The organism is Erythrobacter mangrovi (genome assembly GCF_013260645.1).
Taxonomy (GTDB): domain Bacteria; phylum Pseudomonadota; class Alphaproteobacteria; order Sphingomonadales; family Sphingomonadaceae; genus Qipengyuania; species Qipengyuania mangrovi.
In genome coordinates, this window is record NZ_CP053921.1 from 2,028,401 (window position 1) to 2,084,708 (window position 56,308).

Genomic DNA, 56,308 nt, shown 5'->3' on the forward strand with positions numbered 1-56,308 from the left:
TCCTGAAGGCGACCGAAGAGTCGGTTCGCTACGACCTGCCCGACGAACTCGTCGGGAAGCTCTGGGGCGGCAAGTACCGCGGGCAGGAGCAGGTCTGGTTCCTCGCACGCTTCACCGGCGACGACATCGATATCGACATCGACGCACATGATCCGCCGGAGTTCTGCGACTGGAAATGGGTCGAACCCGACCAACTTCCCGAGCTGATCGTACCGTTCAAGAAGCGGGTTTACCGCACCGTGGTCGAGGCCTTTCGCGACCTCGTCTGAGGGTTCAGTTGGCCTGCGGCGACTTGCTTTCGGGCATGGTCGCATCGGCCGTGAGGATGCGCGGCTTGGGACCAGCGGCGATTGCGGCGGTCAGCGCCGCGGTTTCCGGGCAGCTCTGGCCGCACAGCGATTCCAGCTTGGCCAGATTGCCGCGCGCCTTTTCCAGGGCGCCGCGTTCGACCAAGGCTTCACCCTCGCCTGCAATGGCTGCAAAGTTGCGCGGATCGCGGTCCAGCGCCTCGCGGTAATAGCCGATCGCCTTGCCCTGCAGCCCGTCCTTGCGTGCCGCCTCGGCAAGCTTGAGCAGGACCGGCGCATAGCCCGGATCGATCGCCAACGCGGATTCATAGGCGTCTATCGCGCCCTGCACATCGCCGTGACGCAGCGCCGCATCGCCCTGGGCCAGCAGCGCGGCCGCATGCGGTGCCGGGGCACGATCCGCACTCCAGCTCACGCTCGCGGTGAGTGCAAGGGCCAGCGAAAGGGCAGCAGCAGCGGGGGCAAAGCGCATCATGATCTCCAGCGGGCGTTTCCGTCCATAGGCGGGCGTGGCGGCCATAGCCTGATCAGCTAACACGGTCTGCCTGCACAGGCGATGAAAAATCCGTCCGTACCGTCTTGGAACGGGGTCAATCGGGTGCCATCGGCGCGAGGACGACCTGCCGGTAGCGGCGGCGTCGCGACCTGCCAGCCGGGATGCCGCTCGAGGAATGCCGCGAATTGGGTTGCTCCCTCCTCGTCGAGCAAGGAGCAGGTGACATAAACCAGGCGTCCGCCAGGACGGATCAATTCTGCCGCAAGGTCAAGCAAGTATGCCTGAATCTTTACAAATCGAGCGAGCTCGGCGTCATCGAGCCGCCAGCGTGCTTCGGGATTGCGCCGCCAGGTCCCGGTTCCCGAACAGGGCGCATCGACCATCACGGCATCGGCCTTGCCGAGCAGGTCGGCCAGCGCCTCACGCTCGCGAGTCGGGTTCAGGAGGCGCGTTTCGGCAATGGTCGCCCCTGCCCGCTCGGCTCGCGGGAGCAGGCGTGACAGGCGGTTGCGATCGGTGTCGGACGCAACGAGCCACCCCAGATTGTCCATCGCTGCGGCCAGGGCGAGCGTCTTGCCGCCGCCCCCCGCGCACAGGTCGATCACGGTTTCGCCCGGTTGCGCCGCCACCGCGAGGCAGGCGATCTGCGAGCCCGTGTCCTGCACCTCGATCAATCCGTCGCGGTACGCGTCCCACTGTTCGACAGGCGTACCAGGCGGCAGCCTCAATCCGTGCGGTGCATCAGTCGGCTGTGCCGCTTCGGGCAGCTTGATCGTGGCACGATCGGCCTTGAGCCCATTGACCCGCAAGTCGAGCGGGGCGCGACCAAGCAGCGCTTCGGCTTCCCGGCCTGCGATTTCCGATGCGGCCAGCCGATCAGCCAGCCAGGCTGGGGCAACGCCGCCTTCGGCAACCGCTTCCCCATCGGCAATGCGCGCCGGCCCGTAATTCGATCCATCGAACAGCGGTGCGATGGCAGAATCCACCTCGGCCAGCCGCAGCATCGCCGCGCGCCCGGTTGCGGGCACCGGCCCACAAGCACGGATCGCGGCAAAGACGAGTTCGCGGATCGCGCGGCGGTCCTTCGATCCGGCGAAGCGATTGGCCTTGAACCAGTCGGCCAGGATGCGATCGGCGGGCGCACCCTTGGTGCGCGCCGCAGCGATCACGGCGTCGAGCAGCTCGATGGCGGTCTGGACCCGCGCCGCCGGAGTCATGGCTCAGCGCGACGGATAGTTCGGTGCCTCACGGGTAATCGACACGTCGTGGACATGGCTTTCGGCAAGGCCGGCATTGGTGATGCGAACGAACTGCGCGCGCTTCCTGAGGTCTTCGATCGAGGAACTACCGGTGTAACCCATCGCCGCCTTGATCCCGCCGACGAGCTGGTGGACGACGGCGCTGGCGGGCCCCTTGTAAGGCACCTGGCCTTCGATCCCTTCGGGCACCAGCTTCTGCTGGCTCACGTCCTGCTGGAAATAGCGATCGGCGCTGCCGCGGGCCATCGCGCCGACGCTGCCCATGCCGCGGTAGCTCTTGTAGCTGCGGCCCTGGTAAATGAAGGTATCGCCCGGGGCCTCGTCGGTGCCCGCGAGCATGGAGCCGACCATGATGGTCGAGGCCCCGGCGGCAAGCGCCTTGGCGGCATCGCCGCTGGTCCGCAGGCCTCCGTCGCCGATTACCGGGACGCCCTCCTTCTCGGCCTCTTCGGCGCAATCCATGATCGCCGTAAGCTGCGGCACGCCGACACCCGCGACCACGCGCGTGGTGCAGATCGAACCGGGCCCGATGCCGACCTTCACCGCGTCGGCACCCGCGCCGATCAGCGCCTTGGTCGCCTCGGCGGTGGCGACATTGCCGGCGATGACCTGGACGGCGTTCGACAGCGCCTTGACGCGTTCAACCGCGCGGGCGACGTCCTTGTTGTGGCCATGCGCAGTGTCGATCACCACCACATCGACGCCGGCGTCGATCAGCGCCTCGGTCCGCTCGAAGCCCTTGTCTCCAACCGTCGTCGCAGCGGCGACGCGCAGGCGCCCCTGGGCGTCCTTGGTGGCGCTGGGATAGGCAACTGCCTTTTCGATGTCCTTGACCGTGATCAGACCGACGCAACGACCATTATCGTCGACCACCAGCAGCTTCTCGATGCGACGGGCATGCAGCAGGCGGCGCGCCTCTTCCTGCCCGGTGCCAAGCGGCACGGTGGCAAGATTCTCGACCGTCATCAGCTCGCGCACGGGCTGGTCGGGGTTTTCGGCAAAGCGCACGTCGCGATTTGTCAGGATGCCGACAAGCTTGCCGAATGTGTCGGTCACGGGAATGCCGCTGATGCGGTTCGCCGCCATGATTTCCTGCGCTTCGCCCAGTGTCGCATCGGGCAGGATGGTGATCGGGTTGACCACCATGCCGCTTTCGTAGCGCTTGACGGCGCGCACCGCGGCAGCCTGATCCTCGACCTCGAAATTCCGGTGCAGCACACCGATCCCGCCGAGTTGCGCCATGGCAATTGCCATGTCCGCTTCGGTCACCGTATCCATCGCGCTGGAAATGACCGGGATATTGAGCCCGATCTCGCGCGTCAGCCGCGTAGAGGTATTGGCCATGGAGGGCAGGATATCGCTCTCGGCCGGCACGAGCAGCACGTCGTCGAAGGTAAGGCCGAGGGGGATTTCGAGATGTGCCACTGTGATTGTCCTGCCGGGAGATTCGTGGCGGCCCATGTAACGACGGTTTGTAAGGATAGCTAGGGGGTCGCTTGGCACCCCGGACATCTCCTGTTGTTCAAACGCCGATTCAGGAATAGCACTGCTGCCGGGATCGCGTCAGTTCCAAGCAAAGCGTACGAGGTGTACGATGACGACGCAGCCATTGCCTCAGCTTCAACACCGTTTCCTGACCGACGCCGGGCTCGAAACCGATCTCATCTTCAATCGCGGCATCGACCTTCCCTATTTCTCGTCAATCACGCTGCTGCAAAGCGACGCCGGGCGGGAGGCTTTGCTCGACTATTATTGCGGCTTTCTGGACCTGGCGGCTCGCAGGCAAGTGGGATTCATTCTTGAAAGCGCGACCTGGCGCGCCAGCCCGGACTGGGCCGAACCACTGGGCATGAGCGAAGAGGCACTCGCCGGACTGGTCGGCAAGGCAATCACAATGCTGGTGGACCTCAAACGGGACTATGCCGATCGCGTCCCGTCCCTGGTCGTCAGCGGCTGCGTCGGCCCGCGCGGTGACGGATATGATCCGGGCTCGATCATGGAGGCGGATGTCGCCGCCGCCTACCACGCGCAGCAGATCGGGTGGATGGCACGCGAGGGCTGCGAAATGATCGCAGCGATCACCATGACCAATGTGCCCGAGGCTCTTGGCGTGGTCATGGCCGCGCGGACAGCCGGTTTGCCGGTCGCAATCAGCTTTACCCTGGAAACGGACGGGAAACTGCCCACCGGCCAGAGTCTCGGAGATGCGATCGCGGAGGTCGATGCTGCAACAGGAAGCTATCCCGCCTACTACATGGTCAACTGCGCCCATCCCGAACATTTCCTCACCGCACTCGACGACACTGTCGCCCAGGTTGGCGACAGGGTCAGGGGCGTCCGTGCGAACGCCTCGCGCTGCAGCCATGCCGAACTTGATGCCATGACCGAACTCGACCGCGGCGACCCGGCGGAACTGGCGCGACTGCATTGCGAAATGCTGGAGCGGCACCCGGCGATCAATGTCCTTGGGGGCTGTTGCGGCACCGACCTCGAGCACGTTTCCGCAATCGCGGAGGCGTGCCTGACCGGCTAGCGGAGGCGCTATTCCGCCGTCCAGCCGCCATCCACGCTCCAGTTGGCGCCGTTGACGTTCTGCATCTCGTCACGACACAGGAACACCGCCAAGGCGCCAATTTCGGCAGGCTGGACGAACTTCTTGGTCGCTTGCTTCACAAGCAACACATCGTTAATCACCTGCTCGCGCGTCATCCCGCGCGCCTTCATCGTGTCGGGGATCTGGTTTTCGACCAGCGGGGTCCAGACATAGCCGGGGCTGATGCAATTGGCGGTGATGCCGAATTCGGCGAGTTCGAGCCCGATCGTCTTGGTGAAGCCATCGAGCCCGTGCTTGGCTGCATTATAGGCGCTCTTGAACGGGCTCGCGACCTTGGAATGCGCACTCGCTGTGTTGATGATCCGACCCCAGCCCTTTGTCTTCATCGCCGGCACGGCTAGCCGCGTGGTGTGGAACGCGGCGGTCAGGTTAAGCGCGATGATCAGGTTCCACCGGTCGACCGGAAAGTCCTCAACCGGGGCCACGTGCTGCATTCCTGCATTGTTCACGAGAATGTCGATATCGCCCGCGTCGGCCATCATCTGTTCGACCTGCGCCACATCGGTAAGGTCCGCGCCCGAATGCGTTGCGCCCAGTTCGTCGCACAACTTGGCGATCTCATCGGCATCACCGAAGCCGTTGAGCACCACCTGCGCCCCTTCGGCCGCCAGCGCCCGCGCAATCGCAAGGCCAATGCCCGAGGTGGAACCGGTGACGAGTGCGCGCTTACCTTCGAGAAACATTTGGACCTCCGAGCGTTGATTGGGCATTCGTTGGCCTGAACACCGGCCGGACACAAGAGCAGACAGGGGAAGCCGATGCGTCTCAATCCGTTTGATACCAGCAATATCAACGTCGGGACGACCGGAGGCGGTGGTGGCGGTCGCGGCCGCGCGGGCAGCATCGGCTGCGGGACGATCGTGATTGCCGCAATCGGCTATCTCGTCTTTGGCCTCGACCCATTCCAGACTGCAGCAACCGTCGAAGGTATCCAGCAGCAAGGTCAGGTGCAGCAGGCCCCCATGGGCGAAGATGAGCAGGCAATCTGCACCTCCAACCAATATGCGACCGAGACCTGCAACGGGTTGCAATCGCTCAACCAGACCTGGGCCGGCATTTTCGCCGACCAGGGTGCGCAGTTCGAACAGCCGATGCTTCGCTTCGCCACCGAACAGCGCTTCAACACGGGCTGCGGGCCAGGTTCGGTGGGTATGGGTCCGTTCTATTGCCCGGCCGACCGGACGATCTACATCGACGTCAGTTTTTACGACCAGCTGGGGCGGATGTCGGGGCGCGGCGGCGACTTCGCGCGCTATTACGTGATCGCGCATGAATTTGGCCATCACGTGCAGACGATCACCGGCATCTCCGAACAGATCCGTAGCGCGCAGCAGCAGGACCCGCGTCGTGCGAACCAGTTGCAGGTGCTGATGGAGCTACAGGCAGACTGTTATGCCGGCGTCTGGGCAGGCAAGAACCGTAATCTGATCGAGCCCGGCGATATCGAAGAAGGGATGGCGGCTGCCGCAGCGATCGGCGACGATACGCTGACCCAGGGCCGCGTCAGCCCCGAGAACTTCACCCACGGCACCAGCCGCCAGCGCAGCCAGGCCCTGCAACTGGGCCTGCAAGGCGATGACCTCGCCTGCGACAGGATCGTTACCGGAAGCTAGGAATCAAGAAGGGCGCAGCCTTGCGGTTGCGCCCTCCCCGTCCAACTCGCACAGGGGTATCAGCGCGAGTGCTCGGCGATTTCCTGGTCAAGGGCACGCAGCGCCTCCGCACGTTCCTCGTCGCTCAGGTTGCGGTCGGCCTCGATCGCCTTGCGTGCTGACTTCATCGCCTTGAGCGCGATGCGATCACCGTTGGCTTCGCACACGAACATGGTGGTGCGGCCCTTCGCATCGGTTTCGGTGGTAACGATGTTTTCCTTGTCGCGGCACGACATCACCACCCGGGGCGCCGCGTCGCGTGCCTTGGCAGCTGCCGAATGCGCTTCGGCCATGGCGATCCTGACTTCGCGCTGAATCTCGATGTTCTGATCGGCGAGTTCCCGGCGCATTTCGGCCATGTCCCGCTCGAACTCAGCCATGTCCCGCTCGAACTCGGCGCGCTCCTCTGCGCTCCAACCTTCCATGTCGCCGTGGCGGATTACGCGACGTTCGACACGGTGTTCCCGCGAGCCATCGCCATCGCCGTGGCGGATGATGACGTGGCGCTCGACACGTCCGTCAGCAGTTCGGTTTTCCTGCACGCCATCCAATTCGCTGTCCCAGCTATCGACTTCCGGCGCTGCCGGAGGTTCGGGCGGGAGCGGCGGTGCCGGCGGCTCGGGTGGCAGTGGTGCGACCGGCGGTTCGGGCGGCTCTGCCGCGTTGGCGTAGCAAATCGAGGCGGTCATCGGCAGCGCGAACAGGGCCGCGACGAGACCAGTGCGTGCTACCAACTGGCGGCGCGGAGATACGTCGGTCATGGAAAGATTCCTCAAACGGTGGATGATGGATTTGTCCCCCAAAACCGGACAGGCCATCGGTGCCGCCAGGGCAGGACGCGGGGTGGCCCGCGGGCGACGGGCAAAATCGGCGATCACGCCAGCGTAGGCGGCGCGCTCTTCACGCGGGCGAGCAGCGACCACGCGGGCATCACAATAGGCTTCCTGGTCGCGGCGCAGCGCCATCCAGCCCATGTAACCGAGCGGATTGAACCAGTGCATCGCGAACAGCGGCTGGACGAGAATGTTGGCCAGGAGGTCGTGGCCGCGGTGGTGCTCAAGCTCATGGGCAATGGCGAGATCGCGTGCCTTCCGATCGCGAGTGGTCATGAAGCCGACCGGAAGGGCAACGACCTTGTCCAGGACGCCGAATGCGATCGGCCCCGAAATGGCAGGAGTCTCGATCAGGCGTATGCGCCCAACCTCACCCACCGGGACCGCATCGTCGAGCAATTCGCGGCGCAGTTCTGCGTAAAGCCAGAACCGACGCACGAGGAAGACCGCCGCACCCGCGAGCCACAGGACAATCAATGGTGTGAGAAAATCGGTCGGCTCGGCGACCACCGGCGGGTAATCCACCGGGGTCGAAACGGGGATGAAATAGGTGAAGCTTGCCGGCTCGCTCGCAGCTCCCACCAGCGCGGGGTCCAGCGGGTCGAAAACCGGCTCGCTTGTGGATGGCAGCCAGGCGGCCATCCATGCCGGTAGCGTCATCGGCGGGATCAACAGGCGCAGCGCAGGCAGTGCCCACAGGGCGTAGGCCGTACCCGAGCCCAGGTGCCGCGCAACCGGGCGACGCAGCAGAAGGACGAAAGCGATCAGCGCGCCAGTCCACAGCAGCGTGTCGCACAGGAACCAGTCCCAGTATTCCCGGACAACTTCGGTCATCTGCGCATCTCCCTCAAGAGCGCCTCGATCTCATCGAGATCCTTGTCGCTGAGCGCCTCGTTCTCGGCGAGGTGCGCGAATAGCGGCGCAGCACGGCCGCCAAACAGGCGATCCACCAGGCGACGCGATTCCACGCCAACATATTCGGAGCGTTCGATCAGCGGATGATACAGGAACTTGCGACCCAGCGGCTCGGAACCGACCGCCTGCTTGGCGACCAGTCGACCTAGCAGGGTCTTCACCGTCGGCATGGTCCAGTCGCGCGCGGCGCAAACCTTGTCGCATACATCGGCAGCGCTAAGCGGGCTCTTGTCCCACAGCACTTCCATCACCGCATACTCGGCTTCGCTGATCCGTTCCCCGACTGGATTGCCACGCTTGGCCATCATTTCGCTCCCTGGGCATACATTACGATTACGCCTGTAAGCAGTGTGACTACGGTTGTAAACCTGAAGCGTGGATTAATGAAAGCGCGAGGCGCTTGCGACTCGACCAACGGCGCATCAGGATGGACTGATGACATGGATCACCCGCGCACTTGCCCTTCTCGCCCTCCTCGCCAGCCCCCTTGCCGCGCAGGACGCCATCGCAGATTCACCCGAACCGCGCACCGAACTGGTGGTGCTGGAAACGACGCTGGGTGAGATCACCCTGGCGCTTGAGGTGGAGCGCGCGCCGATCACCGCCGCCAACTTCCTGCGCTATGTCGACGAGAAGCGATTGGACGGGACGGTGTTCTATCGCGCCATGCGGCTCGATTGGGGGGACCAGCCGAACGGCCTCGTCCAGGCCGGTACGCAGATGCATCCCGATCGGATCCTTCCGCCGATTGCGCATGAGCCGACCAGCGTGACCGGCATTCTCCACAAGGCGGGTACGATCTCCATGGCGCGCTACGAACCCGGCACTGCGACCGGAGATTTCTCGATCATGATTTCGGACCAACCCGGCTTCGATGCACGACCGGACTCGTCGGACCCCGGCCAGCATGACGGCTTCGCCGCCTTCGGCCATGTGGTTTCCGGAATGGAGGTGGTGCGCGCAATCTTCGATGCCCCGACCGACCCCGAGAAAGGCGAAGGGTGGATGAAGGGTCAGATGCTCGCCGATCCCGTCAGGATCGTGAAGGCTCGGCGCGCGAACTAACCCCCGACCGCTTGACGAACCACCAGGCCGGGACGGTTGCCAGTGCCAGCGCTGCGGTGACCGTGATCAGCATGGTTCCCGAAGAGACGATCAACAACGCCGAAAAGGCCGCACCAAGCACGGCCACGATCCATGCGGTTACCCGGATTGCCGGCGACGAGTTGGCGGTAAAGCGGATCAGGGCGTAGGCCGCGTAGATGTAGATCAGCACGGTGAACACCACCACGGCATTGATCAGCGTTTCGAACTGTTCGCCGATTGATGGGGCGGCCGTGGCGAAAACCGCGATCGTCATCACCACGCCCATCACCAACAGCGCGCGCACCGGCACCCCCCGCGCGTCGGGAACCGCCAGCCAGCGTGGCAGGTAACCGGCCGCGGCCGACCACAGCGTGGTTTCGCCGGTAACGAAGACCCAACCGCCGCAGGTGCCCGAGGCCTTGAGGATGGCGCAGATCGCCACCAGCCCCGCCGCCGCAGGGCCGAGGATCTTCTCGACCGCGAGAGCGAAGGGTGCGGAAGAAGCCGCAAGGTCGGCGGCGGGAACGAGGCCGAAGATGGCGCTCGAGGCGAGCATGTAGACGATGGCTGCAAGCCCGATACCGCCCATCGTCGCCAGCGGAACGTTTCGCTCTGGGTGCTCGACCGTGCGCGCCACCATGGCTGCGCATTCCACCCCGACGAAGGCCCAGAACACCGAGAGCAGCGAACCATAGACCGCGCCCGAGGGGCTTTCCCCGCTGACGATCCACGAAGCCGCGAAGAGGTCAGGGTCGAACCACATCCAGCCCAGCGTTCCCGCCGCGAGCAGCGGCACCAGGCCGAAGGCCATGGTCAGGGCATGCATGCGCCCGATCGCCTGCGGGCCGAGGATGGCGATGCCGGTCAGCAGCCAGATCACGCCAGCCGTGGCCGCCGCCGACCAGCCGGGCTGGTCGAGTATGGGAAAGAACACCGTGAGATAGCCGGTCACCGCCAGCGCGATGGCGATATTGGCGAGCCAGCAGCCGAGCCAGTAGAGCAGGCAGCTCTGGAACCCCCAATAGGGACCCATCGCGGCAGAGATCGTGTCGGCGAGCCCATCTTCGCTCGGCCTCACGATCATGATCAGGCTGAACACCCCGCCCAGCACCAGCGCGCCGAGCGTGGCGATGATCCAGCCGAACAGGCTGATGCTGCCGATTGCCGCCAATGTCGCGGGAAGCAGGTAGATGCCGGAGCCGATCAGGTTCCCGGCAACCAGCAGGATCGCCATGACCAGGCCGATGCGCTTTGCGGGCGCCGCCGCCGACCCACTCATGCGCCTGTCTTGTCCTGCATGGTCACTCCTCTTTGCGGCACGATGCGTCAGGATCGTGCGAACGCAAAGCGAAAAGCCTCAACATTCCTCAGCCGTGTTCTGTGGCGGTGGCCCGGGCGGCACGCGGGCCGGATGCATCCAGAACGGATCGCCTTTCAGCCGATGATTGTTGCCGTAGGCTGCGGCCAATGCGGCGTAGAGCTGCGGGTCGTAGGCGGCGAGATCCGCGTGGTTGAGGATGCGGGTTCCGTTGAAGGCCTGCAGGCGATTTGAATCGAACCAGAACTGCGTGCCTTCGGCCCAGTATTCCTGCATCGTCGTGGTTGTATATTCGTTGAGCCAGAGCCCCCTCGCCCGCGCATTGGCATAGGCCGCTTCGATCTTGCGATAGAGTGGCGGATCGACCTCCTCGATCGCGAACAGCACGTTGTGACCCATTTCGTGGACAAAGATCGTCTCCCCGAAATAGCGGCTGACGGGCAGGCCCAGCACATCCTCTTCCGAACCGACCGCTCGGTCGCCACCAATCCCGCGGGCGCGGTTGTCCCAATATTGGCGGTCGCTCAGTGCGCCGATGCGCGCGTCATAGTGCTTCAGCTCGCAACGGGTGAGCCGCGGATCGTCGCGCGCGGGCTTGGTCCAATGCGCGTTCTCGGGCAGGTCGAGCAAGGCCTCGTCCACCGCGATAATCGTTACGCGGTAATCGTGCTGGACCAGCCACTTTGCCAGCTCGGGCCGGTGGGCAAGCATGTCGCTGAGCATGTCGCGCGCCGCCAACAGGGCGTCGTCGCGCACCTTGGCCGAAGCCAGAATAGGAATGCCGCGCGCACTCACCGACTTGGCGTAGAAGCCGGGAGCATTGAGCGCCGGATTGGGCGGAGAAACGGTGGCCGCGCAGCTAACCAGGCCGAACGCCGCAAGCAGGACGGCAATCTGTCGTGAACGCGGCGGCAAGATCAGAGCACGAGCTGGGTCTGCGTAACCACGGCGACGCGCTTGCCATCCTCGCCGGTGATCTCAGTCTGCCACACGGAAATCCTTCGCCCGACCGAGAGCGGGGTCGCCCTACCCGTCACCGTGGTGCCGACCTTGGCCGCACCGAGGAAGTTGGTCTTGCTTTCGATGGTGGTCGTCCCGCCCGCGCCTTCGGGCAGGTTCACGAAAGCCCCGACCGCGCCCAGCGCATCGGCAAAGGCCATGATCGCCCCGCCGTGCATGATCGAATTGGCGGTGCAAAGGTCCTCGCGCACGGTGATCGTGCCCTCGACCCCATCGGGACCGGCACTCGTCACTTCGACACCCATCAGGCGCGAGAATGGCATCGATGCTGCAAGATTCATGGTCATGGTTTGTCTCCCGGCGGGGGTGAAGTCCAGAGCGATTGCGGAGGCGGCGTATCCGCGTCGACCAGTCCCGCAATCTGGAGCAGTTCGGCGATGAATTCCTCGTCGCTGCGCCGGCGCAGGACGCCTGACAGGTGGAGGCCCAGCCCGCCGTGGGCCATCATCCAGAAGCGCATGACGGCGCGGCGCCGGGTTTCGTCATCCCCTTCTTCGGGCGCAAGCGCCGCGAGCGAGAGGGCGATAACCTTGTCCGCGGCGGCGCGGAGGTCCGGGTGACCCTCGAACTGCCCGTAGCCGCGTTCCATCATCACCCGATAGAGCGCCGGATTCTCGAGTGCGAAGCGGGCATAGCTGCGCAGGAAGACGAGCGGGTCCGTGGCACCCTGCAGCGCCTCTGCCAGCCTGGCGTAACCGGCGGCGGCAACCGCGGCGAGGAAGCCCTCGCGGTCGCCGAAGTGGTTGTAGAGCGCCCTGTGCGCCACGCCCGCCCTGGTTGCGATGGCGCGAAGCGATAGCGGCTCAGAACTTCCCGCGGCGAGGTCAGCCAGCGCGATGGTGACCGCTTCGGTCGCCAGATCGCCATGGTGGTATCCCGCCCGCCCCGCCACGTATCAGGCCGCTTCGGCCAGGCTCTTGAGATGCCAGTCGACCGTCACCCGGGCGACCGAACGGCCCGTTTCGTCGGCCAGTTCGACCGTCACGGGAAACCGAACCCGGCCTTCCTGATCGAGCGTTGCCTGCAGGGCCGCCGCATCACCATCGATCCGCGCCGTCGCCTCGATCGTCCCGCGCGCAACGGCGAGATAGTCGATCGAAGCCGAAGCAGCCAACGGCCGCATACTTGCCATGCGCGGCAGGAAGGCGCCGACCATGGCCGCACCCGATGCCGCCTCCGCAAGGGTGAACAGCGCGCCGGCATGCTGGCTGCCGACATGGTTCAGCGTGTGCGGCTGCTCGACCAACCGGGCGCGCGCCTCGCCCGCGTCGACCGCCAGGATCTCAACCCCCGTATGCACCGCATAGGGGACCGCATGCGATAATTGTGCGCGTACTGCTTCGAACATCGACTCGTCTTTCATCATGTATCCAGTGGATACATTGCGGTCATGCGAAGCGTTCGTCAAGCTTCCTTCTCAAAGTGCATCGCCCAATGAAGGCCCGGCGGCAGCCCTCAACGCTCTTCGGCGGCGAGACGGCTCATCATGATCGCGGCGCGCTGGGCCTGGCGCGTGAGCGTGGTCAGGTCGACCGTTTCGCCCGGCGCATGGCTTCCCGAGCCCGAAGGGCCGAACCCGATCAGGCCGTCGATCAGCGACGCGACGAAATTGATGTCCCCGGCCCCGCGCCGCGACGGGGGCAGGATCGGCATTTCGGGCAAGCCCATGTCGGCATTGATCGCATTGAGCCGGTCGAGCAGCGCGCGATTTCCGGCCGTCGGGCCCATCGGCGGATAGCGGAAATCGAACTCGATCGTCGCATCGGTGCCCGAAAGATGGCTAGCGACGATGGTCTTCATCTTGGCCACCACCCGATCGGTCTGTTCCTGCGTCAGCGTGCGCAGATCGCCGTGCGCAATGGCAACCGGCGGGATGATGTTGGCCTTGCCATTGGCATGGGCGGCAGAATTGTCGTCGGAGATCGAGGCCCGCGCACCCCCGGCGATGAGGCCCACGCTATAGGTCAGGTCCGGTTCGCGCAGCTCGCGACGGAAGGCGTCGAGAATGCGCGCCAGTTCGTAGATCGCACCGAAGCCCGAACGTTCGGAGAAGATGCGGCTCGAATGGCCCTCGGTCCCCGTTGCGGTGAGCGTCCAGCTGTTCGACGAGCGCCGCGCGATCGAACCCATGTCGACCCCGTCTTCGATCGTCAGCCCTTCGAAATCGAGCGCGACATCGGCCTCCTTGGCCGCAGCGACGAGATCCGCGCGCGCCAGATCGATGGGGTTGCCTGCGCTTTCCTCGTCGCCGGTCATGGCGACCACGATATTGGCATCCGCGAGCGTACCCGCCGCCTGCATCGCGCGAAGCGCGGCGAGGATGACGATGATCCCGCCCTTGTCGTCTTCGACCCCCGGCCCGGTCATTATGTCGCCTTCGCGGGTAACCGTCTGGAACGGCGAGTCCGGCTCGAACACGGTATCGAGATGCGCGATCAGCAGCATTCGCGTGGTGCCTGGCTTGCCGGACTTGCGCGCGAACAGGTGCCCGGCCCGGCCAGCTGCGGACTGGTCGATCCATTCTGTGGTGAAACCCAGCGCCTCGAACTCGGGTGCGACCATCTCGGCGACCCGCTTGACGCCTTCGAAATTCAGCGTCCCGCTGTTCACCGAAGCGATCTTCTCGAGGAAGGCGACGTCGCGTTCGAAACCGTCTTGAACCGTTGAAATGATGACCTGTTCCGGCTCGGACAGTTGAGCAGAAGCAGGAGAAGCAAAGCTAGTTGCAAACAGCGCAGCAATCAGTCCGGCGTGGCGCATTCTTATCGATCTCATCCCAGGCTCCAGACTGTACAGGCAGGATCGAACCCCTCCCGCCCAATTGATGTTGGATACCCATCCACACCACCCTGCAAGCGTTAGCAACCGCAGTCTGGATCCACCCGCTCGGTTCGTCGCAAAAATCTTGCATTGCCGCAAGCCAAGTACGTAGGGCCGCCGCCGCTCCTCTCCTGATCGAATTGCTCCTATGAATCACACTGTATTTCTTGCCGTTATCGGCGCGGCGTTGCTGCACGCGCTGTGGAACGCCGTGGTCAAGAGCGGCTCGGACAAGCTCGTCGGAATGGGAGCCGTGGTCATTGGCCATGCACCGCTGGCGCTGGTCGCCGTGCTGCTTGCACCTACCCCCGATGTCGCGAGCCTGCCCTATCTTGCGGCGGGCGTGGCGCTGCATTTCGGCTACCAGCTGTTCCTGCTCCACTCATACAGGCTGGGTGACCTGACGCAGGTCTATCCGATTGCCCGCGGCTCGGCTCCGCTGATGGTCGCAGCCGTTTCGGTCATCTTTCTGGGCGTAACACTAGGAACCGCGGAGATTGCCGCCATCGCGCTGATCAGCCTTGGAATCCTGAGCCTCGCGATTGTCCAGAGGGCGGACGGAACGGGTGCCCGTGGCGCGTCCTGGCTCGCTCTCGCGACCGGGGGCTTCATCGCATCCTACTCGCTCGTCGATGGAACGGGGGCGCAGCTGGCAGGCACGTCCTTTGGCTTCTATGGTTGGCTGGCCCTGATCAATGCCGCACTGATGGCAGCATTCCTGATCATCCGTTCGCCGGACGCCGCTCGCACCGTCGCGCAAACGCAGAAACGCGTCGCCTTGTTGGGCGGTGGAGCATCCTTTGCCGCCTACGCGCTGGTCACTTGGGCCTTTACCCAATCATCGATCGCCCTAGTTGCGGCCCTGCGCGAAACGAGCATCGTGTTCGCCATGCTGATCGGGGTGTTCTTCCTCAAGGAGAAGGTCGACCTGAAAAAGCTGGTCGCCACTTCGCTTACCCTCGCCGGCGCATTCGCCCTGCGGATCGCGCGCTGAGAAAACCGATGCGGATACTGGCATTCTCGGACATCCATCGCGACGTTGACCGCGCACGACAGATCGTGAGTGCAAGTGCGGACGCCGATGTCGTGATCGGTGCGGGCGATTTCGCCATCTGTGGCGAGGGCTCGCTCGACACCCTCCATGTACTCAGGGATTGCCGATGCGATGTGATCATCGTGCATGGCAACCATGACAACGCCTGTGAAATGGCGGACTTCTGCGCCGACTGGAATCTGGGACACTTCCTGCACGGTACCGCTGTCGAGATCGACGGTCTTTGCTTCGCCGGACTGGGTGGTGAGGTACCAAGCCGTACCGACCACGTATGGAATGCCAGCGAGTCCGAGGAGCGTGCCGCAGCGATGCTGGCCGCGCTGCCTCGCGCCAGCGTCATCGTCACACACACCCCCCCGCTTGGCCATGCCGACCTGCAACACGACGGTACGCACGAAGGAAGCGCGGCGATCCGGGACTATATCCGCCAGCAAAACCCTCGCCTCGCCCTGTGCGGGCACATCCACAATGCCTGGGGCATGACCGGAACGATCGGTGACACTCGGGTGCACAATCTGGGCCCAAAGCTGAACTGGTTCGAAATCTAGGGACGCGCAAATGCGCCCGAATCCAGCCTGACTGCAGAGACGACGACCTACTCGAACCCTGACAGGTGGGCAGATGCGCGAGCGACGGAGCTGGCGGCAATGATCAACGCAGCCCGTAGGGAGTTGGCGTCGAGACATTTGCCGAGGCAAAGCAAATGCCGAATTGCGCGGGCAAGACCCGCCTCAGAGCTCGATCTTGCGGAACCTCAGCAAGCGGTCGAAACGCTCGAGCAGGTAAGCGCCATCACGTTCGGGCAGGAAAGCCTCGTCGAAATCGAACACACCCAGGTCATTGGGCTCGAAGCGGAAGCTCAGGTCGTGGGCGCCGTCCTCGACAGGGATGTCCGCTGAGCGGACCTCAAATATGGGCAAGGCCAGGGCGATGGTCGCGACCTGCCCTCCCTCATCCAAGGGAACAACCAGCTCGTCGGCGTTGAAGTCTGCCACAAACGCCGTGCCATCAGCCATCGTCACGTTGGCTGAGAACAGTTGGACCGGAAGCCCGGTGGGAACCTCAAGATGGATCGCGAGCGCGTCTGGCTCGCCCTCCGACGTGCGAACCTGCTCAAATTCAGGCGCGGTGACCGGATCGCTGTCGAGCACGATCCCCCCTTCGACTTGATGCCAGCTGCCTTGCGATACCTCGTCGACCGCGCCGTAAGAGACCCAATAGCTGAACCGCCCGTCGGCATCGAGCTCGAGCCACGCCGCGAGTTCGGTCTGGCTGCCGTCATAGCTGCCAGATGGACCCTCTGCGCGGAGCGGCATCGCCACCAGCAGGAGCAGTAGTGCGCCGAGCCGTGCAAGTCCCCGCATCGGCCCGCTCCCCTGCCTACTAGTAGACCCGCTTCTTCGGCTTGATGTACTCGACGTCGTCGGTGAGCGTGTATTCGTGCACCGGGCGGTAATCGATCTTCACCCCGCCGCCATTGCCGCCCCAGCCTTCGAACCAGGTGATGGTGTGCTTCATCCAGTTCTTGTCGTCACGCTCGGGGAAATCCTCGTGCGCGTGGGCGCCGCGGCTTTCCTTGCGGTTTTCGGCGCTCGCCATGGTGACGTTTGCCTGCGCCATGAGATTGTCGAGTTCGAGCGTTTCGATCAGGTCGCTGTTCCAGATCAGCGAGCGGTCGGTCACCGAGATGTCCTGCATTCGCTTGTTGATCTCGGCCAGGCGGGTGACGCCTTCGCTGAGCAGCGCGCTATCGCGGAACACGGCGGCGTGCCTGGTCATGGTCTTCTGCATTTCCGCACGCACCTGCGCGGTGGGCGAGCCACCCGCGGCATGGCGGAAGTGATCGAGGCGGGTCAGCGCCAGATCGGCGCTATCGCCCGGCAACTCGTCATGCGCAGTGCCCGGAGTGATGATCTCCTTGAGACGATGGCCGGTTGCGCGGCCGAACACCACGAGATCGATCAGCGAGTTCGAACCGAGGCGGTTGGCGCCATGGACCGAAACACAGGCCGCTTCGCCCACTGCGAACAGGCCGGGGACGATCTTTTCCGGATCGTTCGGATCGCCGGCCATCACTTCGCCGTGATAGTTACAGGGGATGCCGCCCATGTTGTAGTGCACCGTCGGCGTGACCGGCAGCGGCTGCACCGTCAGGTCGACGCCGGCGAAGATCTTGCCGCTTTCGGTAATGCCCGGGAGGCGTTCGGCGAGGATCTTGGGATCGATGTGATCGAGGTGCAGGTAGATGTGGTCCTTTTCCGGGCCCACACCGCGCCCTTCGCGCATTTCCAAGGCCATCGAACGCGACACGACGTCACGGCTGGCGAGGTCCTTCGCGCTGGGGGCATAGCGTTCCATGAACCGCTCGCCCTCGGAATTGGTGAGATAGCCGCCTTCGCCGCGCGCACCTTCGGTGATCAGCACGCCTGCGCCGTAGATGCCGGTAGGGTGGAACTGCACGAATTCCATGTCTTGCATCGGCAGGCCGGCGCGCAGCACCATGCCGCCGCCGTCACCGGTGCAGGTATGCGCGCTGGTCGCGGTGAAATAGCAGCGGCCATAGCCGCCGGTGGCGAGCACCACGGCCTTCGAGCGGAAACGGTGGATGGTGCCATCATCGAGGCACATGGCGATCACGCCGACGCAGACCTTGCCGCCGGGCGTATCCTTCATGATCAGGTCGAGCGCGAAATACTCGACGAAGAAGTCCGCAGCGTATTTCAGGCTCTGCTGGTAGAGCGCGTGCAGCATGGCGTGGCCGGTGCGGTCTGCAGCGGCGCAGGTGCGCTGCACCGGCGGGCCTTCGCCCATGTTCTGCATGTGGCCGCCGAAGGGGCGCTGATAGATCGTACCATCGGTATTGCGGCTGAAGGGCACGCCTGCGTGCTCGAGTTCGTAGACCGCCTGCGGTGCTTCGCGCACCATGTATTCGATCGCGTCCTGGTCACCCAGCCAGTCGGAACCCTTGACGGTATCGAACATGTGCCACGACCAGTGGTCGGGCGAATTGTTGCCCAGCGAAGCGGCGATACCGCCCTGCGCCGCAACGGTGTGCGAGCGGGTCGGGAAAACCTTGGTGATGCAGGCCGTCTTGAGCCCGGCTTCGGCCGAACCCATCGTGGCACGCAGGCCGGATCCGCCCGCGCCGACGACGACTGTGTCATAGGTATGATCGACGATCGGATATGCGCGGCCGCCGATTTCGAAGGTTGCGTTGCGGGCCATCAGGCGGCTCCTCCAAGGGCGAGGCGGGCGATCGAAACGACCCCGAAAGCGCCGCCGCCGATGGTTGCGAGGTTGAGCAGGGCGAGTACGCCGAAACGGGTACCCGAATTGGGAACGTAGTCTTCGACCAGCACCTGCAGGCCGAGACGCGCGTGCCAGAAGACCGAAACGACCAGCAATGCCAGCGCAGTCGCGGGCAGCGTCTGCGATGCCCAGCCGGTCATCGTTGCGTAGGAATAATTCGGCTGCAGCGCGAGGCTGATCACGAGAAACAGCATCAGCACGAGATTGCCGATGGCGGTGAAGCGCTGGACCAGCCAGTGGTGCGCGCCGTGGTGCGCCGAGCCAAGCCCGCGCACACGTCCGATCGAGGTTCCGTTACCCATGGGTTCTGACCTTCAACGAAGCATGATCACCGCCCAGAAACCGGCGGTGAGGAGGATTGCGATAACCGGGGCGAGGATCGACCAGGCCTTGTTGGTGTCGAGTTCATAGCCCGCACCGATATCCAGGACGAAGTGGCGCAGCCCGCTCATCATGTGGGTGAAGAAAGCCCAGGACAGGCCAACCAGCACGACCAGCCCGACAGGCGATCCCATCGTTTCCTGGAACAGCGTGTAGGCGGCTTCACCCGAAGCCATTGCACCTAGCCACCACAGCAGCACGCCCAACCCGACGATGGCCAGGCCATCCCCGGTAGCGCGGTGGAGGATCGAGACCGCCATGTGCGGACCCCATTTCCAGATTTGCAGGTGCGGTGCGATTGGCCGGTTTGCCATATGTCTCGTCCGGTTCTTGGAATTGGAGGCCTTCCCTTAGCGAAGATGACGCGCCGTGCAAGGCAGGCGGCCTCGACAAAGCCTGCAAATTTTCGAATAGCGCGTTCATGACAAGCATCCTTCTCACTGGTTCGTCGCGCGGTATAGGCGCAGCGACCAAGTCTGCGCTCGAAGCTCGGGGCGCAAAGGTCATCGGCCAGGCGACTCGCAGCACGGCGGTCGACTCCGTCCCAGCCGACTTCTCCGACCCCGGCGCGCCGCAGGAGCTTTGGGAGGCTGCGCTCGCCCGGGCCGGCGGGGCGATCGACGTGCTGGTCAACAATGCCGGCATGTTCGTCGCCAGCCCGCTCGATTCGTCGGACATCGAATGGCTCGACGCCTGGGAAGAGACGATGCGGATCAACCTGACCGCCGCAGCACAACTGAGTCGCTTCGCGGTGCGGCACTGGCAGCAACGCGGAACCGGCGGGCGCATCGTCCATGTCGCCAGCCGCGCCGGGCACCGCGGCGATTCCCCGGCGCACTGGCACTATGCCGCAAGCAAGGGCGGCATGCTGGCGATGCACAAGACCATCGCCCGGCAATATGCGGCTGAGGGCATCCTCAGCTTCGCGATCACGCCCGGCTTCACCGATACGGCCATGGCGGGCGATTATCTCGCCAGCCGGGGCGGTCCCGGCCTGCTGGCGGACATCCCGCTAGGACGAGTCGCATCCCCCGAAGAGATCGCCGAAGCGATCGCATGGTGTGCACTCGACGCCCCGCCGAGCATGACCGGCGCCACCCTCGACCTGAATGGAGCAAGCTATGTTCGCTAGGATCGCAGGGATCGCCTTGTGCGCGGCAGGAATGCTGGGTTGTGCAGCGGTGCGCCCCATTTCAGCACCCGGAGTACCCTGGGCGGAAACGGAGCCGCTATCGTGGAAGACCACTTGCGAGGACTGGGATGAATGGGACAAGCCCGGTCCGCCTTACCAGATATATGGCGGTGTCTATTACGTCGGCACATGCGGCATCACGTCGCTTCTGCTGGTCAGCGACAGCGGGCATGTCCTGATCGACAGCGGCACCGACACGGGCGCGCAAGTCGTGATCGCGAATATCAAGAAACTGGGGTTCGACCCTCACGACGTTAAGTACCTACTCACCAGTCACGAGCATTTCGATCACGTAGGCGGGATCGCCCGGTTACAGGCTGCAACCGGAGCAACAATTCTCGCCAATGCTCCTACTTCAACGGTCTTGCGGTCTGGGAAACCAAGCGAGGATGATCCACAGGTGCATTCGCATCACCCATCGTTCCCTGCGGTCATAGGAGAAATTCGCCTCTTATCTGACCAAGAAGTGCTTTCGATAGGCGGACGCGAAATCCACTCGCTGCCAACGCCAGGCCATTCACCGGGTGCGCTAAGCTGGTCATGGCTCGAGATAGATCGTGATACGGGTGAGCTCATGGTCTATGCTGACAGCCTCAGCCCAATAAGTTCGGACAGCTATAAGTTTTCGGACCATCCCGAATATGTCGAGAGCTATCGAAAGGGGATTGAGACCATTCGCAGCTTCGGACGCTGTTTACTGATGACGCCACATCCTTCGGCGAGCAAAATGCCCGAACGCATCGTGGCAACAGGTCTGCGGCGCGGGGTCAGCCTAGCCTGCACCGAATACGCCAACACCATCGAAGCGCGCTTGGACAAGCGGCTGGCGGATGAGACTGCGCCATGACCGCATGGAAAATCGTCGCTGAATGCTCGAAGGACGAGGCCCGAGCGGCGCTGGTCGCGCATGAGGAGGCGCTCGATTTTCCCGATGACTGGGTAGTCACCGGGATGGAGATTGCCGATCACCTGCCCGAGGACTGGACCTTGGAGGTCTATCTCGACCGCAAGCCCACTGCCGCCGACGTGCGGCGCGTGGCCACCCTGTTCGCGGGCACGGCGCCGGACCTGCGCAGCGAGAAACTACCCAACACCGACTGGGTGACCGAAAGCCAGAAAGGCGTCGAACCGATCCGTGCGGGGCGCTTTCACGTGCGCACGCCCGACCATGAACCCGACCCTGAGCTGGTCGACTTCGTTATCCCGGCGAGCCAGGCTTTCGGGACCGGCCAGCATGCCACCACCGCCGGCTGCCTTGCGATGCTCGATCTGATGCGGCGTGAAGGCGTGGTCGCGCGCAATATCGCAGATATCGGAACGGGCACCGGCCTGCTGGCCTTTGCGGCGCTCCACCTGTGGCCGCATGCGCTGGCCACAGCTTCGGACATTGACCCGGTCTGCACCGGAGTGGTCGCAGACAATGCCGCCCTCAACGGGGTCGTTATGGGCGGTCGTGGCGGCGAATTGACGATGGTCATCGCCGGCGGCATGGCCCATCCGCTGTTGCAGGCCCGCGGGCCCTACGACTTGTTTATCGCCAATATCCTGGCGGGGCCGCTCGTCGAACTCGCCGCCGGATTCGCGGCGGCCATCCCCGCTGGCGGCAACCTTTTGCTGGCCGGTCTTCTCGAGACGCAGGAGCAGCGCGTACGGCACGCCTACCGCCGGCATGGCTTTCGCCTGGCACAGCGCCTGGTCAACGGCGACTGGTCGATCCTGTGGCTGCGCAAGAGCCGGGTACGCTAGGGTCCCGCCCCTCTCACGCAGGGTTACACTAGGTGATCTTGTTCATCTGGCAGCAATTTTTGTAGACAATTTCCGATGCCGATCGGTATTTTGCGCGGATGCGCGAAACAGCCGAGCCGCCGATTTTCGGACCTGAAAGCCCAGCACTGGCGCCCAGCCATTTCCCGCGGGTGACGCACAGCAGGCATCTCGCCAAGGCCGTTTCCTGGCGCATCCTCGGCTCGATCGACACGTTGGTGCTTTCGTTCCTGCTGATCACCTTCCTCGGGCCATTGTTCGGTCTCGAACACGACCGGGGCGAAGCAATCAAGGCGGCAAGCACCATTGCCATCACCGAAGTGGCGACGAAGATGGTGCTGTACTATCTCCATGAACATGGCTGGGAAAAGCTGCGTTGGGGGATCGTGCTCAAGGGCCACCGCCGGATCGAGAGCTACCGGCGCTCGACCACCAAAACGGCGACCTGGCGTGTGCTCGCATCGCTCGATACCATGGTGCTTGCCTGGATCTTTACCGGCAATGTCGCCACCGCCGTATCGATCGGTGGGATGGAAGTCCTCACCAAGCTCGCGCTTTACTTCGTCCACGAACGGGCCTGGGCACGGGTTCCCTATGGCATCATTTCCCCCGCCCCGTCGGGCGAGCAGGAAACCGCCACGGCTTAGTTCACCAGGCCCGAGTCAGCCGCCGCAAGGCCGGCCAGCGGCCTGCCCACATCGAGGAAGGCGCGCACGCGTTCGCTGAACATCAGGTTCTTCTGCGGGTAGTGCGTGCGATGGATATTCATCAGTCGCGCCAGTTCGGCCTGGCCCAGTGCGTCGCGGAACTCCGGCATCAGTGCGCTCTTGCCGAAGTGCGGTCGCGTGGCGGGTTCATATTGCAGCACCAGCCTCTGCAGCCGTTCGAGCCAGGCATAATCTCTCGGATCGGCGAAGAGGTCGATTGCCGCCACGGGTTCGCGGTGGTTGGCGCCGAACACCAGCGGAGTCGTTCCGGTCAGCTCGCGCACCGAGATGATACCCTTGAGGTAGAATCCCAGGTCGCGCAGGTCGTCAGCCTCGCGCATGATGAACTTCACCACGGCGGGGGCCTTCTCCAACGGTACGAAGAAAGCGAGGTTGTAGCCCGTGAACGTCGTCGAGAAGCAGCCGCGCAGGATATTCGGCGGGCGGTCACCCGCGAGCCCCGGCGTTGGGTCGTAGAGATAATCCATGTCGCGCGGGTCGGTCTGGATCTGGTCGCGGCGGACGATCTTGAGCCGGTTGATCAGGCGTTGGAGCGGGCGGCGCATGGGGGGCACCCACTTGTCGAGCCACTGGTAGCGCCCAATGATCCAGTTTGCGATCGGTCCCAGCAGACCGCCGCCCTTGCGCACATTCGCCCTCCGCGCCGCCGCATGGCATGGCGCCAGCGTATGCAGCATCATCACTGGGTCCTCGAGATCGGAGTACGGCAGCACGGCCCAGTTGGATGCGATCGTCCCTTGCTGCAGCTCGCGCAGCTTGGACAGGCGATTGATGTGGCTGGTGGAGATGAAGGCCTCCACCGGTACCGTCTCGATCTGCAGCTCGATGATCGGGGCGATCGTCCCGAAGGACAGTGCGACGTAGGCAAAATCCGGATCGCCGCGCTTCAGTGTGACCCGCTGGCCCGCCCCGTCGAGGAAGGTCAGACCGACCACCGCGTCGGCCATCACCCCGCGTTCCCCGAATCCATGCGTACCGGTCGCAAGCGCACCAACCACGGTCTGCGCCATGTAATTGCCCGAGTTGATCAGGCGCCGATCATGGGTGAGCAGGAACTCCTTGAGTTCGCGAACCGAGACCGACGCGCCAACCGTGGCGATACCTGTCACGGGATCATAGGCGGTGTGCTTGAGCCCGCCTTCGCTCATGATCATGGCATTGACGCCAGGCACTATCTGCACTCCGTTATAGGAGTGGGACTTGCCGACGCAGCTATAGAGCCCCTGGACCATGTCGTCGGCCAGTTTCCCGGGGTCGGACGGGATGCGGGCATTGGCCTCGCCACGAAATACGTGGATCCATGAATAGATCCGGCGCGGACCTTCTACACCCTCTGCCCGCGCAATTGCGCGCCGCGCCTGAATGTTCCTGATTGTACGAAACATGCCCCAACCCCCTTATTTATCTAGCTTTCCCTAGCGGGAATACCGCTGTCGCGCGAGGATAGAAACGACATGACCCGGGTGAGGCACGCGAAGGCATAGAAGTCGCCCAAGCTTTGCGTTAGGCGTGCGACATGGCGCTTGGATGGGAAATCGTTCTCCGGCTGGTCACGATCGGGGCAAACCTGCTGCTCCTGGTGCTGATACTCGGCGGGAATGTGCGCAAGCCGATCCGAATAGCCTTCTCCGGCCTGCTGATCGGATCGACGTGCTATCAGCTCAACAGTGCTCCACAATTTGGCCTGTCGCGCGACATCCGCCTGTGGATCGACATCTTTTCTGTGTTCACACCCTTCTGGACCTGGCTGTTTGCGCGCCTCCTGTTCGAGCGTGAACCGTCTCCACGGCTTGTTGCCCTGTTTGCTGCCGCCCTGCTCGCCAGTTGGTTCTTCGCATTCTTCCTGCCGCAGACCGATCCGCTAGGTTTTGTCGCCATCCACGTCCTTTCGCTGGTCCTGCTCGCCGACCTCCTGTTCACTGCGTGGTCCGGCCGCGAGGATGACCTGATCGAGCGGCGCCGGACATTCCGCCTGTGGCTGCCCGTACTGCTGGCGGTGCAGGCCAGTGGCATCCTGGTTTACGAACTGATCTTCGGGACCGACTCTCCGCTGCCTGTGGTGACGCTGCTCAATTCGCTCTCGATCCTTGCGGTCACCGTATTCGCCGGATCTGTCCTGCTACAGACCGATCCCGAACTGCTGGTTGAAACGGTCCGCGAACCACGCTCGGAAAGATCTGCGGACCAACTGAGTCCTTCCGAAATCGTTCTCAAAGAACGGCTCGAGCAGGCGATGGCGGAAGGATTCTGGCGCACGGAAGGGCTGACCATCGCCACACTGGCCGCACGGCTCGACACGCCCGAACATCGCCTGCGGGCACTGATCAACCGGCGGCTGGGCTATCGCAACTTCTCGGCCTTCCTCAACACGCAGCGCATCGCAGAGGCCAAGGCGATCCTGGCCGATCGCGATCGCGTGGACTTACCGGTGCTGACCATTGCGATGGATCTTGGCTACAATTCGCTGCCCACCTTCAACCGCGCCTTCCGCGAGCTAACCGGCCAGACTCCCACGGATTTTCGCCGGCTCGCGATCGGTCAAAACTGAAAAAAGCGGAACGATTCCGGAATCGACCAACATTTTTCGCGGCCGCGCAGAACACCCGGCGAGAATCATGCAGACCATGCTCAGGGACTACACCTCAAGCATGAGTCACAATGATGGAACACACGAGCACAGAATACTGGATCGGCCGTATCCAGGAGCATTTCGTAAACGTCTTCACCTTCGACCTTGGCCGCTATTTGATCGCTGCCAGCGCGCTGTCGCTACTCCTGTGGCTTGCCGGCAGCTGGGCTGAAGCCCGACGCATCCAGAAACGCCGCGCCGGCCGCGCGGATTATATTCGCGAGGTTACCTCGTCCTTCCGTACGGTCTTCTTCTTTGCGTTGACCGGCCTCACCACCGTCCTGATGGCCGAAGGCGGCCTAATCACCGTCAATGAAGGCACCTACGGACCGGGGCAATTCCTGCTGCAGCTGGTCGCGATAACCATCGCTCACGATGCCTACTTCTACTGGATGCATCGCGCGCTGCACCACCGCAAGCTGTTCCGCGCCACGCACCTGCACCACCACAAGTCGCGCACCCCCACGCCTTGGGCAGCATACAGCTTTTCGCCCTGGGAGGGTGTTACCGAAGCGGCCTTCATGCCTATGTTCCTGCTCGCAACCTCGCTGATGGGTATTGCCTATATCGACTTTGCGATATTCATCTTCCTCGCGTGGATGATCCTGCGCAACGTCATTGGCCATGCCGGAGTTGAAGTGCATCCGGCCGGGTGGGTCGATACACGCTGGCTCGACTGGCTGACCACCACCACCCACCACGACCTTCACCACAGCGAAGGACGCCATAACTTCGGCCTCTACTTTACCTGGTGGGACCGCTGGATGGGCACCGAGCATCCACGCTACAAGGAAGAATTCCGCAAGGTCGCGAAGCCCCTGGTAACCTTCGCCCGCCCCGCCGAGGTGGTTTCGATAGCCGCTATGGCGACCTTTGCCACCCTTGCCACCTTGGGCAGCGGCATCGGTGCCCTGGACGCGCTGGCTCTCTGACCAGGTCCATTCCTGACTGGCTCAGCTAACCCAGCACCTCTTCGAGGAAGCCCAGAGCGGCGCGCGTGAAAGCCTCCATATTGGCGATCCGCGCGTCGCTTCCGGTTTCGGTGACGCGGGTCCACTCGCCCTGCGGCCCGACCACGGCAACGCAGCTGCTGCCGGCCGGCGCGCCGCTGGGATGTCTCGACCCGCCGACCGATCCGCTCTCCGCAATCCCCCATTGCGCACCGAAATTGTCGCGGATCGCCCGCGCCTGGAGCAGCGCATAGTCCTCACTCGCGCCGCGCATCCCGGCATAGGCCTCGCGCGGCAAGGCAAACAGGACATCGCGGGCGCGAAAGGAATAAACCACCCCTCCCCCGACAAAGAAGTCGAGCGCACCGGGCACCGTCAGCAGGCTCGCCGCGATCATCCCGCCGGTCGCGCCATCGGCAGCGGCGATCTTCTCACCCCGCTGGCGCAGCAAGGCGGCAATACGCAAGGCCAGCGGGTGGAGTTCCTCGAGCATGGTCATCCAGCTGCCGCCACGATCTCCGCCCAAGCCGCCTCATCGATGACCTCGATCCCGAGTTCGGCAGCCTTCTTGAGCTTCGACCCTGCGCCCGGTCCCGCGACCACGAGATCGGTCTTGGCGCTCACCGATCCGGCCGCCTTGGCGCCCAGTCGTTCGGCCTGCGCCTTGGCCTCGTCGCGGCTCATGGTTTCGAGCTTGCCGGTGAAGACCACGGTCTTGCCCGCGACGGCGCTGTCCTTAGTTTCGACAATGTAGGGCGGTGGGGTCACTTCGCTGAGCAGATCGTCCCACACGGCGCGATTGTGTTCTTCGTGAAAGAAATCACCCAGCGCCTCGACCACCGCACCACCGATGCCGTCGATGCTGGTCAAGGCCGCCAGTGCCTCGGCTTCTCCCGCGTGCGCCCTTTCGGCAGTCGCGCGCAGCACGGGCAACTCATGGAAGTTCTTCATCAGGTCGCGCGCGGTCACCGCGCCGACGTGGCGGATACCGAGACCGAACAGCAACCGCGCTGCATCGGGCGACCGCTTCGCCTCGATACTGGCGAGGAGGTTGTCGACCGACTTTTCCTGCCAGCCCTCTCGCCCGATCAGGTCACCACGATGGTCGCGCAGGCGGAAGATGTCCGCCGGCCCGCTGGCGAGCCAGCCCAGCTCCATGAATTCGGCAATGCTCTTTTCGCCCAGGCCCTCGATGTCGAGCGCGGCGCGGCTGACGAAATGCCTGAGCCGTTCGAATTGCTGCGCCTTGCAGATCAGCCCGCCGGTGCAGCGCACATCGACCTCGCCGTCCTCGGCTACGGCCTCGCTGCCGCAAACCGGGCAGTGGTCGGGGAAGACAAATGGCTCGCGCTCCACATCGCGCGTCAGGTTCTCGACCACTTGCGGGATCACGTCTCCCGCGCGCTGGATCACGATGCGATCACCTGGGCGCACGCCCAGCCGCCCGATCTCGTCGCGGTTGTGCAGTGTGACGTTGGTCACCGTCACCCCGCCAACCAGCACCGGGGCGAGGCGACCCACCGGGGTCAACTTGCCCGTGCGGCCGACCTGGATGTCGATCGCCTCCAGCGTCGTTTCCGCGCGCTCGGCGGGAAATTTGTGCGCCAGTGCCCAGCGCGGCGCCTTGGCGACGAAACCAAGCCGCTGCTGCCAGTCGAGCCGGTCGACCTTGTAGACCACCCCGTCGATTTCATAGGGCAGGTCAGGCCGGGCCCTGCCGATCGCCGCATAGCGCGACAGCAGGCCTTCGACCCCATCGACCTGCACAAACAGCGGCGAGATCGGAAAACCCCAAGCGCGCAGGATCTCGACCATGCCGTGCTGCGTCGTGCCGGGTATGGCGGATGCCGCACCCCAGCCATGCGCCCAGAAGCGCAATGGGCGCTGCGCGGTGACATTGGCATCCTTTTGCCGCAGCGAGCCCGCCGCAGCATTTCGCGGGTTGGCGAAGAGCTTTCCGCCCACCTCTTGCTGCGCCGCATTGAGCGCGGCAAAGGCCTGTTTTTCCATGTAGACCTCGCCGCGCACCTCGAACACAACGGGCGCATTTCCGCGCAGCATTTTCGGGATGTCGGCAATATGCTGAACGTTCGCCGTCACGTCCTCGCCAACCTGACCGTCGCCGCGAGTAGCCGCGCGCACCAGCACGCCCTTTTCGTAGCGCAGAGAACAGGACAGGCCATCGATCTTGTCCTCCGCGGTGAAGGCGATCACCTCGTTCTCGGGCAAGGCAAGGAAGCGCCGCACGCGTGCTACCCACTCCTCGACCTCTTCGGCGGAAAAGGCGTTGTCGAGGCTCATCATGCGAACCTCATGCGTCACCTTGCTCAGCGGCGACGCGGCAATCGCAAAGCCGACCTTGCGCGATGGGCTGTCGTCGCGAACGAGATGCGGGAACGCAGCCTCGATCGCGGCATTGCGCCGCACCAGCGCATCATATTCCGGGTCGCTGATCTCGGGCGTGTCTTCGGCGTGATACAGCCGGTCGTGATACGCGATCGCCTTGGCCAGCCGCATCAGCTCGTTGGCAGCATCGGCTTCGCTCATGTCCACAGGCACAGTTTGGTCGATTCCCATGACGCAGGCTATGCATGAGCCTGCGCGGCGCGAAAAGTGCCGCTGTTCAAGGTCGCACAATCGGAAGGGGGAAGCCGATGATCGATCGCTATCTCAAGATCCTTGCCTGCCTGATCATCGGGTCGATGGCCCTGGTCTATGTCGCGCACAATATCGCCAACCTCGGCGCGGCCTATGAATTCTTCGTCTACGTGACGAGCCACCAGGGCCAGGAAGCCTATCCGGTCACGCTGTTTCCCGTGCCGCATCCGGCATTGGTGATCGCCGCGATGGCGCTGGTGTTCGGGCTGGAACTGGCCGCAGGCTACTTCTGCTTCCGCGGGGCATGGGCCATGTGGCGGGCGCGAACCGGGAAGACAGAAGCATTCCAGTCGGCCAAGCGACTGGCGAAGATCGGGCTCGGTTGCGCCATCGCCAATTGGTGGGGCCTGTTCCAGGTGATCGCCGTGGCAGGTTATCAATTGTGGCAGATGCCCAATGGCCAGGGACCCGACCATGGCTCATGGGTGTTCGGCGCGATGGCCATGCTGACGCTGATCTACCTCAGCCAGCGCGAAGCCGAGGCCTGACCGGGCGTCAAGCCTCGCCCATGCCGAGCGGTCGTGTCTCGACGCGCGTACCGAAACCGGCAATGAGAGGCCGCCCCTTGGTGATCGCATCCTGCACCGAGGGGAGCGACAGGCTGGCGGCGTGATCCGCCTTCGAACGCCACACTTCGGTAATCCAGATGCCGTCGGGATCGGCCAGGTCTTCGGCAATGATATAGGCAAGATTACCCGGCATGCCTTGCGTACCTTCAAGCAGATAGCCAACCAGTTCGGCGCGCTTGCCCGGTGCGGCCTTCATCTGGCCGACGATCCCGTAGAGTTCTTCCATTGCCCCGGTACCTTCCGTCGTCGTGGTGCAAGCCGTCAGCAGTGCCGCGGCGGAGAATCCGACGAATTCACGTCGGTCGAATCCGGAGCCGGTCAAACCCCTTCCAGCAGCCTGTCCGCCTGCGCCCTCGCCTCAGGCGTAACTTCGGCGCCACTGAGCATGCGGGCGATCTCTTCCTGCCGCCCGGCCTCGTCGAGCAGCACCACGCCGGTGCGGGTCACCGTGCCCTCCGAAGACTTCGCGATCATGTAATGCGTGCGCCCGCGCGCGGCGACCTGCGGCGAGTGGGTCACCGCGAGCAATTGCCCGTCCGCCGCCAACCGCGCCAGGCGTTCGCCGATCGCGCTCGCCACCGCGCCGCCCACGCCGCGGTCGATCTCGTCGAAGATCACCGTCGCCGCGCCGCCCTGCTCGGCCAAGGCGACCTTGAGCGCGAGGATGAATCGCGACAGTTCGCCGCCGCTGGCAATCTTGTTGAGCGGCGCAAAGTCCGCACCGGGATTGGTGGCGATGAGGAATTCGACCGTATCGATGCCATGCGCCCCCCAGCGCTCTTCCGGCTGTTCGGTCACCGCGGTACGGAACCGCGCGGCATCTAGCTTGAGCGGAGCCAGTTCGCGGGCAACCGCTTCGTCGAGCCGCAGCGCCGCGGCTACACGGTTGGCATGGAGTGCTTCGGCCTCGGCGCGATAGCGTTGACCGGCATCCTTGGCCGCCGCTTCGAGCGCGTCGAGCTCTGCCTCACCGCCTTCGATGGTCTCGAGCGCCTTGCGGAATTCGCGCATCTTCTCGGGCAATTCGTCGACCTCGCAGCGATGCTTGCGGGCGAGCGCGCGCAGGTCGAACAACCGCGTCTCCGCCGCCTCGAGCGCCTGCGGGTCATACTCCAGCGCCTCGGCAGCCGCCTGCAGCTTGTCCTCCGCCTCCCCCGCTTCGATGACCGCGCGGTCGAGCGCGGCCAGCGCTTCGGCCAATAGCGCATGTTCGGGCGCGATCCGGTCGAGCCTGCGTGCCGCCACGCGCAGCGCGGCGAGCGGCGAATCCGAACCCTCCCAGATGTGCCGCAGTTCCTCGAGATCGCCCGAGAGCTTCTCGCCCTTCTGCATCGACGAGCGGGTTTCAGCGAGCCGCGCCTCTTCGCCGGCTTGCGGTTCGAGCGCGGTGAGCTCGGCCAGATGCGCGAGCAAAAGGTCCTGGTCGGCCTTGGCGGTTTCGACGGCCTCGCGCGCCTCGGCCAGCCGGTCTTCGGCATGACGCCACTTGCGCCAATATTCCTCGACCCGGCCCGCCTCGGCCCCGGCGTAGCGATCGAGTAGCGCCCGGTGGCCGCGCGGGTTGACCAGGCCGCGATCGTCGTGCTGGCCGTGCAATTCGACCAGAAACGGTGCGAGTTCACGCAACAGGCCGGCGCTGACCGACTGGTCGTTGACGAAGGCCTTGCTCTTGCCGTCGGCCTTGAGCTGGCGACGCAGGATAAGCGGCTCGCCCTCCTCGATCTCGAGGTCGGCGTCGTCGAGCAGATCTGCGATCCCCGCGGGCAGCACGGCGAATTCGAAGCTGGCGGTGACGCTCGCCTTGTCCTCGCCCGCGCGAACGAGCCCGCTGTCGGCACGATTGCCCAGGACCAGGCCAAGCGCGTCGAGCAGGATCGACTTGCCTGCCCCCGTCTCGCCCGTCAGCACGCCGAGCCCACGCCCGAAGTCGAGCTCGAGCGCTTCGATCAGCACGATATTGCGGATGGCGAGCCTGGTCAGCATCGCTCGATTCTCTAGCGCAGCGCGAGCGGCGCGTCACCGCCCGCATCTTCGATACAAACAGCTGCGCGTAAACCTAAGCTTATCCAATTTTCGTTACCCAGATCGGCGTGAACCCGCGACGGATTCTCGAGGGGCTCGCCAGCCCACAGGTTCCCGCGCATCTGCGCGACGATTTCGTGCGCCTGACCGCCCGCCATTTGCGAGGTCAGGCCAGCCTGATGTTCATCGGCTATCTGCTCAGCCTGCCCTTCGTCGTGCTGGCCGCACCGCGCGGTGCCAGCGACCTGGTTGCCTGGGGCCTTCCCGGCCTGGTCCTGGTGCTCAGCCTGACCGGTCTATGGCTGTTGCGGCAGCGAGTAGAGGCCGAAACGCCTCTGATCGTCGCCCGGCGCGTGCTCAACCATGGCTGGAAGGTCAGCACATTCATTGCGGCGATCGGCAGCGTCTGGGGCCTGGCGAGCTGGGCAGCCGCCCCGCCCGAAGTCAGGATCTATTACCCGGCGATCATGTCGCTCGGCACGCTTTCGATGGGGTACTGCCTGGGCACGGTTCGAACGGCCACGGTGGGTGCCCTGGCGGTCACGCTACTGCCGGTCATCGCAGCGCTCCTCCTGTTCGGCACTGCGCTGGACGCGCTGTTCGCGGCGATGCTGGTCATCGCAGGAGGGTTCCTGCTGCTGATGATGGGCCGCCAGCAGCGGTTGATGCTGGAGCTGGTCGAAGAGCGCCAGCGTTCGCGCGCGATGGCACTGACCGATCCGCTGACCGGTATCGGCAATCGTCGTGCCCTGCTGGAGGCCTTCGCGAAGCTTTCCGAGAGGCGGGAAACCGCCCGCCTGATGGTGATCGACATCGACAACTTCAAAGCAATCAACGACCGCTTCGGCCACGCCATCGGCGATACGGTGCTCGAGGCCTTTGCAACAATATTATCCCGCCATGCCCGCGGATCGATCCATGTCGCGCGGCTGGGCGGTGAGGAATTTGCCCTGCTCGGTCCAAGCAGCGTGCTCGACCCCGCCCTGGCGCTGCAACTGCTCGCCGAAATCCGCAATGCGATGATGCCGCATGACGAACAGCTCACCGCGAGCATCGGAGTGGCCGAGCTGCGATTGCGCAGCTCGGAGGACTGGAACAGGCTCTACTCCAGCGCCGACCGGGCCCTTTATGCAGCCAAGCGCGATGGTCGCAATCGCGTGGTTTCCGGTGAACCAGGCGATGACGAAGACTTGCAGGACACTGCCTTCCTCACCCGCAGCGCCTGAAACGGCGCCGCAACGGCCCCAACGCACAAAAATTACACAAATCATCGATTAGCAGTTATTTAGATATTTCCGGACTAATACTTGCCGCATGGCTTCGAAAGCTCAGAGCTGGCTCGACCGGGCGATCCCCGATCTCCCCGATGCGATCCGGGACGACTACTTCGTGCACGCCGCGAAGGAGCTGCAGCGCCAGTCGCCCTGGTTGTTCCGGGCGATGTTCATCAATTCGATCATCGCCATGGTTGCCGGGGCGGAAGCCGCGCACCCCTTCGTCCGCTATGCCCTGCCCACTTTGATGGCGTGCTATTGCGTCTTCTCCTTGTTTGTCTTGCGCAGCGATTGGCAGTTCGATGCCAAGCCCTGGCGTGCGCGCAAGTTCCTGTTCGAATCCTCACTTTCCTCCTGTTTCGGCGCGCTCATCTGCACCAGTTGGTGCATCCTCAGCTGGCTTGCCGCCCCGGTCGAAGCGCGAATGCATTTCCCCATCATCCTGGTCATGGGGGGCATCGCCACTGCCTTTTGTCTCTCGAGCGTGAAAATCGGGGCGATCGCCAATCTGGTCATCGACCTGGTGCCCATATCGCTACTGATGATGTTCTCCGGCAATCCCGCCGAGCTGGCAGCGGCACTCAGCCTGGCTTTGGCCGGAGGCTTCCAGTACATCATGATCAGCGCAAACCAGTCGCGCATAATCCAGCTACTGACGCTGCAGCAGCAGGCGCGCCAGCAGGCCCATACCGATCCGCTGACCGGCCTGGCCAATCGCCGTGCCGTCTTCGACCGCCTGCGGCATCCGACGCTGAAAGACACGAATTGCGGGTTGATGATCATCGATATCGATCACTTCAAGGCAATCAACGATGAGTGGGGGCATGAAATGGGCGACCAGGTCCTCTGCGAGATCGCCGAGATCATCGCCAGCCACGCGATTCCCGGCGTGCTGCCCGCCCGGATCGGCGGAGAGGAATTCGCCCTGCTTGGTCCCGTCGAAAATGTAACCGGGCCTCACGCCCTGGCGCTGCTCCAGGATGTGCGAACCGCTCCCATGCCGAACGGCCAGCAGGTCACGGTCAGCATTGGCCTGTCGGAGGGCGTGATTTCCTGCGAAGAGTCGTGGCGCAAGCTGTACCAGCGCGCCGACGCGGCGCTCTACCGTGCCAAGAGCGAAGGCCGGAACCAATTATGCCAGGGCGATTCCAACTTCGAAGGGCCCTGTTCAGGCAAGCAGTTGCTCGCTGAACCGCCAGTCATGGCAAGAAGCCGGATCAGGTCGCGCTGACACCTGCAGCGTGCTCCTGCACGAGACCGAAAGCCTTTTCGTACCACTCGCTACCGGGGTAGTTGGCTCCCAGCACAGCGGCGTATTTGACCGCTTCGGAAGGAATGCCCAGCGCCAGGCTGGTCTCAGTCAGCCGATAAAGCGCTTCGGGAACGTGGCTGGTGGTCTGGTAGTTGTCGACAACGTTCTGAAAACGGATCTGCGCGGCGATCCACTTGCCCGACTTCTCGTAATAGCGGCCGATTTCCATTTCCTTGCCGGCCAGATGGTCCTGCACAAGGTCGATCTTCAGCCGCGCATCGGCGGCGTACTGCGTCGTCGGAAAACGTCGATTGACCTCCTGCAAGGCAGTTAGCGCCTGCTCGGTAATCTTCTGGTCGCGCTGCACATCGCTGACCTGCTCGTAATAGCAGAGCGCGATCAGGTAATAGGCGTAAGGCGCATCCTTGTTGCCCGGATGGATCGACAGGAAGCGTTGTGCCGCCTGGATTGCCGGATTGTATTCCTGAGCGACATAGTTGCTGAAGGCGCCCATCAACTGCGCGCGGCGCGCCCAGGGCGAATAGGGATGCTGGCGTTCGACCTCGTCGAACAGGGCTGCCGCAATCTTGGGCGCCCCGCCGTCGAGCCGCCGCTTTGCTTCCGCATAAAGTGTTTCAACGTCGCGAGCGACATAGGCCGTGTTCTTGAGGTTATCGCCCCCGCCCCGGCTCGCGCAGCCGGCGCTCAGGACGCTGGCACCTGCTACGAATGCGGCGAGGAACAGCTTGTTCTTGGAGTGCGAAGGGGTCGTCATGCGGCAAGCCTATAACCAGCCCCCTGCTGAACGCCAAGTGAAGTTCGCGGTCCTGTCCCCTGCCGAGCTCGGCTCCGTTCCATTAACCAAAGCCCAAAATCAGACGCTAACCGATCAGCTTGGATACCAGTCGCAGGCCGATGAGCCATCACGGGGTTAATATGATGACTTTCCTGAAGAAATTCTACAAGGACGACTCCGGTGCCACCGCAATTGAATACGGCCTCATCGTTGCGCTGATCGCTGTCGCCGCGATCACGGCATTGCAGAGCACAGGTACCGAGTTTTCGGGCACCTTGAACAAAGCTAGCACCGCAATGGCTGCGGCCTAACCCAACCGACGGATTCTACCCACTTCATCGCGGTGCCGGCCAGTCCGGCTCCGGCTTGCCGCGTGTCTTCCATAGCGAATAGAGCACGCCGGCCGCAATCAGCGCTGCGGTCACGGCAAGACTCAACCACGGCGGGAATTTACCCCCGCTCAGCAGGAAATCGCTGACGAAGATCTTCGAGCCGATGAACACCAGTACCGCGGCCAGGGCATACTTCAGGTAGTGGAAACGATGCACCATCGCCGCGAGGGCGAAGTAGAGTGCACGAAGACCCAGAATCGCAAAGATGTTGCTGGTGTAGACGATGAACGTGTCGGTGGTGATCGCAAAGATCGCCGGCACGCTATCCAGCGCGAACACCAGGTCGGCCAGGTTGATCACCACCAAGGCAAGGAAAAGCGGGGTCGCCGCGCGAACCAGCTTGCCTGTCTTCTCGTCCTCCACTTTCACGAAGAAGTGCTGGTCGTGGAGTCCGGGCGTCACGCGCATGTGGCGGCTGATGAACTTCACCGCGGGATTGTTCGCCACGTCCATCGGCTCATCGCCGGCAAAGAACATCTTGATCCCGGTTACGATCAGGAAGGCAGCGAAGATGTACAGCACCCAATAGGCTTCGGCGAGAAGCGCAGCCCCGCCCGCTATCATCAACCCGCGCAGAACGATCACCGCCAGGATACCCCACAGCAGCGCCCGGTACTGGAACTTCGCCGGAATGGCGAAATAGGTGAAGATCAGGCTGATCACGAAGACGTTGTCGATCGACAGCGCCTTCTCGATGAAGAAGCCGGTGAAATAGGCCATCCCGGCCTCGCCGCCACGCTCGAACCACACCCAGACACCGAAGGCCATGGCTACCGTAATGTAGAAGGCGGATAGCTTGAGGCTCTCCTTGATCCCGAGCTCGCGGTCCTCCTTGTGCAGGACGCCGAGGTCGAACACCGTGAGCAACGCGACTATGGCAAGGAAGGCCACCCAGAACCACGCCGGGGTACCGAGCCAGTCGGCGGTAAGGAATTCCATCATCTCATGTCCCTGTTTGCCGGTCCCTGTACCGGGACCCTGTGTAGCCGCGGCGGCATCGCGATGGGGGAGGCGAGCCGCCGCGACCGCGCTGGACGCGCCGACGCCATCAGGCCGTCACGCGACGCTGCGCAATCCGATTGAGCGCGTGCTTGACGCGCAGCTTGAGGTGGGCGAGCCGCGACAGCTCCAAGCGATCGGGGCGCAGCTTGCGCAGTTCCAGGCGCAGGCGTTCGTCGATCCGCTGGTGGATCTGGGTCAGTCGAAACATTCGGGCCGTCATCGTAGTCTCCGATTGGAAGCTATAACGATCGGACAGCCGATACGGCCGAAGGGCTGGTAGGAGGGGGGAAAGGGGCCCGCCAGCTCGCATCGGCATGTCCGATGCGGTCCGACATCACGGGGGTCTTTCGACCACCCGCCAGAGGGGCCCGGTCCGCCACGCAATAATGGGCAGGCGCCGAATTGGTTTCAAGTGGGGCCAAAGTTTTTTCGACCGGCGGCATATGGCGTCGGTCAAGCGATCGCTTCGGGGGCATCCCACAACAGGTGGCGCGTTTCGAGAGGAACCAAATTTGCGCTGCGCACGATCTCCCCATGCGTGCGATAGCCCAGCAACTGCTCCGCATCGGTATCGGGATTATGGGTCAGGACCCGGATCTCCTCGGATGTAAAATCGCTCAATCCTCGCGCCCGCTCGGTCCCTCCCGGATCGTAGACATGGAGCACGTCGCCCCGGGTGAAATCGCCTTCCATGGAGAGCACGTCCTCGCGCCGGATGGAGCGCTTCCTGCTCGCCAGTTCATCCGCGACCGCTTCGGAAACCACGAGACTACCAGCCATCTGCAGGCGGTTGGTGATCCAGCTGTCCCAACTGGACTGAGGATCGGGATGCGCCGTGATGCGAGTGGCCCGTCGCTCTCCATCCAACACGGTCGACAGCGGCTTGTCTGCATCGCCGCGAGCGATCCAGGTGGTGCAGCCGGCCTCCTGCGCCATGTTCGCGGCCTGGAGCTTGGTGGCCATGCCGCCCGTGCCCAGCACACTCTTGCCCCGGGTGGCTTCCATGTACTGCGAGACATCGACCACTTCGGGCACGAACTGCGCATCCGGATCATCGGGATTGCGATCGTAGAGTCCGTCAACCCCGGTGAGGATAATGAGGTCCCTCGCCTCGATCATCTGCGCGACCTTGGCGGCCAAGCGATCATTGTCGCCCACGCGGATTTCCTCGGTGGTGATCGAATCGTTTTCGTTGATGATCGGGACCACGCCCGCTTCGAGCAGGCGATGCACGGTATTGCGAGTGTTGAGAAAGCGGCGATGGTCTTCGAAATCCCCCAGCGTCAGCAGGACCTGCGCGATTTCCAATCCGAACTCGTGCCCCACCTGGCGATAGGCGTTGAGTAGCAGCGGCATGCCGCAGGCTGCCGCCGCCTGCTTGTCGGACACGCCCGCACTTTCCAGCGTCTCGCCGACAATGCGCAAGCCAAGTGCTACCGAACCCGACGAACAAATGATCACCTGGGCCCCCGTGCTGCGCAGGCGCGTGACATCTTCCATCAGCCGTTGCAGAAAGCCGAAACGCGGCGTGAGCAAGTCCTGGTTGGCCAGCAATGCCGAGCCGATTTTGACAACAATATTCCGTCTTCCAGTCACATTTAAATATCCGTTCGGGTTGAAATTTACGGCACACAATCTAGGTAGCCCTTGTGCGGTGCACAACCACGTCTTTCAGGTATTTTCTAAACGAAATACCAAGCAATATAAAAGTAGTAATTACCACACATTACTTACTGTTGATTTATTAGTGGGGATGTAGACATAAAGTACTCTAAAGTCTTGATGATCGGATGCGGCAAGATGGGTGGCGCTCTTCTTTCGCATTGGATGAGCGGTGGTGAGGAATTCACTATCGTCGACCCAATACTCGACGCTGTGCCTAGTGGCGCGCGCCTGGTGCGCGACCGGTCGGCCGTCTCCGAGGAGCGGTTCGATGTCGTCGTCGTCGCCATCAAGCCGCAGATGATCGACGAGGTCATGCCCGCCTACGCAGCATTGCTGGCGGGTGGCGGATATGCGCTGTCGATCGCGGCCGGGTGCTCCATCGCGCGACTTTCCCGCCTGCTGGGTGGTGCGCCGGTCGTACGCGTGATGCCCAACCTGCCCGCGGCCGTGGGCAAGGGGGTTAGCGGCGTGTGTGCGGGGCCCGGTGCCACCGGCGCAGCCCTCGCCCATGCCGAGGCGATGATGCAGCGGACCGGAACCGCGGTCATCGTCGACGACGAGGACATGATCGATCACGTCACGGCCGTCTCGGGCTCGGGCCCGGGCTATGTCTTTGAGTTCGCCCGCGCCTATGTCGAAGCCGCGATCACGCAGGGCTTCACCCCGACGGAGGCGCGCGCCATGGTGCTCGGTACGATCGACGGTGCGGTGGCGATGGCCTTGGCGGATGACACCACCGACCTCGCCGAGCTGCGCAATTCGGTGACCAGCAAGGGCGGGACCACCGCGGCCGGCCTTGCCACGCTGAACGGCGACGGCCAACTTTCGCAGCGGCTTCGCGAAACGCTCGAAGCCGCGTACAATCGTGCGGTCGAGTTGCGTTGAACCCAGCTCCCGCCGACCACAATGAACCTACGAGTGCCCCATGACTGACCAGACCCCCGATCCCCGCATCCACGTCCACGAGTTGGGCAGCCGCGCGCGCCAGGCGGCCAGGGGTCTTGCCGCGGCGAGCACCGAAGCCAAGAACGCTGCACTACGCGCCGCCGCGCAGGCGCTGCGCGAGCGGACCGATGAGCTGATCGCCGCCAACGACCGCGATGTCGCCAGCGTCGCCGGGAGCAAGCCCGACAGCTTCATCGACCGCTTGCGACTGACTCCTGACCGCATCGAAGGAATGGCCACCGCGCTGGAGGATATCGCCGCCCTGCCCGACCCCGTCGGTCGCGTGCTGGCGACTACCGAACGGCCCAATGGCCTCGTAATCGAACGCATCGCCGTGCCGATCGGGGTGATCGGCATGATCTACGAATCGCGCCCCAATGTGGGCGCCGATGCCAGCGCCTTGTGCCTCAAGAGCGGCAATGCGGTGATCCTGCGCGGGGGTTCGGAAAGCCGCCATTCGACCCGCGTGATCGTCGACTGCATGCAGGCGGGCCTTACCGCGGCGGGCCTGCCAGCCAATGCGGTGCAGGCGATCCAGACACCCGATCGTGAAGCCGTCACGGCGCTGCTTGAGGCGGTCGAACATGTCGACCTGGTCATCCCCCGCGGCGGGCGCGGGCTGGTCGAATTGGTGCGCGACAAGGCCAAGGTCCCCACGCTCCTCCACCTCGACGGCAATTGCCACACCTATATCCACGCCAGCGCCGATCTCGACAAGGCGGCGCGCGTGGTCCGCAATGCCAAGCTGCGCCGCACCGGCGTGTGTGGGGCGACCGAGAGCATCGTGGTCGACCGCGCGGTGGCGCAGGATTTCATCCCCCGCCTGGCGACGATCATGGCCGGCGATTGCGAGCTGCGCGGCGACGCCGACGCGGTTGCGCTGGACAGCCGCATCCTCCCCGCCAGCGAGGAGGACTGGGGCACCGAATATCTCGACCCCATCGCATCGGTGAAGGTGGTCGACGGGCTCGACGAAGCCATCGTCTGGGTCGATACGCACAGCTCGCATCACACCGACGCGATCATGGCGGAGGACGCGCAGGCCGCGCGCCGCTTCATGGCGGCGATCGACAGCGCGATCGTGATGCACAACGCGTCCACCCAGTTCGCCGACGGCGGCGAATTCGGGATGGGCGCCGAAATCGGCATCGCCACCGGCAAGATGCACGCCCGCGGACCGGTGGGGCTCGAACAGCTCACCAGCTTCAAGTATCTCGTCCATGGAAGCGGGCAGGAACGCCCCTGAAACATTGCGGCCAGGCGTTAACCATCCCGTAAATCCGCCGCACTACTTCCTTCCCAAAATATAAGGGGAGGATAATTCGTCGATGGGTCGCGCCACCATTTCGCAAAACCGCATAGACACCGAAGAACGGAAGAGGTTCTTCGCCATCGGTGCCTATGAAGAGCAGTTGCTCACCCAGATCTGGTCTGAAGTAGAATCGCATCTGGACTGGATCATGGAGCCGATGCAGGCCCGCCTCGAAGGGCAGGTTGCCGACGGAACCATCGCCGCCGACTTCAATGTCATGGGCGCGGTCGCCGCGCTGCGTGAATGCATCATCACCCATTTCGGGCGACCGCTCGATGAGCAGTGGATGAAAGTGGCCGCAGGTGTCGGCAACTGGATCACCGCCAATGAAACCGACCCCTATCGCGTGATCGGCCTGATGCACCTGTCGTTCACGCGTGTGCAGGCGCTCGCCGTCGAGAATGCCCGCGACGCGGAGGACCGTGCCCATCGCCTGAGGGTTCTAGGTGCGGTCAATCTCATGGGCACCGAACTCGCGGTCACCCGGGTCAACCGCATCGCGCGCTACCGGGAAGCGGAGCGCCGCAATGCGATCGCCGAGCGCATGCGAACCAATATCGCCACATTGGTGTCCGAGACCAATCGCCGGGGCGCACAGATGGCCAAGGTCGCTGGCCATGCAAAGCAGTCGACCCATGCACTGGTGTCGGATGCAACGGATATCGCCATGGCGGCGGAACAATCGGCGCAGGTCATGGTCAATGCCGCGCGCGAATCCGCCGAACTGGTCGAGAGCATCGACGGGACCCGCAACTCGGTCGATGAAATCAGCCGGGTCAGCCAGGATGCCGCGCGCGAAGCAGACGGCGCGAGCGAGGTGATCTCGGCGCTGAGCCAGCACACCCGCGAAATCGAAAGCGTCGTCGCCATGATCCGCGGCATCGCCGACCTGACCCGCATGCTGGCGCTCAATGCCACGATCGAGGCGGCTCACGCCGGCGAGGCCGGACGCGGCTTCGCGGTGGTGGCCGAAGAGGTCAAGGCGCTGGCCCGCCAGACCGAAGCGGCGACCGACGAAATCGTGCGCCAAGTCGCCGGGATCCAGTCATCGGGCGGCCACACGGTCCAGGCAAACCTCGTCATCGCGCAGAGCATCGGCCAGGTATCGCAATCGACCGCCACTTTCGCGCAGACCATGGATCTCCAGCTGGAACAGGTCACAACCATCGCCAGCATGATCGACGAGACCGCGATGACCGCGCGCGCCATGGCCGACACCGTCGGCTCGATCCGCACCGCAGTCTCGCGCGTCGACGAGCAGGCCAATCAGATCGAAAGCGCCTTCGCGGAAGTCCATCGCCAGCTGGCGCAGCTGGAAAACGAAGTCGACGCCTTTCTGCACGATATCGCGGCCTGAACAGACCGCCCGCCCCTGTCTGGAGCGGGCGGAAGCCGGTCCGGTTCAGATATTCGTACTACTTGGGATCAGGCTGGGCTTGAGGAAGGGATAAGGTACGCGCCGCGTCGCGTTTTCGGCATCGATCGCCGTTTCGACCGCCGCCAAGGCCGCCTGGAAACCGGCCAGTGGCCCCTCAACGTGCGGATCCAGGAACCACGCTGGATAGGGTGCATCGTGCGACTTGTAGTCGCCTAGCGGGCGATAATAGAGCGATCCCAGCAGGTAGAGCACCTTGAGCTGTTCGAGGGCGATATCAAGCGTTGGCATCAGCTCCAGCCAGTCGCTCTTCGCCTGGCCGGTGAAGGACGTCGGCAGCGCCTGCCACAAGGCGCCGGTCACGGCGGGCGCAAACTCCATCACCGCCTTCTGCGGAAAATTGACCGCTGCATGCTGCGCGCTGGCGGTGAAGATGATCATGGTGCAGGTGTCGACCAGTTCCGCGATCGTCTGCGGCCCGGGGAAGCCATCGACCTTGCCGGTACCGGCGATCTCCGCCGCCCAGGCGGCCAACTCGTAGTCGCCGCTCACCGCCGCATCATCGGCATAGTAGAGCGCGAGATAGGCCAAGACCCAATCCTGGATTGCGGTCCACACGCGCATCCCATCCACCGCATAGGGGTAGTTCGTCAGCATGGATGACGCACCAAACCCCCGCGCTGCAAGATCGTTCGGCAGCATCTTGTCGGTAAAGTTGAACGACAGGCGTGCCGCGGCTGCCTGCGCCTGGCTGCTGGTGATCGTCCCGGCAAAGATCTCGTCGATCGGGCCGCCGGCGGTGATCAGGCTGGTTGCGGCGGCGTAGTTGATGAACATCGTACCTTCGAAATGCGGCAACAGCAGTGCCCACACCGGGTGCAGGTTGGCGAGCTGGCGATGCGTTGCAACCGCGATCGCTTCGGTCACCAGATGGGTACGCGCAAGGTGCGCCACCAGTTCGTGGTAATTGCCGTCGGCAACCTGCACGATGAACTTGGCCATCTGCCAACCCCACTGCTCTTCGACGGCGAGCGACGGCGTGACGACTGGGCAACTGGCATCGCTCGGATCGCAACGGATCGCGATCGGGACCAGCTCTTGCGAGCCGGGCGGCAAGGCGAACAGCGCGATGGGCATATAGAGGTATTTGCCACTACCCGCTTCGGGCGCGATGACTGAAAGGTCCTTGTAGTCGCACTGGAATATCCGACCGGTAGCCAGGGCCTGGGCCAGCGTATCTTGCGTTACGATGGCGGCATATTGCGCTTCCGTCAAAGGACAGCCGCTTGGGATCTCGGTGATGGTCTCGATCAGCATGCAGTTCGGACCAGCGACGCGGAGCCGCGCGAATTCGAGGTCATCCAGCAATTGCCATGAAACCCCAGGACAGGAAATCGTGTCGAACAGGGCGCGATAATCCGCGATCTGCGGTGGCGAAGCAGCAGCGAGTGCAGCGTTCACTTTGCCCTGGGTGTTGAGCAACCCCTTCAGCGTGGCGACATGGCCCTTGAGCGCTTCGACCAACCTGTCTTCGACGAACTCCTCCGCCAGATGCTCGATCAGGCCGCCCTTGGGACAGTTCCCCGTGTTCGCATCGAATTTCGCCTGGATCGCCGCAACGTCGGCTGCAACAGCGGCTGCCAGCTTCTCGCCGGCATCTATCGCTTCCTGGGCGATCGCATCGCCTTGCTGGGCGTGGACCTGCTTCTGCACTGCAAGCACGTTCACGACCAGTTTGAGCAGGATCCCCACCAGCTTCAGGCCCCATTCGAGGTTGGGCTCCTCTTCCGAAGGCAAGCCCTTGACCACGGGAATCCCCGGCAGGGTCTGCACGTCCGAAGTCCAGCTATAGGTGGCCTGCGCGCTGGCCAGTTGTGCCTTGCGCTGGGCCTGGACCTGCGGCGTATCGTTCTGCGGAAGAGTGGGAGAAGCGGGTGCCTGCTGTGCCGTCATGTTCGGTTATCCTCTCGCCTTGCGCCGGAGAGGGCCCCCCGGCGGAATAAAGCCGCCGGTGAAGTGGCACGAATTCTTGAATAAATGATGGTTTTACTGGGAGATAAATTCGGGCGCGCTTGAATTCGGCGAATTCCCTTGGTCAGCGCCGCCCTTGCCCCCGCCCCCGCTTCTGTGGCAGTTTCACCGCGGGTTGAGGAGGGGTCTATGGCTAAAAGGCAGATAAGCGCCGCGATCATCGCGAGTATCGCGTTCGTGAGCGTTCCGATGGCGCCGCTTCACGCGGAATCGCTCGACGAACTCGATGCGATTTCCGACCGCTCGGTGAACGAGGAGGCGGCGCTGGACGATGCGCGGGCGCTAGCCGAGACCGGCGCACTGCTCGAAGCGATCGCGACGCTCGAGCGGATGCTCGCCGAGAACCCCAAATCGCGCGAAGGGCGGCTGCTGCATGCGCTCTACCTGTGCAAGGTCGACGACCGGCGCGGCGGGCTGGTCGAAATCGACAAGCTCAAGAGCAAGGAATTTGGCAAGAAACTGCTGAAGGAAGCACGCGGCCTGTGCGAAGCGCAACCGCAGGCGGAGGGTTGAACGATGGACCGCTGCCGCAATCTTGCCGCCGCGCTGATCGCCGGCACTCTCGTCCTCACCTCCTTTTCCGGCACACCGCTGATGGCGCAAGAGCGGGTCGAGGTGGGCAACGCCGCGACCGTCGTCGGCGACGTGCGCATGAGCAATCCGCAGATCACCAAGCCGCGCAAGATCGAGCGAAAGCAACGGCTCGCCTGGGGTGACATGGTCGACACGGCCAAGAAATCGCAGCTGCAGATCCTGCTGCTCGACCGCTCCACCTTCGGCATCGGCGCCAGCTCGCGGGTACGGATCGATCGTTACGTCTACGACCCGGAGAAGGGCCGGTCGGTCTTCATGACCATGATCAAGGGCGCTCTGCGCTTCCTCTCGGGTCGCCAGGGCGGCGAAAACAGCGCGGAGATCCAGTCGCCGTCGGGCCGCATCGGCATTCGCGGCACCGCGCTCGACATGCTGGTCGGTGAAAATGCCGAAGACATCGCGGAAGCGGAGGAAGCCGTCGGCAAGGTCGATAGCAACAAAGACGAAGCCACGCTGGTGGTGCTGCGCGGCCCCGGCGCCGCGACCGAAGGCGGGCTGACCGTCGGTCTCGCCGAAGTGACCGCTGCGGGACAGACGGTGGTGCTCGACCAGCCCGGGCTCGCGGCCTACATCCCGCGCAATGGCGCGCCGCCGATCGGTCCCTTCTTCATCTCCAATCCCGGCCTCGCCAAATTGCAGGACGAACTGGCGCCCGAAGTCGCACGCGCGGCGAAGGGCGGCAGGTTGCTCAAGGCCCTGCTGCCGATTGCCGGGGCGATCGCGATCGGCTCAATCCTCAGCGGGAACAAGGATGAGACTTCACCTGCCGGGCGCGTGCAGGATAGCCCGAACGACTATCCGACTTCCGACGTCCCGCCGCGTAGCCCCAACGGCTAGCGGCTACTTCGACGTCGCCTGATAGACCCCGTCCCAGCCGGGCCCGGGCGGCGAGGCCCTGAGATCGGCGATCCACTCGACGTAGTGCTCGCCCAGCGCAGCGACGCCGAAGCGCGCATAATCGACCTGCTCCAACGCCGCCTCGGCCGCATCCCAGTGCTGCGCGCGCAATTCAGACAGCATGTGGTTCTGCGCCTCGGCCAGGGCCGTGAACTGCGGGTCCAGCGCCAATATCTCGTCGCCCAGCAGCGCGAAGATCGTGTCCGGGGCATCGCGGCCGACCACGCGCACGCGGTCGATTTCGATCAGCGCGAAACCGCGCAATTCCGCCGCCAGTGTGCTGCCCACGACGATGGGCACGCCGTACTGCTTGGTCAGCCCCTCGAGCCGCGACGCCATGTTCACCGTGTCGCCGATCAGCGTGTAGGACAGCCGCTGGCGCGAACCCATATTGCCGACGCAGCACAGCCCGGCGTTGAGCCCGATGCCGATCTTGACCTCGCCCGGCCAGACCACGCCCTTGCGCGTGGGCATGGTGCGGTTCAGCTCCTCCAGCTCGGCAAGCATGGCCAGCGCGGCGCGGGCGGCGTGCTGCGGGTGCTCGGGATCGTCGAGCGGGGCGTTCCAGAAGGCGAGGATCGCGTCACCGATATACTTGTCGAGCGTCGCCTGGTGGTCGAGCAGGATGCGGCTCATCGGGGTGAGGAAATCGATCAGGAAGGCGATCACCTCGTGCGGGGCATAGCGCTCCGACAGGCGCGAAAAGCCGCGGATGTCGCACATCAGCACGCTCATCTCGCGCTCCTCGCCGCCGAGCTCGAGGCTGTGCGGGTCCTCGGCGATGCGGCGCACCATCTCGGGCGAGAGGTAACGGTCGAAGGCGGCGTGGATATAGGCGCGCTGGCGCTCCTCGCGGTAGAATACCGCCACGGTCTGCACCGCATAGACCACCAGCAGCGCGAGCACCGGATAGGTCGGGTCGAGCAGGTAATCGGCGCGGGTGAAGGCGAGCCAGCTGACCCCGACCACCAGCCCCACCCCGCCAACCGCCGCCAGCGCGCCGAATGCCGCGCCCAGCCGCGGCAGCACCAGCGCCAGCCCCACGCCGAGCAGCAGCACCAGCGCCAGCTCGAGGCCATAGGCCCAGTCGGGCCGCTCGAGGAAATCGCCGGCGAGGATCTGCCCCGCCGCCGCCGCGTGGACGTTGACCCCCGCGGTACGCTCGGCCAGCGGGGTGGCGACGAGGTCCTGCAGTCCCGCCGCGCTGCCGCCGATGAAGACGATCCGCCCCGCCACCGCCCGCGCCAGCTCGGCATCGGGCATGTCGCCCTCGATGATCCGCCAGGCGGGCAGCGTCGCATGCGCGGTGTGGCGGGCGAAGTGGACCCACATCTCGCCCGCGTCGTTGACCGGGATCACGTCCGCCCCGATCCGCAGCGATACCGCCGCGCCGGGCGCCTCCAGCGTCTCGCCGCTGCCGTCGCTGGTGGTCAGGTCGGGCGAGCCGTCGCCGCGCGCCACGCGCACCGCCTCGAGCCCCAGCGAGGGCACCAGCACTCCGCGATGGATCGCCACCAGCGGCGCGCGACGCACGATCCCGTCGGCGTCGGGCTCGATGCTGACGAAGCCATTGCCCTGCGCCGCCGCCTCCAGCACCGGCAGCGGCTGGATCGCCCCGTCATAGCGGCGCACTGTGCGGGTCGGCATGGTGCCGTGCAGGGTAAAGCCCGCCTTGGGCTCGATCGCCTCGCCATGTCCGCCGCGGTCGAGGAAATAGGCGGTCACCACCGGCGCCCCGGCAAAGCTGCGCGCGAGTAGCGCGTCATGCCCCGGCAGGTTCGCAAAGCCCTCGCCCAGCGCCAGCTCGGTCCCCAATCGGCGATGCAGTGCCGCAACTTCCTCGGGCGAAGTCCTGTCCGGTTCCGACAGCACGATGTCGAAGGCGATCGCCGCCGCCCCGGCACGCGCCAGCCGGTCGGTCAGCTCGGCCAGCTCGGTGCGCGGCCAGGGCCATTGGCCGAGCTTCGCGATCGAGGCCTCGTCGATGTCGACCACCGCCACGCGCGCCGCATCGGCCCCGGCGGGATCGCGCGGCGCGGCCTGCTGGTAGGCGTCGAACACCGCCAGCCGCACCCGCTCGAGCGCGCCGAGATCGGCCAGCTGCAACAGCACCACCAACGCCAGCGCGCCCAGCCCCGCCGCCAATGCGGGCGCATCGCGCAAAGCCCTGAGCCGCTGGAACATATGCCACCCTCCCCTGGGTGCGATCCTATTGCGCTTTCCCACCCGCGCAACCCTGCGCCCGCACTCTCTTAGTTAGTCTTGACTCTAATTAGTCTATACCCTAACTAATGTCTCGTAAGGGCCGGCGCCGCCGCGTGGCCATCGATGAACACAATCTGGAGATGATCATGGTTTTGAAAGCCAGCCTGACTGCCGCCCTCGGCACCGCCTGCGCGCTCCTGGTGGCGACGCCCGTCCTGGCAGGCGAGCCGGCGAGTACGGACCAGGTGGAGGCACCCGAACCAGCGATGCCGCAACCCGCGTTGTGGACCCTGCGTGACGAGGATACGGTCGTTCACCTGTTCGGCTACGCCAGCGCACTGCCGCCCGGCGCGGCATGGCGTTCCCCCGGCTTCGACGACCTGCTCGCCCACGCGGACATCGTCGTGCTCGAGAGCAATTCGACCGACCCGGCGGCGGCGAGCGAGGTCCAGTCGACGGTGAGGTCGCTCGGCATCATTGCCGATGGGACCACGCTCAGCCAGAAACTCGGCGAGGCGCAAGCCGAGGAGCTCGCAGCGATCGCTGCGGGATTGGGCCTGCCAATCGCGGCGCTCGACCGGCTCAGGCCGTGGCTTGCCGCGGTCCAGCTCGGCGTCGTCGCAGCGCAGCGCCAGGGCGACGACCTGGCCAATACGCCCGCGACCGTCATCGCCAGCGAAGCCGCGGCGAACGGAACCGAGCTCGTGGCGCTCGAAGGGCCGACCGACCTCATGCGGCGCATGGCTTCGCTGCCCGATGACGAGCAGGTCAGCTTCCTGATGCACGCGGCGCGGACGATCCGCGACGATCCCGACCAGTCCGCCCGCACCAATGCCGCGTGGCTGGCCGGAGACGTCGCCTCGCTCGCCGGGATCTTCCACGGGGATGGCGCCTGGTCGAGCAAGGCGGTCTATGACCTGATGCTGGTCAGCCGCAACGTCGCATGGCGACAGCAGATCGAGACCCTCCTCGAAAGCCGCACGGGTTCGATACTGGTCACGATCGGGGCCGGCCACCTTGCCGGGCCCGACAGCCTCGTCACCATGCTCACCGCGGCGGGATGGGACGTCGAGCGCGAGGCGCCCTGAAATAGTCCTTGTTTTCCGCCCGCGCCTGCGCGCCAGGTTTCTTGTTTTTCGAACCGACCTCCGTCGGTTCGTCCTCGCTAGATGTGCAGCAGGCTGCACCCGCTGCGGGCGGGCGCTTGCCCTTGCCGGGCCTCCACCGGCCCGGAAGACCCTCGCGATTTTCCTACTCGTTTGAATTGTGCTCCATCCTCGCAAATGGACGACAATTCATCTTCCCCTCCCTCACCCCACACCACCCTGCCCGCCTTCGCCCCGGTCCCGCGCCAGAAGGACCGCAGCAATGGGTGGAAGGCGGAAACCCAGCTCGCCTTTATCGAGGCGCTGGCCGATACGGGCAGCGTCACCGCCGCGTGCCAGATGGTCCAGCGCAGCACGCATGGCGCCTATCACCTGCGCCGCCAGCCGGGGGCGGAGGAGTTCGCCGCCGCGTGGGAGGCCGCGCTCGACCTCGGCGTGAAGCGGATCGAGGACACGGCGATGGACCGCGCGCTCAACGGAGTGGAGGTGCCGGTCTACTCCTATGGCAAGCTCGTCGGCACGCGCCGCGTGCACAATGACCGGTTGCTGATGTTCATGCTGCGCAACCGCGCCCCCGCGCGCTTTGCAGAGGGGCGGGCGAAGGGCATGAACGCCATCGGCAAGATGGAGGTCGAGCGGCTGAAGAAGCAGTGGCGCGCCGAGTGGGAGGCGGAGCGGCGCCGCGTCTCCCCCGCCGAGATCCGCGCGAGCATCGACCGCAAGGTCGAGGAGTTCCGCCAGCGGATAGAATGGAACCAAAGCCCCCGCACCCGCGCCGCCTGGGAGGAATACTGCCGCCTGCGCGACGAGGACGCAGCCAGTGGCTACAGCGCGCGGAACGACCCGGAACACCCGATGTATCGCGAGCGGGAGCCGGGTGTGGATGGGGAACGCACAGCGCCGAAGTTACCAGCGTCGGATGGGGCCCATGATTAGCGAAGTCGCGAGTCTAAGCGTCGAAGCCGTGAAACTCCCTGTGCCATGACAGGAACTGTGGATGCGGCCGGTATGCTTCCACATCGGGCGCCTTCAGTTTGCCAGTAGGATTCAAGACTGCCTCAACACCCTCGCGGTCATTCACCTTGCGATGAATGATGATTTCGAGATTGTCCTTGAAGCCGATCAGCCCACGGTCGAACATCCAATGAGCAGTCCCCGATAGCGCCAGCCCATTGCGCACGCTGTCCGGCCCGCCATGCTCAACTGGGCGGATGTGCGCAGCCTGTGCTTCCAAGCGACCGCCACCATTGACCAGCTTCCAGCCTGTTACCGCACACCGGCCATCATAGGCGTGCATCACTGCACGCCGGAACGCCCGGTCGCGGAATGGCTTGGAGACCAGTGACTGGACGATGGGCCGCTCAATTTCGAACGGGGCCTGATGCTCGCGGGCGCGATTCTCGTCGACGACTTCTTCGTCGGTGCGAGGCAGGAAGTCCTCATCCGGGAGTCCAAACGAAATGATGCGCGCAAAGTCCGAATGCGACAACGGGCGGACTGCCGCTTGTGCACGACCAGAGATTTTACCGACTTCGTTTAGAAGGCCGCTCTCAATGGGCAACCCATCAACCCGAAAAGGCACCTGCTCGGAGAAGTCAAGAAAACTCCCAGTCTCGATCATTGCGAGGAAATGATCGGTTCTCCTTGCATCTGGGATAATTTCAGCAATCTTGGCCACCGCAAAATATCCGCGGGAGTTTTTGACTTTCCCGGACTCTAGATAGATGATCCAATCACCGACCAATCGCTCGGCGCGACTGAGATAGATTTTCGGAAACTGGTAATGCACTTCGGGAATGTCGTCGTAGATTGACCCATCCTTGTGCATGAAAACGCCGAAGGTCATTGCTTTGCCGACTTAGTTGCAGCGAATGAAGCCTGCGCCTTCGCCATCAGGTCTGCCTGGTCATTATGTGGATCACCGGAGTGTCCCTTCACCCAGTCAATTCGAACCTTGCGACCTGTCGAAGCAGCTTCAAAGCGATCCCAAAGGTCCGCGTTCGCTTTCGCGATTTGCTTGCCGTTCGCAGTCCGTTCGACATATTGACTATCAGTGCGAATTACCAGGGGTCCCTTCGCATAATGCTCAAGTGCTTTTACAACAGCTAACAATTCCATTCGATTGTTCGTAGTTGATATTTCGTATCCAGACCCAGTTACGTCGCTGCCGTGAGTGACAAATGCCCAACCACCGGGGCCGGACGAAGTAGCACCCGACTTCTTCGAGCGACATATAGAGCCATCAGTTGAAACCGTGATAGACTTAGCGCTTACGTAGCGACCATCGACTTTAACTATTCTAGGGAGCTCATCGAACGTTTTGATGGGCACATCCGCAACCAAGCGCACGCCCCAAAGCCGCCTTTTACCCCTGTCATCAAGAGGGGCGCATTGCTCTCGAAAAAATCTTCTGAAATTCAGAAGCTCCTCGTCGATTTTCGCGTCAAGATCAAAGAATGTGCTTCGAGAATTGCAGTATGCAAACGACTGAGCCCACCCCGCAATAATGCGATCTACCAACTCCAGCGTCTGAATGTAGCGACTTTTGGCCGCGAAACTGTCACTACGCGCTTTGACGTCCTTGATCGCTGTGCGACCCGCCGCAAACTGCGCCCTGATTTTTTGGAGAAGTTCTTGTCTGGCTGCACGGGCCGGCTGCCAAAGTCCTGGCTCTATTTGATGGCCAAGAAAGATGATTTTCTCAGAAACTGCCCCGTAGTCCGCCTTCGCAGGATCACATTTTTCGCTGAATGGATTTTTGCAGTCGAGATTGAGCTCCTTGAGGGTTTGGACTGCTTGCCCGAAAACCGACCTGACCAAATCCTCACTCTTTCCTAGTATGACAAAATCATCGATAAATCGAACGCATACCGTCTCGTCACTATTCAACTGCTGATCGAAGCCGGAAAGCAATATGTTGCCAAACAAGGCTGACAGTGGGGACCCTTGCGCGACTCCCTCCTCGTTAGTCGGAAACACCGATCGATTTTCTCCGAGTGCAGTCTCGTTTGCCAAGGTAACTGTCGTCGCCTGATCAATCAGGGATAGAAACCTCTGATCAGATATTTGTTCGCGCATGTAGCCAATAACGGCCCGCCTAGGAATGTGATCGAAAAAGCCTGAAATATCTGATCGGACGAAATATGATTTACCATCCTCAAAGGCATCCAAAATTAGCTTGATGCCGTGAGGAACACTGCGATTTGGCACGCCTCCAACGCTGGTTGCGCACGAGTTAACATCTTTTACAAATTGACATCTGGTTTGCAGCGTATCGAGGATCGCGCGTTCGACAATTCTATTTCTTACAGAAGCAAGGACAATCCCTCGTTTCTTACCGCCTGCTTTGGACTTCAGAATTCCCGTTTGATAGTCGAATTCGAATTTTCCGTTTCTGAGAAGAGATTGGATTGAACGAATATTACGAACAGGATCTTCGTCGAAAGCTTCAACTGCGCTTCGAGTTTCAAATGATTTTGAGCTCAGTCCGTTAGAGCGTATATGACGCCACGCGGCGAATAGGTTATTCTGTTCCGACGCTATGTCGAAGAGTTTACCCATCTACTCCGCTCTCTGGTAGGCGATGCCGGACCCTCGCCTCACCTCTACAGCGTCCTATTGCTTGCCGGGACCTAAGTCAGCTACGCCTTCGTCGGCACCCCAGTGTCCAAGCTCGGCACTAACCCAAACAAGCTAATCACTGTAGCCGTGGCGCTCATTGAGTGCCCCAACCCTGTGGCCAGCTCAGCGAGTTCAAAATAGATGGTTTGCTCTCAAGATCAAGGGAATGGCAGCGCCGCTACCGGGGATTACTCCTCCCCCATCCGCAGCGCAGCAATAAACGCCTCCTGCGGGATACTCACATTCCCGTATTCCCGCATCCGCGCCTTGCCCTTCTTCTGCTTCTCGAGCAGCTTCTTCTTGCGGGTGATGTCGCCGCCGTAGCACTTGGCGGTCACGTCCTTGCGCAGCGCAGCGATGGTTTCACGGGCGATGATCTTGCCGCCGATCGCGGCCTGGATCGGGATCTTGAACAGGTGGCGCGGGATCAGGTCCTTCAGCCGTTCGCACATGCCGCGGCCGCGTTCTTCCGCCACGCTGCGGTGGACGATCAGCGATAGCGCGTCGACCGGCTCGTTGTTGACGAGGATGTTCATCTTGACGAGGTCGCCCTCGCGCAGGCCGATCTGTTCGTAATCGAAGCTGGCATAGCCGCGGCTGATGGACTTCAGCCGGTCGTAGAAATCGAACACCACCTCGTTCAGCGGCAATTCGTAGGTCACCTGCGCGCGGCCGCCGACATAGGTCAGGTCGGTCTGGATGCCGCGGCGGTCCTGGCACAGCTTGAGGATGCTACCGAGATATTCGTCGGGCGTGTAGATCACCGCCTTGATCCACGGTTCCTCGATCACCTCGATGCGGTTGGTGTCCGGCCAGTCGGCCGGGTTGTGCAGCATGATCGACTTGGCATCCTCGTTCTTCGTATGGCTGAGCTGGATGCGGTACTCGACCGAGGGCGCGGTGGTGATGAGATCGAGATCGTATTCGCGGCTGAGGCGTTCCTGGATGATCTCGAGGTGGAGCAGGCCGAGGAAGCCGCAGCGGAAGCCGAAGCCCAGCGCGGCGCTGCTTTCCATCTCGTAGGAAAAGCTGGCGTCGTTGAGGCGCAGCTTGGCTATGGATTCGCGCAGCTTCTCGAAATCGGCGGCGTCGACCGGGAACAGCCCGCAGAACACCACCGGCTGCACTTCCTTGTAGCCGGGCAGCGCGCTGGTCGCCCCGCCCTTCACCGTGGTGATGGTGTCACCCACGCGGGCCTGTTCGACTTCCTTGATCTGCGCGGTGATGAAGCCGATCTCGCCCGGGCCGATTTCGGGCAGGTCCACGCGCTTGGGGGTGAAGGCGCCGACGCGGTCGACCAGGTGCTGGGTGCCGCCCTGCATGAACCTGACCTGCAGGCCCTTCTTGATGACCCCGTCGATCACGCGGACGAGGATGACCACGCCGAGGTAGGGATCGTACCAGCTGTCGACCAGCATGGCCTTGAGCGGGGCGTCGCGATCACCCTTGGGCGGGGGGATCTTGGCGACGATCGCCTCGAGCGTTTCCTCGATGCCGATGCCCGACTTGGCGGAGGTGAGCACGGCTTCGGAGGCGTCGAGGCCGATGATGTCCTCGATCTCGGCGCGGACCTTGTCGGGCTCGGCCGCGGGCAAGTCGATCTTGTTGATGACGGGGACGATTTCGTGGTCGTGCTCGATCGACTGGTAGACGTTGGCGAGCGTCTGCGCCTCGACCCCCTGCGCGGCGTCGACCACCAGCAGCGCGCCCTCGCAGGCGGCGAGGCTGCGGCTGACCTCATAGGCGAAGTCGACGTGGCCGGGCGTGTCCATGAGGTTGAGCTCATAGGTCTCGCCATCGCGCGCGGTGTAGTTGAGGCGCACGGTCTGGGCCTTGATGGTGATCCCGCGTTCTTTCTCGATGTCCATGTTATCAAGGACTTGCTCGGACATCTCGCGCGCGGTCAGCCCGCCGGTGTGCTGGATCAGCCGGTCGGCGAGCGTCGACTTGCCATGGTCGATATGCGCGATAATGGAAAAATTGCGGATCTTGGAAAGGTCAGTCATCGCGCCGCCCATACAGGCGGCACGCAAAGCTGTCAGCAGGCAAAGATCGCCTCAGGCAGCCTGCTGAGCGGGTGCGTTGGCGGACAACTTGAATTGCGCGAAGGACGGGTTCGATTCCAGCCCCTGCGCCAGCGTGTAACGACCTGGCGGGAGTGCTTGTAGCGGAACACCGGCTGCAGCGAGTTCATAGGGGCTGACGCGATGCCGCGTACACAGACCCCCTGCCCCGTCGTCGACCAGCTCCTGTTCGAATTCGACGCCCTGGGTATCGTCCATCGTCCGCCGTACCGAACACACCGCCAACTGGCCCTGCCCGAAGTCGAGCACGAACATCGTCCCGATCGGCACGTCTTCCAGACCCTGGATCATCGCCCCCGTGCGCGAGAGATTGCGCAACGTGACGTCGTAATAGTGATCCTCGTGGATCAGCCCGATCTTGCGGAAGACAGTGCGGCGACTTGCCCGCTGGATGCCGGAATCCGTCGGTGCAAGAATCCACTCGCCTTGCGCTATCTCTTCCAGCACCTGCTCGTTCGACATGGCGCCCGAGTAAACGAAACCGCAGACTTGATTCACACCCAGGCGCTTGAGCTCTTCCATTAGTCCCATGGCGTGTACGCCCGAAGCGACGATCTCCATCCCCATCGCACCGCCGAGAGCAACCACCGCTCGGACGAGCTCGAGATCGCCAAGTTCGCTGCCCAGCACCGGTTCGAAGAAGTCAGCCCCGATCTGCAACGCGTCGAACGGCGCGCGGCGAAGGTAGCTGAGCGAGGACAGGCCGGTCCCAAATTGATCGAGCGTCAGGCGCACACCCAGCTTGAACAACGCGGAAAGCGTCTTGTCGACCTTTGCCGGGTCGCCGAGCAGCACCGATTCCGGCAGTCGTAGCTCGAGCCGCGCCGGATCTAGCCCTGTAGACTCCAGCACTTCCCCAACGCCTTCGACAAATCCGTTGGCATCGAACTGAACCGGGCTGACATGCAGCGCGACGCGCAGATCGTGTTCCCACCGAACCGCATCCTCGCAGGCCTTGCGCAAACCCCATTGTCCAATCGGGATGATCAGGCGGCTTCCCTCCGCGACGGGTAAGAATGTTTCCGCTTCGACCCTTCCGCGCTCCTCGTCCGACCAACAGTATTGCGCTTCGAGCGCAATTACCCGGCTGTCGGACAGATCAACCACCGGCTGGTATTCTAGCGTGAAGTGACCGGCTTCTATTGCTTCGGCCAAGTCCTCTTCCATCCGCTTCCGCAGGTTGGCTTCGTGTTCGAGATCGGCAGCGTAGAAGCGGAATTGGCCGCGGCCGCCATTCTTCGATGCGTACAGAGCGAGATCGGCAGCCCGCGTCAGTTCGTCGCGCTCAACGCCATCGTAGGGCGCAATTGCGATGCCGACCGAACAGCCAATCGAACAGCGGCCTTCTTCGACCGAATAGGGCTGCGAAAGGATTTGGATGATCTTCTTGGCAATCTCACCCAGCTCGCCGCGGTCGTCGACATCGGGGATCAGCACCTGGAATTCGTCGCCGCCCAGACGGCCAATCTCGCCGCGTCCGGCGACAGCCCCACGCAAACGGTCTGCCACCTGCTGCAACAACTGGTCCCCGGCCGCGTGACCAAGCGTATCATTGACCTGTTTGAACCGGTCGAGGTCGAGCATCATCAACGCCGCCGCACGCTTGGCCGCGCGGAAGGCGTGAAGGGTTGAGTCGATCCGCTGCTCCATCCGGTGCCGGTTGGCCAGTCCAGTGAGCGAATCGAACTTGGCGAGGCGATTGGCCTCTTCTTCGGCGCGGAACTCGTCCGTTACGTCGACGGCGCTGCCCCGGAAACCTCGAAACTCACCTTCCCCGTCGTACAGGGGGCGACCGGAAAGGCGGAGGACCACGTCAACCGAATCCCGGCTTGCTTGCACAGCTAACCCGGCAAAGCTCTTGCGCGTTCCAAGCCTGAGCCCGAGTGAGCGACCGTCAACTTCGCCTTCGACGGGAATAAAAAGTTGCTGGATTGGCTGGTCGAGGACTTGTTCGGCAGCAAGGCCGAGCGCGGATACGATCCAATTGCTGAGGTAAGTGGTGCGCCCCGCGCCGTCGGTCGTCCAAAACCCAAGAGAACCGCTTACCTCGATATCTTCGACGATCGCCACTTTGTCCGCGGCGGAAACGCTCACGGGAGAGGGCTCGCAGGGGACCTGCACGCCCTTCTTGCCTTTGAAGAAATCGGAGAAGGGCATCGCCCCCATGTTCACCAAGCCTC

The 56,308-nt window shown here is 63.6% G+C and carries 54 protein-coding genes (1 of these 54 only partly in view); 23 read left to right on the plus strand and 31 right to left on the minus strand.

The genetic code is table 11. The annotated features are described in order from the left end of the window. Positions 1 to 269: the 3' portion of an RNA pyrophosphohydrolase gene (locus tag HQR01_RS10325; protein WP_173214797.1), read on the plus strand. Its footprint begins 208 nt before the window's first position; the window shows 269 of its 477 coding nt (coding positions 209-477); the start codon falls outside the window, past its left edge; its stop codon occupies positions 267 to 269. A 4-nt stretch (positions 270 to 273) separates the two neighbouring features. Here the strand turns inward: HQR01_RS10325 and HQR01_RS10330 are convergent, their stop codons facing one another. The 3 genes from HQR01_RS10330 to guaB are packed head-to-tail and all read right to left on the minus strand — an operon-like array spanning position 274 to position 3,524. Further along, positions 274 to 828 (minus strand): tetratricopeptide repeat protein, encoded by a 555-nt coding sequence (locus HQR01_RS10330; RefSeq protein ID WP_234030128.1) that lies wholly within the window; start codon positions 826 to 828, stop codon positions 274 to 276. Between the two features lie 11 nt (positions 829 to 839). After that, on the minus strand, positions 840 to 2,021 hold the full coding sequence (locus tag HQR01_RS10335; RefSeq protein WP_173214798.1) for an RsmB/NOP family class I SAM-dependent RNA methyltransferase: 1,182 nt from the start codon (positions 2,019 to 2,021) through the stop codon (positions 840 to 842). 3 nt (positions 2,022 to 2,024) lie between these two features. Further along, positions 2,025 to 3,524 (minus strand): IMP dehydrogenase, encoded by a 1,500-nt coding sequence (gene guaB, locus HQR01_RS10340; RefSeq protein WP_173214799.1) that lies wholly within the window; start codon positions 3,522 to 3,524, stop codon positions 2,025 to 2,027. Between the two features lie 133 nt (positions 3,525 to 3,657). On the opposite strand from guaB, the gene HQR01_RS10345 reads away from it, so the two are divergent. Next, positions 3,658 to 4,596 (plus strand): homocysteine S-methyltransferase family protein, encoded by a 939-nt coding sequence (locus HQR01_RS10345; RefSeq protein ID WP_173214800.1) that lies wholly within the window; start codon positions 3,658 to 3,660, stop codon positions 4,594 to 4,596. Between the two features lie 8 nt (positions 4,597 to 4,604). Here the strand turns inward: HQR01_RS10345 and HQR01_RS10350 are convergent, their stop codons facing one another. Further along, the gene (locus HQR01_RS10350) at positions 4,605 to 5,360 is read right to left on the minus strand and encodes a 3-hydroxybutyrate dehydrogenase (RefSeq protein ID WP_173214801.1); all 756 of its coding nucleotides are present in this window, start codon (positions 5,358 to 5,360) and stop codon (positions 4,605 to 4,607) included. Positions 5,361 to 5,435: 75 nt separating this feature from the next. On the opposite strand from HQR01_RS10350, the gene ypfJ reads away from it, so the two are divergent. Further along, positions 5,436 to 6,290 carry a KPN_02809 family neutral zinc metallopeptidase gene (gene ypfJ, locus HQR01_RS10355; protein ID WP_173214802.1) on the plus strand — a complete coding sequence of 285 codons (855 nt, stop codon included), beginning with the start codon at positions 5,436 to 5,438 and terminating at the stop codon, positions 6,288 to 6,290. Between the two features lie 59 nt (positions 6,291 to 6,349). On the opposite strand, the gene HQR01_RS10360 is transcribed toward ypfJ, so the two are convergent. Continuing rightward, positions 6,350 to 7,996, minus strand: a complete 1,647-nt coding sequence (locus HQR01_RS10360) for a M56 family metallopeptidase (protein ID WP_173214803.1) — start codon at positions 7,994 to 7,996, stop codon at positions 6,350 to 6,352. Continuing rightward, entirely contained in the window at positions 7,993 to 8,382 is a 390-nt protein-coding gene (locus HQR01_RS10365; protein WP_173216316.1) for a BlaI/MecI/CopY family transcriptional regulator, read from the minus strand. The genes HQR01_RS10360 and HQR01_RS10365 overlap by 4 nt, the downstream gene beginning before the upstream one ends. Positions 8,383 to 8,512: 130 nt before the next feature. Here HQR01_RS10365 and HQR01_RS10370 point away from each other — a divergent pair, with 130 nt between their 5' ends. After that, positions 8,513 to 9,142: a peptidylprolyl isomerase gene (locus HQR01_RS10370; RefSeq protein WP_173214804.1), complete on the plus strand. Its 630-nt coding sequence runs from the start codon at positions 8,513 to 8,515 to the stop codon at positions 9,140 to 9,142. On the opposite strand, the gene HQR01_RS10375 is transcribed toward HQR01_RS10370, so the two are convergent. From HQR01_RS10375 to HQR01_RS10400, 6 genes are all read right to left on the minus strand, one after another. Beyond that, entirely contained in the window at positions 9,111 to 10,442 is a 1,332-nt protein-coding gene (locus HQR01_RS10375; RefSeq protein ID WP_173214805.1) for an amino acid permease, read from the minus strand. The two genes, HQR01_RS10370 and HQR01_RS10375, sit on opposite strands and share 32 nt — an antisense overlap. 78 nt (positions 10,443 to 10,520) lie before the next feature. Further along, complete coding sequence (locus HQR01_RS10380) at positions 10,521 to 11,396, minus strand: glycoside hydrolase (RefSeq protein ID WP_234030129.1); 876 nt, start codon at positions 11,394 to 11,396, stop codon at positions 10,521 to 10,523. Positions 11,397 to 11,398: 2 nt separating this feature from the next. After that, positions 11,399 to 11,788: a PaaI family thioesterase gene (locus HQR01_RS10385; RefSeq protein ID WP_234030130.1), complete on the minus strand. Its 390-nt coding sequence runs from the start codon at positions 11,786 to 11,788 to the stop codon at positions 11,399 to 11,401. Then, entirely contained in the window at positions 11,785 to 12,393 is a 609-nt protein-coding gene (locus tag HQR01_RS10390; protein ID WP_173214806.1) for a TetR/AcrR family transcriptional regulator, read from the minus strand. The genes HQR01_RS10385 and HQR01_RS10390 overlap by 4 nt, the downstream gene beginning before the upstream one ends. A 3-nt stretch (positions 12,394 to 12,396) precedes the next feature. Then, the gene (locus HQR01_RS10395) at positions 12,397 to 12,867 is read right to left on the minus strand and encodes a DUF4442 domain-containing protein (protein WP_234030131.1); all 471 of its coding nucleotides are present in this window, start codon (positions 12,865 to 12,867) and stop codon (positions 12,397 to 12,399) included. 89 nt (positions 12,868 to 12,956) lie between these two features. Then, positions 12,957 to 14,261: a M20/M25/M40 family metallo-hydrolase gene (locus HQR01_RS10400; RefSeq protein WP_173216324.1), complete on the minus strand. Its 1,305-nt coding sequence runs from the start codon at positions 14,259 to 14,261 to the stop codon at positions 12,957 to 12,959. A gap of 208 nt (positions 14,262 to 14,469) precedes the next feature. On the opposite strand from HQR01_RS10400, the gene HQR01_RS10405 reads away from it, so the two are divergent. Next, entirely contained in the window at positions 14,470 to 15,315 is an 846-nt protein-coding gene (locus HQR01_RS10405) for a DMT family transporter (protein WP_173214807.1), read from the plus strand. Positions 15,316 to 15,323: 8 nt separating this feature from the next. Beyond that, positions 15,324 to 15,923, plus strand: coding sequence for a metallophosphoesterase family protein (locus HQR01_RS10410; protein ID WP_173214808.1), 600 nt, complete (start codon positions 15,324 to 15,326; stop codon positions 15,921 to 15,923). Positions 15,924 to 16,106: 183 nt separating this feature from the next. Here the strand turns inward: HQR01_RS10410 and HQR01_RS10415 are convergent, their stop codons facing one another. From HQR01_RS10415 to sdhC, 4 genes are read right to left on the minus strand one after another with little or no spacing between them, the layout of a single operon-like run. Then, on the minus strand, positions 16,107 to 16,739 hold the full coding sequence (locus tag HQR01_RS10415) for a hypothetical protein (RefSeq protein WP_173214809.1): 633 nt from the start codon (positions 16,737 to 16,739) through the stop codon (positions 16,107 to 16,109). Positions 16,740 to 16,758: 19 nt separating this feature from the next. Continuing rightward, positions 16,759 to 18,600, minus strand: a complete 1,842-nt coding sequence (sdhA, locus tag HQR01_RS10420; RefSeq protein WP_173214810.1) for a succinate dehydrogenase flavoprotein subunit — start codon at positions 18,598 to 18,600, stop codon at positions 16,759 to 16,761. Beyond that, the gene (sdhD, locus tag HQR01_RS10425) at positions 18,600 to 18,986 is read right to left on the minus strand and encodes a succinate dehydrogenase, hydrophobic membrane anchor protein (protein WP_173214811.1); all 387 of its coding nucleotides are present in this window, start codon (positions 18,984 to 18,986) and stop codon (positions 18,600 to 18,602) included. Before sdhD ends, sdhA begins: the two co-directional genes overlap by 1 nt. 12 nt (positions 18,987 to 18,998) lie before the next feature. Further along, positions 18,999 to 19,379 carry a succinate dehydrogenase, cytochrome b556 subunit gene (gene sdhC, locus HQR01_RS10430; protein WP_173214812.1) on the minus strand — a complete coding sequence of 127 codons (381 nt, stop codon included), beginning with the start codon at positions 19,377 to 19,379 and terminating at the stop codon, positions 18,999 to 19,001. 107 nt (positions 19,380 to 19,486) lie between these two features. On the opposite strand from sdhC, the gene HQR01_RS10435 reads away from it, so the two are divergent. From HQR01_RS10435 to HQR01_RS15260, 4 genes are all read left to right on the plus strand, one after another. After that, positions 19,487 to 20,197 carry an SDR family NAD(P)-dependent oxidoreductase gene (locus tag HQR01_RS10435; RefSeq protein WP_173214813.1) on the plus strand — a complete coding sequence of 237 codons (711 nt, stop codon included), beginning with the start codon at positions 19,487 to 19,489 and terminating at the stop codon, positions 20,195 to 20,197. After that, entirely contained in the window at positions 20,187 to 21,104 is a 918-nt protein-coding gene (bla, locus tag HQR01_RS10440; RefSeq protein WP_173214814.1) for a subclass B3 metallo-beta-lactamase, read from the plus strand. Before HQR01_RS10435 ends, bla begins: the two co-directional genes overlap by 11 nt. Further along, complete coding sequence (locus HQR01_RS10445; protein WP_173214815.1) at positions 21,101 to 22,003, plus strand: 50S ribosomal protein L11 methyltransferase; 903 nt, start codon at positions 21,101 to 21,103, stop codon at positions 22,001 to 22,003. The genes bla and HQR01_RS10445 overlap by 4 nt, the downstream gene beginning before the upstream one ends. A 98-nt stretch (positions 22,004 to 22,101) precedes the next feature. Continuing rightward, positions 22,102 to 22,668 (plus strand): DUF2061 domain-containing protein, encoded by a 567-nt coding sequence (locus HQR01_RS15260; protein WP_173214816.1) that lies wholly within the window; start codon positions 22,102 to 22,104, stop codon positions 22,666 to 22,668. On the opposite strand, the gene HQR01_RS10455 is transcribed toward HQR01_RS15260, so the two are convergent. Further along, complete coding sequence (locus HQR01_RS10455) at positions 22,665 to 24,134, minus strand: FAD-binding protein (protein ID WP_173214817.1); 1,470 nt, start codon at positions 24,132 to 24,134, stop codon at positions 22,665 to 22,667. The two genes, HQR01_RS15260 and HQR01_RS10455, sit on opposite strands and share 4 nt — an antisense overlap. Positions 24,135 to 24,265: 131 nt before the next feature. Between HQR01_RS10455 and HQR01_RS10460 the strand changes: the two genes are divergently transcribed. Continuing rightward, on the plus strand, positions 24,266 to 25,297 hold the full coding sequence (locus HQR01_RS10460) for a helix-turn-helix domain-containing protein (protein WP_173214818.1): 1,032 nt from the start codon (positions 24,266 to 24,268) through the stop codon (positions 25,295 to 25,297). A 110-nt stretch (positions 25,298 to 25,407) separates the two neighbouring features. Further along, positions 25,408 to 26,310, plus strand: a complete 903-nt coding sequence (locus HQR01_RS10465) for a sterol desaturase family protein (RefSeq protein ID WP_173214819.1) — start codon at positions 25,408 to 25,410, stop codon at positions 26,308 to 26,310. 25 nt (positions 26,311 to 26,335) lie between these two features. Here the strand turns inward: HQR01_RS10465 and HQR01_RS10470 are convergent, their stop codons facing one another. Continuing rightward, positions 26,336 to 26,854 (minus strand): CinA family protein, encoded by a 519-nt coding sequence (locus tag HQR01_RS10470; RefSeq protein ID WP_234030133.1) that lies wholly within the window; start codon positions 26,852 to 26,854, stop codon positions 26,336 to 26,338. Next, positions 26,824 to 28,905, minus strand: a complete 2,082-nt coding sequence (gene ligA / locus HQR01_RS10475) for an NAD-dependent DNA ligase LigA (protein ID WP_173214820.1) — start codon at positions 28,903 to 28,905, stop codon at positions 26,824 to 26,826. Before ligA ends, HQR01_RS10470 begins: the two co-directional genes overlap by 31 nt. A gap of 77 nt (positions 28,906 to 28,982) precedes the next feature. Between ligA and HQR01_RS10480 the strand changes: the two genes are divergently transcribed. Further along, positions 28,983 to 29,474 (plus strand): DUF2165 family protein, encoded by a 492-nt coding sequence (locus HQR01_RS10480; protein WP_173214821.1) that lies wholly within the window; start codon positions 28,983 to 28,985, stop codon positions 29,472 to 29,474. 7 nt (positions 29,475 to 29,481) lie between these two features. On the opposite strand, the gene HQR01_RS10485 is transcribed toward HQR01_RS10480, so the two are convergent. Beyond that, positions 29,482 to 29,877: a putative quinol monooxygenase gene (locus HQR01_RS10485; RefSeq protein WP_234030134.1), complete on the minus strand. Its 396-nt coding sequence runs from the start codon at positions 29,875 to 29,877 to the stop codon at positions 29,482 to 29,484. Then, entirely contained in the window at positions 29,874 to 31,538 is a 1,665-nt protein-coding gene (gene recN / locus HQR01_RS10490; RefSeq protein ID WP_173214822.1) for a DNA repair protein RecN, read from the minus strand. The genes HQR01_RS10485 and recN overlap by 4 nt, the downstream gene beginning before the upstream one ends. 107 nt (positions 31,539 to 31,645) lie before the next feature. Between recN and HQR01_RS10495 the strand changes: the two genes are divergently transcribed. Both HQR01_RS10495 and HQR01_RS10500 read left to right on the plus strand, forming a co-directional pair. Continuing rightward, positions 31,646 to 32,803: a GGDEF domain-containing protein gene (locus HQR01_RS10495; protein WP_173214823.1), complete on the plus strand. Its 1,158-nt coding sequence runs from the start codon at positions 31,646 to 31,648 to the stop codon at positions 32,801 to 32,803. 88 nt (positions 32,804 to 32,891) lie between these two features. Then, the gene (locus HQR01_RS10500) at positions 32,892 to 34,082 is read left to right on the plus strand and encodes a GGDEF domain-containing protein (protein WP_173214824.1); all 1,191 of its coding nucleotides are present in this window, start codon (positions 32,892 to 32,894) and stop codon (positions 34,080 to 34,082) included. Here HQR01_RS10500 and HQR01_RS10505 read toward each other — a convergent pair. After that, complete coding sequence (locus tag HQR01_RS10505) at positions 34,069 to 34,878, minus strand: outer membrane protein assembly factor BamD (protein ID WP_173214825.1); 810 nt, start codon at positions 34,876 to 34,878, stop codon at positions 34,069 to 34,071. The two genes, HQR01_RS10500 and HQR01_RS10505, sit on opposite strands and share 14 nt — an antisense overlap. A 164-nt stretch (positions 34,879 to 35,042) precedes the next feature. On the opposite strand from HQR01_RS10505, the gene HQR01_RS10510 reads away from it, so the two are divergent. Next, positions 35,043 to 35,210: a Flp family type IVb pilin gene (locus tag HQR01_RS10510; protein WP_173216329.1), complete on the plus strand. Its 168-nt coding sequence runs from the start codon at positions 35,043 to 35,045 to the stop codon at positions 35,208 to 35,210. Positions 35,211 to 35,234: 24 nt separating this feature from the next. Here the strand turns inward: HQR01_RS10510 and HQR01_RS10515 are convergent, their stop codons facing one another. From HQR01_RS10515 to proB, 3 genes are all read right to left on the minus strand, one after another. Then, positions 35,235 to 36,230 carry a TerC family protein gene (locus HQR01_RS10515; RefSeq protein ID WP_173216331.1) on the minus strand — a complete coding sequence of 332 codons (996 nt, stop codon included), beginning with the start codon at positions 36,228 to 36,230 and terminating at the stop codon, positions 35,235 to 35,237. A 109-nt stretch (positions 36,231 to 36,339) separates the two neighbouring features. Beyond that, a complete protein-coding gene (locus HQR01_RS10520) occupies positions 36,340 to 36,501 on the minus strand; it encodes a hypothetical protein (protein ID WP_173214826.1) in 162 nt (53 codons plus the stop codon). Between the two features lie 245 nt (positions 36,502 to 36,746). Further along, positions 36,747 to 37,889: a glutamate 5-kinase gene (gene proB / locus HQR01_RS10525; RefSeq protein WP_173214827.1), complete on the minus strand. Its 1,143-nt coding sequence runs from the start codon at positions 37,887 to 37,889 to the stop codon at positions 36,747 to 36,749. Between the two features lie 186 nt (positions 37,890 to 38,075). Between proB and HQR01_RS10530 the strand changes: the two genes are divergently transcribed. From HQR01_RS10530 to HQR01_RS10540, 3 genes are all read left to right on the plus strand, one after another. Continuing rightward, the gene (locus HQR01_RS10530; RefSeq protein WP_173216333.1) at positions 38,076 to 38,843 is read left to right on the plus strand and encodes a pyrroline-5-carboxylate reductase family protein; all 768 of its coding nucleotides are present in this window, start codon (positions 38,076 to 38,078) and stop codon (positions 38,841 to 38,843) included. 40 nt (positions 38,844 to 38,883) lie between these two features. Beyond that, positions 38,884 to 40,149, plus strand: coding sequence for a glutamate-5-semialdehyde dehydrogenase (locus tag HQR01_RS10535; protein ID WP_173214828.1), 1,266 nt, complete (start codon positions 38,884 to 38,886; stop codon positions 40,147 to 40,149). Between the two features lie 82 nt (positions 40,150 to 40,231). Further along, a complete protein-coding gene (locus HQR01_RS10540) occupies positions 40,232 to 41,572 on the plus strand; it encodes a methyl-accepting chemotaxis protein (RefSeq protein WP_173214829.1) in 1,341 nt (446 codons plus the stop codon). Positions 41,573 to 41,617: 45 nt separating this feature from the next. Here HQR01_RS10540 and HQR01_RS10545 read toward each other — a convergent pair whose 3' ends face one another. Then, positions 41,618 to 43,543, minus strand: a complete 1,926-nt coding sequence (locus HQR01_RS10545) for a lipoxygenase family protein (RefSeq protein WP_173214830.1) — start codon at positions 43,541 to 43,543, stop codon at positions 41,618 to 41,620. Between the two features lie 207 nt (positions 43,544 to 43,750). Between HQR01_RS10545 and HQR01_RS10550 the strand changes: the two genes are divergently transcribed. Further along, the gene (locus tag HQR01_RS10550; RefSeq protein WP_173214831.1) at positions 43,751 to 44,134 is read left to right on the plus strand and encodes a hypothetical protein; all 384 of its coding nucleotides are present in this window, start codon (positions 43,751 to 43,753) and stop codon (positions 44,132 to 44,134) included. 3 nt (positions 44,135 to 44,137) lie between these two features. After that, the gene (locus HQR01_RS10555) at positions 44,138 to 45,052 is read left to right on the plus strand and encodes a FecR family protein (RefSeq protein ID WP_173214832.1); all 915 of its coding nucleotides are present in this window, start codon (positions 44,138 to 44,140) and stop codon (positions 45,050 to 45,052) included. 3 nt (positions 45,053 to 45,055) lie between these two features. Here the strand turns inward: HQR01_RS10555 and HQR01_RS10560 are convergent, their stop codons facing one another. Then, positions 45,056 to 47,296: a CHASE2 domain-containing protein gene (locus tag HQR01_RS10560; RefSeq protein WP_173214833.1), complete on the minus strand. Its 2,241-nt coding sequence runs from the start codon at positions 47,294 to 47,296 to the stop codon at positions 45,056 to 45,058. A 107-nt stretch (positions 47,297 to 47,403) separates the two neighbouring features. Here HQR01_RS10560 and HQR01_RS10565 point away from each other — a divergent pair, with 107 nt between their 5' ends. Together HQR01_RS10565 and HQR01_RS10570 are read left to right on the plus strand one after the other, a co-directional pair. After that, positions 47,404 to 48,405, plus strand: a complete 1,002-nt coding sequence (locus tag HQR01_RS10565) for a TraB/GumN family protein (protein WP_173214834.1) — start codon at positions 47,404 to 47,406, stop codon at positions 48,403 to 48,405. Positions 48,406 to 48,600: 195 nt separating this feature from the next. Then, positions 48,601 to 49,359, plus strand: coding sequence for a hypothetical protein (locus HQR01_RS10570; protein ID WP_173214835.1), 759 nt, complete (start codon positions 48,601 to 48,603; stop codon positions 49,357 to 49,359). 13 nt (positions 49,360 to 49,372) lie between these two features. Here the strand turns inward: HQR01_RS10570 and HQR01_RS10575 are convergent, their stop codons facing one another. From HQR01_RS10575 to HQR01_RS10590, 4 genes are all read right to left on the minus strand, one after another. Continuing rightward, the gene (locus tag HQR01_RS10575) at positions 49,373 to 50,269 is read right to left on the minus strand and encodes an HNH endonuclease (RefSeq protein WP_173214836.1); all 897 of its coding nucleotides are present in this window, start codon (positions 50,267 to 50,269) and stop codon (positions 49,373 to 49,375) included. After that, complete coding sequence (locus HQR01_RS10580; RefSeq protein ID WP_173214837.1) at positions 50,266 to 51,984, minus strand: RNase H family protein; 1,719 nt, start codon at positions 51,982 to 51,984, stop codon at positions 50,266 to 50,268. Before HQR01_RS10580 ends, HQR01_RS10575 begins: the two co-directional genes overlap by 4 nt. 248 nt (positions 51,985 to 52,232) lie before the next feature. Next, complete coding sequence (gene lepA / locus HQR01_RS10585; RefSeq protein ID WP_173214838.1) at positions 52,233 to 54,050, minus strand: translation elongation factor 4; 1,818 nt, start codon at positions 54,048 to 54,050, stop codon at positions 52,233 to 52,235. 51 nt (positions 54,051 to 54,101) lie between these two features. Continuing rightward, positions 54,102 to 56,294 (minus strand): putative bifunctional diguanylate cyclase/phosphodiesterase, encoded by a 2,193-nt coding sequence (locus tag HQR01_RS10590; protein ID WP_173214839.1) that lies wholly within the window; start codon positions 56,292 to 56,294, stop codon positions 54,102 to 54,104. Positions 56,295 to 56,308: the final 14 nt, after the last annotated feature.

Coding starts and splice junctions, on each gene's coding strand:
- HQR01_RS10330 (WP_234030128.1), bottom strand. CDS start 828: ATGGCCGCCACGCCCGCCTATGGACGGAAACGCCCGCTGGAGATCATG.
- HQR01_RS10335 (WP_173214798.1), bottom strand. CDS start 2,021: ATGACTCCGGCGGCGCGGGTCCAGACCGCCATCGAGCTGCTCGACGCC.
- guaB (WP_173214799.1), bottom strand. CDS start 3,524: ATGGGCCGCCACGAATCTCCCGGCAGGACAATCACAGTGGCACATCTC.
- HQR01_RS10345 (WP_173214800.1), top strand. CDS start 3,658: ATGACGACGCAGCCATTGCCTCAGCTTCAACACCGTTTCCTGACCGAC.
- HQR01_RS10350 (WP_173214801.1), bottom strand. CDS start 5,360: ATGTTTCTCGAAGGTAAGCGCGCACTCGTCACCGGTTCCACCTCGGGC.
- ypfJ (WP_173214802.1), top strand. CDS start 5,436: ATGCGTCTCAATCCGTTTGATACCAGCAATATCAACGTCGGGACGACC.
- HQR01_RS10360 (WP_173214803.1), bottom strand. CDS start 7,996: ATGACCGAAGTTGTCCGGGAATACTGGGACTGGTTCCTGTGCGACACG.
- HQR01_RS10365 (WP_173216316.1), bottom strand. CDS start 8,382: ATGGCCAAGCGTGGCAATCCAGTCGGGGAACGGATCAGCGAAGCCGAG.
- HQR01_RS10370 (WP_173214804.1), top strand. CDS start 8,513: ATGACATGGATCACCCGCGCACTTGCCCTTCTCGCCCTCCTCGCCAGC.
- HQR01_RS10375 (WP_173214805.1), bottom strand. CDS start 10,442: ATGAGTGGGTCGGCGGCGGCGCCCGCAAAGCGCATCGGCCTGGTCATG.
- HQR01_RS10385 (WP_234030130.1), bottom strand. CDS start 11,788: ATGACCATGAATCTTGCAGCATCGATGCCATTCTCGCGCCTGATGGGT.
- HQR01_RS10395 (WP_234030131.1), bottom strand. CDS start 12,867: ATGATGAAAGACGAGTCGATGTTCGAAGCAGTACGCGCACAATTATCG.
- HQR01_RS10400 (WP_173216324.1), bottom strand. CDS start 14,261: ATGCGCCACGCCGGACTGATTGCTGCGCTGTTTGCAACTAGCTTTGCT.
- HQR01_RS10405 (WP_173214807.1), top strand. CDS start 14,470: ATGAATCACACTGTATTTCTTGCCGTTATCGGCGCGGCGTTGCTGCAC.
- HQR01_RS10410 (WP_173214808.1), top strand. CDS start 15,324: ATGCGGATACTGGCATTCTCGGACATCCATCGCGACGTTGACCGCGCA.
- HQR01_RS10415 (WP_173214809.1), bottom strand. CDS start 16,739: ATGCGGGGACTTGCACGGCTCGGCGCACTACTGCTCCTGCTGGTGGCG.
- sdhA (WP_173214810.1), bottom strand. CDS start 18,600: ATGGCCCGCAACGCAACCTTCGAAATCGGCGGCCGCGCATATCCGATC.
- sdhD (WP_173214811.1), bottom strand. CDS start 18,986: ATGGGTAACGGAACCTCGATCGGACGTGTGCGCGGGCTTGGCTCGGCG.
- sdhC (WP_173214812.1), bottom strand. CDS start 19,379: ATGGCAAACCGGCCAATCGCACCGCACCTGCAAATCTGGAAATGGGGT.
- HQR01_RS10435 (WP_173214813.1), top strand. CDS start 19,487: ATGACAAGCATCCTTCTCACTGGTTCGTCGCGCGGTATAGGCGCAGCG.
- bla (WP_173214814.1), top strand. CDS start 20,187: ATGTTCGCTAGGATCGCAGGGATCGCCTTGTGCGCGGCAGGAATGCTG.
- HQR01_RS10445 (WP_173214815.1), top strand. CDS start 21,101: ATGACCGCATGGAAAATCGTCGCTGAATGCTCGAAGGACGAGGCCCGA.
- HQR01_RS15260 (WP_173214816.1), top strand. CDS start 22,102: ATGCGCGAAACAGCCGAGCCGCCGATTTTCGGACCTGAAAGCCCAGCA.
- HQR01_RS10455 (WP_173214817.1), bottom strand. CDS start 24,134: ATGTTTCGTACAATCAGGAACATTCAGGCGCGGCGCGCAATTGCGCGG.
- HQR01_RS10460 (WP_173214818.1), top strand. CDS start 24,266: ATGGCGCTTGGATGGGAAATCGTTCTCCGGCTGGTCACGATCGGGGCA.
- HQR01_RS10465 (WP_173214819.1), top strand. CDS start 25,408: ATGATGGAACACACGAGCACAGAATACTGGATCGGCCGTATCCAGGAG.
- ligA (WP_173214820.1), bottom strand. CDS start 28,905: ATGGGAATCGACCAAACTGTGCCTGTGGACATGAGCGAAGCCGATGCT.
- HQR01_RS10480 (WP_173214821.1), top strand. CDS start 28,983: ATGATCGATCGCTATCTCAAGATCCTTGCCTGCCTGATCATCGGGTCG.
- recN (WP_173214822.1), bottom strand. CDS start 31,538: ATGCTGACCAGGCTCGCCATCCGCAATATCGTGCTGATCGAAGCGCTC.
- HQR01_RS10500 (WP_173214824.1), top strand. CDS start 32,892: ATGGCTTCGAAAGCTCAGAGCTGGCTCGACCGGGCGATCCCCGATCTC.
- HQR01_RS10505 (WP_173214825.1), bottom strand. CDS start 34,878: ATGACGACCCCTTCGCACTCCAAGAACAAGCTGTTCCTCGCCGCATTC.
- HQR01_RS10510 (WP_173216329.1), top strand. CDS start 35,043: ATGACTTTCCTGAAGAAATTCTACAAGGACGACTCCGGTGCCACCGCA.
- HQR01_RS10515 (WP_173216331.1), bottom strand. CDS start 36,230: ATGGAATTCCTTACCGCCGACTGGCTCGGTACCCCGGCGTGGTTCTGG.
- HQR01_RS10520 (WP_173214826.1), bottom strand. CDS start 36,501: ATGTTTCGACTGACCCAGATCCACCAGCGGATCGACGAACGCCTGCGC.
- HQR01_RS10530 (WP_173216333.1), top strand. CDS start 38,076: ATGATCGGATGCGGCAAGATGGGTGGCGCTCTTCTTTCGCATTGGATG.
- HQR01_RS10535 (WP_173214828.1), top strand. CDS start 38,884: ATGACTGACCAGACCCCCGATCCCCGCATCCACGTCCACGAGTTGGGC.
- HQR01_RS10540 (WP_173214829.1), top strand. CDS start 40,232: ATGGGTCGCGCCACCATTTCGCAAAACCGCATAGACACCGAAGAACGG.
- HQR01_RS10545 (WP_173214830.1), bottom strand. CDS start 43,543: ATGACGGCACAGCAGGCACCCGCTTCTCCCACTCTTCCGCAGAACGAT.
- HQR01_RS10550 (WP_173214831.1), top strand. CDS start 43,751: ATGGCTAAAAGGCAGATAAGCGCCGCGATCATCGCGAGTATCGCGTTC.
- HQR01_RS10555 (WP_173214832.1), top strand. CDS start 44,138: ATGGACCGCTGCCGCAATCTTGCCGCCGCGCTGATCGCCGGCACTCTC.
- HQR01_RS10560 (WP_173214833.1), bottom strand. CDS start 47,296: ATGTTCCAGCGGCTCAGGGCTTTGCGCGATGCGCCCGCATTGGCGGCG.
- HQR01_RS10565 (WP_173214834.1), top strand. CDS start 47,404: ATGTCTCGTAAGGGCCGGCGCCGCCGCGTGGCCATCGATGAACACAAT.
- HQR01_RS10570 (WP_173214835.1), top strand. CDS start 48,601: ATGGACGACAATTCATCTTCCCCTCCCTCACCCCACACCACCCTGCCC.
- HQR01_RS10575 (WP_173214836.1), bottom strand. CDS start 50,269: ATGACCTTCGGCGTTTTCATGCACAAGGATGGGTCAATCTACGACGAC.
- HQR01_RS10580 (WP_173214837.1), bottom strand. CDS start 51,984: ATGGGTAAACTCTTCGACATAGCGTCGGAACAGAATAACCTATTCGCC.
- lepA (WP_173214838.1), bottom strand. CDS start 54,050: ATGACTGACCTTTCCAAGATCCGCAATTTTTCCATTATCGCGCATATC.
- HQR01_RS10590 (WP_173214839.1), bottom strand. CDS start 56,294: ATGGGGGCGATGCCCTTCTCCGATTTCTTCAAAGGCAAGAAGGGCGTG.